Source organism: Pseudomonas sp. M47T1 (assembly GCF_000263855.1).
In the GTDB taxonomy this organism is placed as follows: domain Bacteria; phylum Pseudomonadota; class Gammaproteobacteria; order Pseudomonadales; family Pseudomonadaceae; genus Aquipseudomonas.
This window is the reverse complement of sequence record NZ_AJWX01000037.1, coordinates 1-57,400: the sequence shown is the minus strand read 5'-3', so window position 1 is coordinate 57,400 and position 57,400 is coordinate 1. Positions and strand designations below refer to the sequence as shown.

Sequence of the window (57,400 nt, the reverse complement as noted above, 5' to 3'; positions counted from 1 at the left end):
CTTCATGCCCGAGCGGTCGACGCCGGGAATGTAGAAGGCCTCGTCGTTGATCTGGCGCAGGGTCTCCATGTAGTCCTTGTTGAAGATGTCACCGTTCACCGCCTCCACCGAGATGCGCACGGTGTTGCCCAGGTTGGCGAGGTCATTGCGGTGCTCGATCATGCGCTCGATGAACGGGTGCTTGAGCGGGATCATCTTTTCAAAGCGGGTGGAGGGACGAATCAAGGTGGCCTGCCAGAACAGGAAAATACTCACCAGCAGGCAAAGGATGATCACGGCGGGGCGGTGGTTGAAGATCAGGCGTTCAAGGAGCGTGCCTTGAGGTACCGGGAATTTTTGCTGGATGCTCATGGTTGCTGCCCCTCGTTGCCGCTGTTGTCTGTGTGGTGCACGCCGTTCTCGCCCACCAGCAGCAAGCCGTCGCTGACTGCGATGGCGCCCGCCAACGCCTGGCGATCAGGGCGGGTCACGCGGCTGAAGCTCAAACCATCGTCAACGCTGCGCAGTACCGTGCCGCCCTCGCCCACCAGTACCAACGCGCCGTCGTCCAGCAGGCGGGCGCTGGCCAGGCCAGTGTCCAGGGGGCCGCGTTCGCCCTGCACGGCAATGGCGTGCCAGCTGTCGCCGAAGTCGCTGGAGCGAAACACATGGCCGCGCAGGCCGAACATCAGCAAGGTGCGCGCCTGAGCGGTGGCCACCGCGCCAAACAGCGAGCCCTCGTAAGGGCCCTGCACACGCTGCCAGGTCAAGCCGGCATCGGCGGAACGAAAGATCACGCCCTGCTCGCCCACGATCAACAGGCCCGCATCCTTGACCGCGATAATGGCGTTGAGGTGCAACTGATCAGGGTTGTCCAGCCGCTGGCTGACGTCCTGCCAATGCTGGCCACCGTCCTCGGTGCTCAGCACCGCGCCATAGGCCCCCACGGCAAAACCGTGCTCGGCATCGAGAAAATGCACACTCAGCAACGGCGCCTGGCGCGCCGGGTCCTGGAACTGCCGGGTCCAGGTGGCGCCCGCGTCGACGGTGGCGAGGATCTGTGTGTCATGGCCCACAGCCCAGCCATGCCGGGCGTCGACGAAATACACCGCCGTGAGCAATTGCTGGCTGGGCACCGGCGCCTGGGCCCAGGTGCGGCCCTGATCGTCGGACAACAGCACATGCCCCCGCTCGCCCACCGCCACCTGCCGTGCCCCGGCGCTGGCGATATCGGTCAACAGCCCCGAGACTGCCTTAGCCGGCGCCACCGCCCCCGCCTGCGCGGCACCTGTTATTACCAGCTCCATCACCAGCGCCATCGTGCACACCGTAAACCACTGCCTAGCCACCGCACACGCTCCGTTTTCTTGTTGCCGTCGCCCCAGGGCGCGGACCCGGGGCCATTCTAGGGAGCCCGGCCGGCCCTGCCCTCTCGCTGATTTTCATGGCTATACCCACCGGGAATACCCCGCCCTGCAACAAGGCACGCCGCCCCGCAATGAGGCCATGTGCCAAGCGCACTTCACCTTTGGCTATAGGCATAAGAATTTGCTGGAAGGCAGAACGCCACGCGCTCCCTACCATGCGGCCTACCTGGAGCACAGGTGGTGTTACCAGCAGCCAGCGGGGCGTCGACCCCGCGTCTTAGACATGCAGGTTTTGGGGGAGAGCACCGTGAACACACTTAAACGCCTGGGGACCCTGTGGCCCCACGGCCTGGCTGTCGCCGTCGCCCTTGCCGGCAGCGCACCGGCACTGGCCGTGGAGTTCAACGTCGGCGAAGTAGAGGGTCACCTGGATTCAACGCTGTCGGTGGGCGCCAGCTTCGGCACCGCCAACCCCGACAAGCAGTTCATCGGCACCGCCAACGGCGGCCATGCCGCCACCCGCACCAGCGATGACGGGCGCCTGAACTTCAAGAAGGGCCAAGCCTTCTCGGAGATCTTCAAGGGCGTGCATGACCTGCAACTCAAGTACGAGGACACTGGCGTGTTCATTCGCGCCAAGTACTGGTACGACTACGCCATCGAACACGGCAACACGCACCTCTACGACATCGACGACAGCGGCCGCGACACCGCCGCCAAGGGCCAGGGCGCGGAAATCCTCGACGCTTTCGTCTACCACAACTACACCATCGCCAACCTGCCCGGCAGCGTGCGCGCCGGCAAACAGGTGGTGAGTTGGGGCGAAAGCACCTTCATCGGCAACTCCATCAATACCATCAACCCGGTGGACGTGTCGGCCCTGCGCCGCCCCGGTTCCGAGGTGAAGGAAGGGCTGATCCCGGTGAACATGCTGTACGTCAGCCAGGGCGTCAGCGACAACCTGTCCGTGGAAGCCTTCTACCAGCTGACCTGGCAAAAGACCGAACTGGATAACTGCGGCACCTTCTTCGGCAGCGACGTGGCTGCCAAAGGCTGTACCCAGGGCATGACCATCAACGGCACCGACTTCGACCGCGACAGCAGCAGTTACGGCTACGTGCCGCGCCTGAGCGATAACGATGCGCGCAACAGCGGCCAGTTCGGCGTATCGATGCACTGGACTGTGCCGGAGCTCAACGACACCGAGTTCGGCTTCTACGCGATGAACTATCACGCGCGCAACCCGGAGATCAACTGGACGGTCGGCAAGGGTGCGCTGGCCGACCCGGTAGGCGGCCTGTCGGGTCAGGGCGGCGTGAGTACCGCGCGCTACTACCTGACCTACCCCGAGGACATCCGCCTGTACGGCATCAGTTTTGCCACCAACGTCGGCGCCACGGCGCTGTCGGGGGAGATCAGCTACCGGCCAAACATGCCCATGTCGCTCAACGCCAGCGATGTGTCCAACGCCGCAGTGCTGGGTTCGGCGGCCACCAACCCGCTGGTCAACGCCGGCCTGCCGATTTTCAGCACCGGCTGGGCCAGCTCTACCTATGGCTCGACCATCCAGGGCTACAAGCGCATGCCCTACACCCAGGCGCAGACCACCGCCGTGCGCACCTTCGACCATGTGCTGGGCGGCGACCGCCTGAGCCTGGTGGGGGAAGTGGGCATGGGCTACATCAGCGGCTTGGGCGCCACCGACGGCTCGGACCTGCGCTTTGGCCGCAGCAGCGTATACGGCAATGGCGAGCTGGCCGACGCCGGCACCGCGCTGTTGCTGGGCGGCCTGTCGGGCAATGAGATCTGCAAGGCGCTGAACTCATCCAACCCCAGCGAATGCAGTAGCAAGGGCTACTACACGCCCATTTCCTGGGGCTACCGCCTGCGCGCCGTGGAGGAATACAACGACGTGTTCGCCGGGGTCAACCTCAAGCCCAACGTCACCTTTTCCCATGACGTGCACGGCAACGGCCCGACCTTCACCGAAGGCAGCAAGGCCATCAGCGTGGGCGTGGATGCCGACTACCTGACCAAATACACCGCCAGCCTCAGTTACACCAATTTCTTTGGCGGCGATTACAACACCACCACCGACCGTGATTTCGTCGCCCTGAGCGTCGGCGTCAGTTTTTAAGCCTGTGAGGTACATCATGAAACACCTGCATTTGCTCAAGATCGGCGGCTTTACCCTGTGCGTGCTGGCCAGCCAGGTGCACGCGGCCGTGCCCGCCGACCAGGCCGCGCGCCTGGGCGCCGACCTGACGCCGGTGGGCGCACAAAAATCCGCCAACGCTGACGGCAGCATTCCGGCCTGGACCGGTGGCCTGCCCGCCAGCACCGGCAAGGCCAACGCCGATGGTTTCCTGCCCGACCCTTTCGCCAATGAAAAACCCTTGTTCGTGATCACCGCCGCCACCGCAGCGCAGTACAAGGACAAGCTCACGGCTGGGCAACTGGCGTTGTTCGCCCGCTACCCGGACACCTACCGCATTCCGGTCTTCCCCAGCCATCGCACGGTGAGCCTGCCGGACAAGAGCCTGGCGGCCACTCGCCAGAATGCGCTGGAAACGCAACTGGTGGCGGGCGGCAACGGCCTGGAGCATTACCACGCCGGCGGCATCCCCTTTCCCATTCCCAAGGATGGCCTGGAGGTGATCTGGGACCTGATTGGCCGCTACCGCGGCGACACCCTCAAGCGCATCGTGATGCAAGCTTCGCCACAGACCAATGGTGACTTCACCCCCAACGTGCTCAAGCAAGAGCTGGCCTACCCCACCGGCATGAGCGATTTCGATCCCAAGTCGCAGGACAATATCCTCAGCTACTACCGTGAGGAGTTCCTCTCGCCGGCGCGCATGGCCGGTGGCGTGCTGCTGGTGCACGAGACCGTGGACCAGGTGAAAGAGCCCCGCGAGGCCTGGCAATACAACGCCGGCCAGCGCCGGGTGCGCCGCGCCCCGCAAATCGCCTACGACAGCCCAGCGGCCGAAGGCCTGCGCACCTTTGACGACTTCGACCTGTTCAACGGCGCCCCCGACCGCTTTGACTGGAAGCTGGTGGGCAAGCAGGAGCTGTACATTCCGTACAACAGCTACCGCCTGGAATCGCCAACACTCAAGTACACCGACATCATCAAGCCGGGCCATATCAACCAGGACCTGACCCGCTACGAGCTGCACCGGGTGTGGCACCTGACGGCCACGTTGAAGCCGGGCGAACGCCACATCTACTCGCGACGTGACGTGTACATCGACGAAGACAGCTGGCAAGGCGCCGAAACCGAAGCCTACGACGGCCACGGCGCGCTGTGGCGCGTGTCGGAAGGCCACGCCACGTTCTTCTACGACGTGAAAGTGCCGATATTCGCCGCTGAAGTGCACTACGACCTGATCTCGGGGCGCTACGCGGTGAATTCGCTGCACAACGAAGAGAAGAACAGCTACACCTTCAACGTGCCCATGAGCAGCAAGGACTTCACCCCATCGGCGCTGCGCGTGACGGGTATTCGCTGACGCTGCAGCCTGGCGCCAGCTGCTACGATATAGAACTTCACACCAGACAGTGGCAGCGCGGCAATAAAGGCCCGGATTTTGCTTTGATTTCAAGAACATCTCTGAAGTTCTGCGAGTGCTCATGAAGTTGCATCAACTGCGGGCCATGGTTTCCATCTGCGAAAGCGGCAGCATTCAGGAGGCTTCGCGCCTGCTGCATATCTCTCAACCGGCCCTGTCCAAGGGCATCAAGGAACTGGAAGCGGAACTGGGCGTTCCGCTGCTGATCCGCTCCAACCGCGGTATTACCGCCACCGAGTACGGCGAGCGCCTGGTGCGCCGTGCCCGGCTGATCCTCGAAGAAGTGCGCCGCGCGCGTGAAGAAATCGACACCCTGAAAGGCGTAATGGACGGTAAATTGTCGATCGGCGTGTCACCGGTGACGCCGGGAGCCCAGTTCGTCAACAGCCTCAACCGTTACCGCAAGCGTTACCCAAAGGTGCATATTCAGATCCATGAACTGCGCCCCTCCAAATTGATGGAGGGCTTGCGCGAGGGCTTGCTGGACATGGCACTCACCTCGTTGCCGCCCACCCGCAGCACCGATGGCTTCCACTGGGTGGAACTGTTCGAACAACCCGCCGTGCTGGCCGTACGCAAAGGCCACCCTCTGGCCGACGCCACCTCCCTTGCGCAACTGCGCGAACTGGACTGGCTGCTGCAGGATTCGCTGGAACAATCCAAAGTGAACGTGATGTTCGAGGACAATGACATCGCCTGGCCCGAAAACGTCATCGAATGCGCCTCCGTGGTGCTGTTTTCCGAGATGGCGGTGGCCAGTGACGCGGTCAGCTACTGGTCGGAGCGCATCCTTGAGCGCACGCAGAATTTCGTCGGCGGATTGCAGGTGCTGAACATCGCCGAACCGGTGCCGTCGATGAACATCTCCCTGGTGTGCCGCGACCAGGAATTGATGACTCGCGAAGCCAAGGCCCTGGCAGACGAACTGATCTACGTGTACCGCAGCCCGCACGCCGCCGTGGCCTGAACCGGTGCTTGATAACCAGGCCTGATAAGCATGTGCAGAGGTGATTATCCACGGCCGCAGGCCTGGGGCATGCTGACGCCATCGCCCGCCTACCGGACAAGGACACCTCATGAGTCAGCCCGCGTCATCGCCATCACCCACCCCGGCCCCGCGCCGCCGCCTGGTGATAGGCCTGCTGATGGCCGTCATGGTCATCAGCGTGCTCGACAAGACCATCTTCGCCTTTGCCGGCCCACAGATCATCGATGAACTGCACCTGAGTGCGCAAGAGTTCGGCTTTGTCGGCAGCGCGTTCTTTTTCCTCTATTCGTTGAGCGGCATTGGGGTGGGCTTCCTCGCCAACCGCTTTCCCACCCGCTGGATACTCACCCTGATGGCCCTGGTGTGGACCAGCGCGCAGCTTCTGGTGACCTTTGCCAACGGCCTTGCTGCCCTCACCGCCAGCCGTCTGCTACTGGGCGCCGGCTGCGGCCCGGGCACGGCGGTTACCCAGCACGCCAGCTTCAAGTGGTACACGGCCGACCGCCAGGTACTGCCGGCCTCCTTGCTGCAAGTGTCGATCATGCTCGGCGGCCTGCTGGGGGCCATCGCCCTGCCCCTGATCATCGCTCATTTTGGCTGGCGCTCGGCCTACCTGCTATTGGCCGCCCTGAGCCTGGTGTGGATGCTGGCCTGGTGGCTGTTCGGCGCCGACGGCAACCAGGCCGGCATGGCGCAGGGCAGCCCTGCCCTGCCGACCACCGTCGTGCCCTACCGTCACCTGCTGCTCAACCGCACCTTCGTGTGGATTTCGTTGATGTGTTTCCTTGCCTACCTGCCCAACGCCCTATCGTTCAGCTGGTCAGCGGTGTACCTGCAGAAGGGCCTGGGCCTGAGCAGCGTGCAGGCGGGCTATGTGCTGTTTGCCGCCACCTTGAGCATTATCGTCATCAACCTGCTGCTGTCGGCGCTCTCGCAACGTTTGCTCAAGCGCGGCACCAGCGTGCAGCGCAGCCTGGTGCTACCGCCCATGGCCTGCTGCATCCTCGGAGGCCTGGCGTTCTGCATGCTGGGCACGCTGACCCAGGGCCTGACCATGAAGCTTGTGTGCTACGTGCTGGGCGGGGTGCTGCTCAATGGCGTGTTTGCCTTCGGCATGACCATCACCTCGCACATTTCACCACTGCACCAGCGCGGCGCCATGCTGGCGATCCATGTGGGCTGCATGACCCTGTCGGGCATGCTCGCGCCCTGGGCCGTCGGGCGGCTGGTGATGCTGTTCAATGGTGACATTGCCCAGGGGTTTGAAACCGCCCTTCACGCCATCGGCGTGGCTGCGGTGCTGTGCGCCGCCCTGGGCCTGTATGTGATTACCCCGGCGCAGACCCGCCAGCATTTGCAGGCACGCTGGGCCAACTGACCCTCCCTGTTTTCGGCACTACCTTTCACGGCGCGCGGGCCCGTCCTGCGCGGCGCCTGCCTGTGCGCGCCGTTCCCGCCCCTTGACCCACCAGGACCTCGCATGAACCTTTCCGTATTTTCTTCAAGCTACGCCCAGGCGCGCCAACAGTTCCTGCTGGCCTGTGCCCGCCGCGGGCTGCCTGTGGCCTCGCGGGTGCACCCCCTGGCCGGCAGCGACAACGAAACCCTGGCGCTGGACGTGGCCTACGTCGGCTCGCCCACCGCTCGCAACCTGATGGTAGTCAGCAGCGGCTGCCATGGGGTGGAGGGCTTCTGCGGCTCGGCGGTGCAGGTCGACCTGCTCAACGATGACGACTGGGCAGCCTCCATCGACCACCCCGACCTGGCTGTGCTGTACTTGCACGCCCTCAACCCCTACGGGTTTTCCTGGCTGCGGCGGGTGACCCACGAAAACGTCGACCTGAACCGCAACTTCCTCGACTTTTCCCAGCCGCACACGCCCAGCCCCGGTTACGACGCCATCGCCGATCAGCTATTGCCGGAACAGTGGCCACCGTCGCGCCTCAATGAACTGAAACTGCTCCTGCACGTCGCGCGCAAGGGCCGCAAGGCATTGCAGGCGGCGGTCTCCAGCGGCCAGCAGAGCCATCCCGACGGGCTGTTTTTCAGCGGCACGGCCCCCACCTGGAGCAATACTCAGATTCGCGAAGTACTGCGCGAACACGCCCAGCAGTGCCAGCGAATCGGCTGGGTCGACGTGCACACCGGCCTTGGGCCGCAGGGTGTGGGCGAGCGAATCTACAAGGGCCCGGCCAGCGCCGAAGACATCGCCCGCGCCAAGGCCTGGTGGGGCCCGCAGGTGACCAACAGCTTTGACGGCAGTTCGACCTCGGCGAACCTGAGCGGCACCCTGGACCTTGCGGTGATGCAAGAATGCCCGCAAGCCCAGTACAACGGCCTAACCCTGGAATACGGCACCCAACCAGGGCCCAAAGTCCTGAATGCACTGCGCGCCGAACAATGGCTGCAACGCCACCCACGCACGGGCAGCCCGCAACGCCAGCAAATCAAGCAACAGATCCGCGAGGCGTTTTATGTGGAGAGCGATGAGTGGAAGCGGCAGGTGCTGGAGCAGGCCCGTGAAGTGTGCCGGCAGACGGTGGATGGGTTGCTGACACGCTGAGCCACTTGTCGCCGCGCTGTATGCTTAGGTGGGAGTGGGCTCTGCCCACGAAGCCTTCACTGCGGATTTTTTTCACGAACCGCCGTGTTCTTTTCGTGGGCAGAGCCCACTCCCACACCGAAAGGCAGTTGTTGCGCGCAGAGAACGCGTCAGGCCACCGGGGTCACCAACTGCTTGCCGTTGTGAAACCAGCCTTCGATGTTCTGCCACACCAGGTCGCCCATGGCCTGGCGCGTCTCGGCGGTGCCGCTGCCCACGTGGGGCAGCAGCACCACGTTGTCCATGGCCACCAGGCTGTCGGGCACCTGGGGCTCGGCTTCAAACACATCCAGCCCGGCACCGGCGATGATGCCCTGCTGCAAGGCATGGATCAGCGCGTCCTGGTCCACCACCGAGCCCCGTGCGATGTTGATCAAGAAGCCTTTGCTGCCCAACAGCGCCAGGCGCCGGGCATCGATCAGGCGGTCGGTATTCTTGCCACCGGGCACCGCCAGCACCAGTACGTCGCAGGCACTGATCAGGGCATCCAGCTCGGCGAAATAGGTGTAGTCCACGCCGTCCTTGGGCGTGCGGTTGTGGTACAGGATGTCCATGTCGAACGCCGCCGCACGCCGGGCGATGGCCTGGCCGATATTGCCCAGGCCGACAATGCCCAGTTTCTTCCCGCCCACTTTCACGGCCACCGGAAACCGCGCCTGGTGCCACTTGCCCGCGCGCACATAGCGATCGGCCTCGGTAAAGCGGCGCAGGGTATCGAGCACCAGTGCCATGGCCGTGTCGGCCACGCAATCGTCCAGCACCTGCGGCGTGTTGCTGACCGCGATGCCGCGGTCGCGGGCGACGTCCACGGCGATGGCGTCATAGCCCACGCCGAAGCTGAAGATGGCTTCCAGGTTGGGCAACTGCGCCAGCAACTCGGCCGTGGCGCCATACACGCCACTGGTCACCAGCGCCTTTACCCCGGCGCCATTGGCGTGCAGCCACGCCTGCTTGTCGGCCAGTTCCCAATAATGAGTGGCCGCAAAGTGGCTTTCCACGGCGGTTTGCAGGCTGGGCAGCAAAGGGCCTGCGATAAGGACCGGGACCGAATGGGTCGCTGGCTGGGTCATGGTGGCTCCTGGATTGTTATTGTGCAGGGTTGATATAGGTCATCGTACAACTATGGATCTTCACTCTACAAGTGACGAATCCGCCCCCCCCGCTGCCCCCTGCACCCACCAGCCGGAAGGCAAGGCGTAAACAGGCGAGGAACGGCCGGAGTCGCGCTCGACGTTACGGGTTGTAAATGAGCATTGCGAGCCTGTTTTCAACGCAGCATGGCCCAGCTGGAATGCATTTCGCACAGAGCCTATAGCCACAGAACGTACCGGCGCTCAGCCGAAGGGTCATCGGTAGCCCGGACCTGAACGAAGGGCGGTCAGTTCACCAACAATGAAGGGGGTGATCCTGCGGGGCCTTGTGGGTTTCAGACGAAAAAACCGTGAGCAGTGAATTATTTAGCAAGCCGTTGTATCTGATGCCATATAGCCCGCACCTCGCAAAACATTGGCGCGGTAAATGAATGAGAAAATCAGGTACAGAGTAACGTGCATGAAATTACTTAAGAAACGCGTCAAACCCATTGGGTTGAAGGATATTACCATCGTTGACGACGCCAAGATGCGCAAGGCAATCACCGCCGCCGCGCTGGGCAATGCGTTGGAATGGTTCGACTTTGGCGTATATGGCTTCGTCGCCTACGTGCTGGGCAAGGTGTTTTTCCCCGGCGCCAACCCCAGCGTGCAGATGATCGCGGCATTGGCAACGTTCTCGGTGCCGTTCCTGATCCGGCCCTTGGGCGGTCTGTTTTTCGGCGCGCTGGGTGACCGCTACGGGCGGCAGAAAGTACTGGCGGCGACCATCGTGATCATGTCTTTGAGCACCTTTGCCATCGGCCTGATTCCCTCCTACGCCACCATCGGCATCTGGGCCCCGGTGCTGCTGTTGCTGGCCAAGATGGCTCAGGGATTTTCGGTGGGTGGCGAGTACACCGGCGCCTCGATCTTCGTGGCCGAATACGCTCCGGACCGCAAGCGCGGCTTCCTGGGCAGTTGGCTGGACTTCGGCTCGATCGCAGGCTTCGTGCTGGGCGCCGGCGTGGTGGTGCTGATCTCCAGCTCCGTGGGCGAGGACGCTTTCCAGTCGTGGGGCTGGCGCCTGCCGTTCTTCCTGGCCCTGCCCCTGGGCTTGCTCGGGCTGTACCTGCGCAACGCGCTGGAAGAAACCCCGGCGTTCCAGCAGCACGTGGACACGCTTGAACAAGGCGACCGCGAAGGCCTGGCAGCCGGCCCCAAGGTGTCGTTCAAGGAAGTGGCCACCCAGCACTGGCGTAGCCTGATCACCTGCGTGGGCGTGGTGGTGGCGACCAACGTCACCTATTACATGCTGCTCACCTATATGCCCAGCTACCTGTCGCACAACCTGCACTACAGCGAAAACCGTGGCGTGCTGATCATCATCGCCATCATGGTGGGCATGCTGTTCGTGCAGCCATTCTTCGGTTTTGTCAGCGACAAGGTCGGGCGCCGTCCGTTTATCATCTGCGGCAGCATTGGCCTGTTCTTCCTGGCCATCCCGGCGTTCATGCTGATCATCAGCGGTTCCCTGGGGCTGATCTTCGCCGGGCTGTTGATACTGGCGGTGCTGCTGAACTTCTTCATCGGCGTGATGGCCTCGACGCTGCCGGCGATGTTCCCCACTCACATCCGCTATAGCGCCCTGGCCAGCGCCTTCAACATTTCCGTGCTGATTGCCGGGTTAACCCCCACTGCCGCAGCCTGGCTGGTGGAAACCACCGGCAACCTGTACATGCCGGCCTATTACCTGATGGTGATGGCGGTGATTGGCCTGGCCACCGGCCTGACCATGAAGGAAACCGCGAACAAGCCGCTGCGCGGCGCCGCACCCGCGGCGTCTGACCTTGCCGAGGCTCGCGAGTTGTTGCAGGAACACCACGACAATATCGAACAGAAGATCGAAGACATCGACGCACAGATCGCCGAGCTGCAAGCCCGCCGTGAACATCTGGTGCAACAGCACCCGCGCATCAACTGATGCCACGTACAAATGGCAGGGGCATGGGTGCACTACGGAGTATTTGCACCTATGCTGCCCTTCAATCAAGAGCATAAATGCCGCTGTATTTGTTTGATTTGATTGGGCCACTGCCATGAGCCACACACGCGGATCGGCGCGCCGGGAAGGTGCGCCCCTGCTGAAACTGTTGGGCGCAGCCTTGCTGCTCGCCGCGCTTGGCCAACCCTGCGTGGCCGCATCGCGCACAGTCGACTTGTACCTGCCGGACGCACCACCCCTGAGCCTGCCCGGGCAAGACGGCACGTTCGGCATTCTCGGCGACGTCACCCTGCAAGCCGCTACCCGCGCAGGCTTCGACCTGCACGTGGTTTCCCTGCCTTGGTCACGGGCGCAACGAACGGTACAGGTGGGCACCGATCAGTTGATCATTCCGCTGTCGCGCACCCCGGAACGGGAAGACGCCTACACCTGGATCGCCCCCATCATGAGCATGGACCGGGCGTTTTTCAGCCTCGACAAGCGCGTCGATTCCTTCGAGCAGGCCCGCGCCACCTATGCCCGGGTAGCCGTGGGCATGGGCAGCGCCCAGGAACAGAAACTGCGCGATGAAGGCTTCAGCGACCAGCAGATCTACCCGGTGAAAATCGGCGAGAACCCGGCGATGCTGTTGCTGCGAGGCCGGGTGGATGCCTGGTTCAATGGCATTCCGGAAACCCGGTATATCTGGCCCCAGGTATCGGACCGCGCTTTGCAGACGAGCCCGGCGCTAATGACCACGGACCTTTACCTGGCCTGCTCGAAACGCTGCGATCGCGCCATCGTCCAGCGCATGCGCGAGGCGGTGGAGGCCATGCGCGACGACGGCAGCCTGCAGCGGCTGCGCGACCATTACCTCGACAGGCTGCATGAACCGGGGGCGCGGTGACGCGATTCAGCTGGCCCGCTCCAAGGTCGTCAGCAAGTCCACGAACTGCAACGTCAGCTTGTGCGCGGGCTGCAAGTGAATCAGCGGCACCGACGCCTGGTGCGACTCGCGCATCTTCACCGAGCTGTTGAGGTACACCGGCAGCACCGGCAAGCCCTCACCTTTCAACTCGTCGACCATTTGCTGGTGCAAGGTGGCGCGACTGACAAACTGGTTGACCACGATGCCTTCGATGACCAGGTCTTCGTTGTGGTCGGCACGCAGTTCAGCCACCTGGGCAATGACGTTATACAGCGCCTGGCGCGAGAAACTGTCGCAGTCGAAGGGGATCAACACACGGTCGGCCGCGATCAGCGCGCTGACCGAATAGAAATTCAACGCCGGCGGCGTATCGATGTAGATCCGCTCGTAATCTTCGGCAAGCTCCACCAGCAGGCGGCGCAGTTTGTTGATTTTGAACTTGGCCTCAAGCTTGGGCTGCAGGTCGGTCAATTCGGCGCTGGCGGTCACCAGATGCAGGTTGTCGTAAGGCGTTTCACTGATGTGCACGCGGCCTTTCTTTGCGGCGGGGCCTGACGACAAGGTCTGCTTGAAGAAATCGGCGATGCCGGGCGGCACGTCATTGCCACTGCGCCCGGTGAGGTAATGGGTGGAATTGGCCTGGGCGTCAAGGTCTACCAGCAACGTCCTGTAACCCTGCTCGGCGCTGACGGCGGCGAGGTTGCAGGCGATACTGGATTTGCCCACGCCCCCTTTCTGATTGAATACTGCGCGGCGCATGAAACCGGTTCCATGAAAAAAAAGTACCCCACCTTACCAACCTAATAGTGGATTATTGTGACAGTGGATTGATCGGCAGATGTCAATTTGAAGACAGCTGACCAAAAGCGCCCTGTGGTGGAACATCGCTTGGGTGAAAAGCAAGGGGCACCTCCCCGCAATGACGCTTGAAGCGCTCAAGCGCAAGCGGTCTGCTCATGAAATAACCCTGCCCCTCATCGCACCCGTACTCACGCACCAGGCGAAGACAGCGAAACGTTTCTATTCCTTCTGCCACCGTTCGATACCCCAGCTTGCGCGCCAGTTCGAAAACCGTTTGGGCAATAATGCGCTTGCGCGGCGAATGCTCGAGGTCGGTAACCAGCGATTGATCCAGTTTCAACACATTGGCTGGGATTTCATGTAAATAGGCAAAATTGCTGTAACCGGTACCGAAGTCATCGATCGCCACGTCCACCCCCAAAGCCCGCACCGTTGTCAGTTGACGAATAATCTGCGGATCCGCCTTCACCCATGCCCCTTCGGTAATCTCCACCTCCAGGCGCATGAACTCGATGTCATGGCGCTTGCAGGCATCCTGCAGTGCCTGGGCGATATCCAGGTTCTGAAAATCCAGCGGCGACAGGTTCAATGCCAGGCGTACGTCGCGGTCGACACAACTGGCCAAGTCACCCAGCGCGCGATCAATCAACCAGCGGGTGACCATACTGATGTTGCCACTGCCCTCGATCAGCGGAATGAATTCAGACGGCGACAGTTTCCCCAGAGTAGGATGGCGCCAGCCGATCAAGGCCTCGGCGCTCACCATGTGACCGTTGAGCAAATTGAAGCGCGGCTGGTACTCCAAATGAACCTCGCCGTTGGCCAGCGCGTGCGGAAAATCGTCGAGCAGGCGCTGCGCGCGTCGTTTTACCGTGTCCTGAGCGTTGTCGGCACAGGCGGCCACGCACAGACGAGCAAGTTGCTCAGCCGCCTCGGCGCCAATCATTGCCAACAAGCTGCCATTGGGTGGGGATGAAGTATCGACCCGCGACTGCTGCAGGTTGGTCAAATGACGGAGCGGGTCGCGATATTTGAGCAATTGGCACTGGTCTACCTGCACCATGACCATTTCGGCAAAGTCCTGCAACGCCACTATTTGCTCGGGTTCCAGCCGGCGTGGGCGCTTGTCGATCAGGCACAAACTCCCCAGCCCGTGGCCGTAGCGGTCGTAAAGCGGTGCGCCTGCATAAAAACGCACACCTTCCGGGGCCACTACCAGGGGGTGGCTGGAAAAACGCGGGTCCAGGCGCGCGTCATGCACCTGCATCACCTCACGCTGGGCCAGGGCATGCGCTCCAAACGATGTTTCGATGGGTGCCTCGGGCGCGTCGAAACCCACCTGCCCCAAGAACCACTGCCGATGCGTTTCCACCACTGTGATAAGCACTGTGGGCACTTGGAAGAGGGTGGCCGCCAAACGGCAGATACGCTCGAAATTTTCCCTGTTGGCCGCTTCCAACCACGCCAGCCCCTGCACGGCCACCAGACGTTCCTGCTCAGATCGAGATGAACCGGACATCGAAAACTCCCAGGCACAGGGCAATCAAGCGGGGACGGTCGAATGATAGCAAAAGAACATCATTGGCCGACGCGCCGTCGGGCGGGAAAAAGGTCTTTGGCTTCCGCGCACTCGGCGACACCACTCATCGGCCATCTCGTTATCTTGTAGCACCTCTACGCCATGGGCGCACCGTCTGCAAGCGTGCCTGCCCGATGAATGGCAGCCCTGCTTACGCCCGCCTACCGAGCATTTCCGCCACCTTGTGCTCGAGCCCCGACAACGTGAAAGGCTTGGTCACCACCCCGGTCAGGCCGGTGGTGAAGTCTTCGCCCAGCACCGTGCTTTGCGCATAGCCGGTGATGAACAGCACCTTTACATCAGCAAAGCGTTGACGCGCCGCGTCCGCCACCTGGCGACCATTGAGGCCGCCAGGCAGGCTGGAGTTGAGGCTGGCACTGATGGCCCAGCGCAACGCCTGCGGCCAGGTGTCGGGGGCGCCCAACGGCGACGCCTGCCAAGGGAACTGGCGGCGCGTAACGCAGGACGCAATCAATCGGGCAAGACAGTTGCAGCCAGGGGGGAGTCGATGGGGTCTACACTGGGACCTGCCAGCCCTTTGAAAGGAGCACTGCGTGCCGATTCGACCCTCACCCCTGCTGTGTGGTATTTCCCTGTGGTGCGCGGCCACCTGCGCCGGCGCTGGTGGCGAGCCGTCGGTGGAACCGTCCGCCGAGCGCCTGGCGGCCAGTGGCATTCATCACGCGCCACGGGTGGACGACCATTTCGAGAACAATGACGGCCCCCTCGCCCGCGGCTCCGTGTGGAAATGGCGCTGGAACGCCTTCATCAACCACCTGCCGCCGCCGCCCGAGAACGGCTACCGTTTTCCCATGGACCACCCCGATGTGCCATGGCTCAAGGCCAACCGCCAGGACAACACCCTGACCTGGATCGGCCACGCCACCGCCCTGCTGCAAATCAACGGCGTGAACATTCTCACCGACCCGGTGTTTTCCGAGCGCGCCTCACCGTTGTCCTTCATCGGCCCGGCGCGCAAGGTACCGCCAGGGCTGACCCTGGCCGAACTGCCGCACATTGACGTGGTGCTCATCTCCCACAGCCACTACGACCATCTGGACACGGCCAGCGTGCAGGCCCTGAACCGGCAGGCGGGTGGCCCACCGCGTTTTCTGGTGCCCTTGGGCATCAAGCAGTGGATGGCCAACAAAGGCATCGACACGGTCGAGGAACTGAACTGGAGCGACCACACCCGCGTGGCCGGCCTGGACTTCTGGTTCGTGCCGGCCACGCACTGGTCGGCACGCAGTTTCAGCGACCGCAACGACACCCTGTGGGGTGGCTGGGCGATGAAAACCGCGCCAGGCGCGGCGCGACCGTTTTCGCTCTATTTCGCCGGCGACACCGGCTATTCCGGTGACTCGAAACGCATTGGCGCGGCCTTCGGCCACTTCGACCTGGCCCTGATCCCCATGGGTGCCTACGCGCCGCGTTGGTTCATGGGGCCGCAGCACATTGACCCGCAGCAAGCCGTGCAGGTGTTCAAGGACGTGGGTGCGAAAAAGGCCATCGGCATTCACTGGGGCACCTTCGAGCTGACCGACGAGCCCCTGGACGAACCGCCAAAAAAACTGTTGGAAGCCACCCGCGCCGCCGGCCTGCCCGACGACGCGTTCGGCGTGTTGCACCATGGGCAATTGATTCACTTGAGCCACGAGGCGCCGGCGCCCTATCAGTAGAACCACAGCGCCTCCACGCCCTTGCCCAGGACAAACGCGCGCACCCACTGCGCCGTGGGCAGGTGCCCAACCCGTGATGGCTCAAGCATTTCGTGTCAACGCCGATACATGAGTACCAATGACGATACATGGACGCACGAAAATGGACCTTTCTCTCGGCACTGCCTACTCCACCACATCAACCCTGAGCGTTTCCGAACAGCCACTGAACGCCCAGCCCCTGGCCACCGATGCCGCGCAGACACTGCAGGCCGCCGCGGCTGGCCCAGCAGCGGTGTACCACCCCAGCGATGAGGCCCAGGCCCTGGGCCTGACCATGGAAGCGGTGACCACCTGGATCGGCCGCCCGCAATCGGCCGACTTCCCGCAAAAGGCCGCCGTGCAGCAAGTGGCCCAGGCGGCGCTGAAATCGGCGTTCCAAAGCTTCCAATCCACGCTCACATCGGCTTTCCCAGCCCTTGGCGAGAAGAAGTTCGGCTTCACCGTGTTGGCCGATGGCAGCCTGAAAGCGACCAACAGCGCCGGCCAGTTGAGCGCTACCGATATCTCGCGTCTCAACACGTTGCTCAACGGCGACAGCGACCTGAAGACCGCGGCCAGTGATTTTCGCGATGCGTCCATTGACGTGGTCATCGCCGATTCACCGTGGAGCGGCAGTTACCTGGGCGGCTACAACCTGACCAAAGACAATTTCGCCAGCACCATCGACCTGGGCGCCCTGTTCACGCCAAGGGGCCCGGTACCGACGAAGGAGTACATTCAAGGGCTGTTCTTCAATCAGCTGTACACCAAGGGCGAGCGTTTGACCGAGCAGACCGAGGCCGTGCTGATGGCCAGTGGCACTCAGGGTTGATCCCATGCCTGTGTAGCATTTGCCCCCCCAGTGGCTACAGTGAGTCTTGTACCGCTCAGGAGCTTTTGCCATGCCCTCAACCGACCTGGCCACGCTTTACCGCCACTATATCGACTGCCTGAACCGTCAGGACTGGGCCAACCTGGTCGCGTTCGTCGATGACCAGGCCAGCCATAATGGGCGCCCCTTTGGCCTGGCCGGCTACCGGGCGATGCTGGAACAGGACTTTCGGGACATTCCGGACCTGCACTTCAACATTGAATTGCTGGTGTGCGAGCCTCCCCACGTGGCCAGCCGCCTGGCCTTCACCTGTACCCCGGTGGGCACCTTCCAGGGCCTGCCGGTGAACGGCCGCACGGTCAGTTTCAGCGAAAACGTGTTCTACGAATGGCGCGACGGGCGCATCACGCACGTGTGGTCGGTGATCGACAAGGCGGCCATCGAGGCGCAATTAATGTCCCCACCGGCTCACTCGAAGTCCGACATCTCGTAGAACGGCCGGATTTCGATGTCGCTGGGGCCCGGCATCGGGTTGGGGCAGCGCTTGACCCAGGCGATCGTCTCGCCCATGTCTTCGACCTCCCAGATCCAGAAGCCTGCCACCAGTAGTGCAGATTCAGGCGCGTGCCGCCAAGCGGCGGCTGCGATGTGACCTGCAAGGCACTGCCGCAGCGGCTACAGGTTTACCGGGCGGGGCTGACCAGTTGCTGCAACACCACTTCCAGCGGGTGACGCAGGCTGCGTTCGGCCATGCGCTTGACCTGGCTGCGGCACGAATAACCGGTGGCCAGGGCTTCACCCGGCTTGTCCAGCTTGTTCGCCCAGGACTGCTCGAAAATGGTTTTCGAGGTGGCCTGGTTGCGCGCTTCATGGCCGTAGGTGCCGGACATGCCGCAGCACCCTGTGGCCTCGGTGACCAGCGTGAGGCCCAGGCGCGCGAATACCTGCTCCCACTGGCGGGTGCTGGCCGGCACGTTGGTTTTCTCGGTGCAATGGGCCATCAGGCGGAAACTGCCGGCCGCCAACGCCGCCTGTTCGGGCAAGGCGTTCATCAGCCATTCCTGGGGCAAGGCCACGGTCGGGCAGGCGCCCAGGCCCGGCACTTTCAGGTATTCCTGGCGGTACACCAGGGTCATGGCAGGATCAAGGCCGACCAACTGCACGCCGCAATCGGCCAGGGCCTTGAGCTGCCGGGCATTGCGAATCGCCGCCTTGGCGAACGCACCCAGGAAGCCCTGCACGTGCAGCGGCTTGCCGTTGGCGCTGTAAGGCGCCAGGAATACCCGGTAGCCCAGGCGGTGCGCCAGTTCGATGAACGAGGCCAGCAGCGGCGTCTCGAAGTAGCGGGTAAAGGCGTCCTGCACCAGTACCACACTGCGCTCACGCTGGGCCGGGGTCAGCTCGGCCAGGGCTGGTAGAGTGGCCACGCGCACCTTGCAACGGCTCAAGGTGGCCTGCAGGTTGTAGCGGCTGATCAGCGGGCTGTCGACCATGCCAACCTGGCTGTCGAGCAGGCGCCCTACCCAGCCCGAGCCCATGACCGCGTTGTACAGGCCCGGGGCATGGGCCAGGTACGGCAGGGTAAACTCCAGCGAACCGATCAGGTAGTCGCGCAACGGCCGCTGGTAGCGGCCGTGGTACAGCTCCAGGAAGCGCGAGCGGAACTCGGGCACGCTGACCTTCACCGGGCACTGCCCCGCACACGACTTGCACGCCAGGCAACCGGCCATGGCGTCGTATACTTCATGGGAGAAATCGGCCTCGCCGCGCTGGCGCGACAGGTTGTTGCGCAGCCGCGTCGGCAGGCCCTTGAGCCACGACACTTTGCTGCGCGCGGCCGCCAGCACGTCGATGTCCGCCGCACCTTGCAAGCGCAGCCATTCACGCATCAACGAGGCGCGGCCCTTGGGCGAATGCTGGCGCTCGCGGGTGGCTTTCCACGAGGGGCACATGGCGTCGTCGGGGTCGAAGTTGTAGCAGGCGCCGTTGCCGTTGCAGTGCATCGCGGTGCCGTAGCTTTGCCATACGCGCTCGTCGATCTGCCGGTCGAAATCGCCACGCAGCGGCGCTTCGTTGACCCTGATCAGGCCCTCGGCGCTGTCGGGCGGGGTGCAGATCTTGCCCGGGTTGAGCTGGTTGTGCGGGTCGAACGCGCCCTTGAGCCGTTGCAGCGACGGGTACAGTTCGCCGAAGTAGGCCGGCACGTATTCAGAGCGCAAGCCCTTGCCGTGCTCGCCCCACAACAGACCGCCGTATCGCTGGGTCAGCGCTGCCACGGCATCGGAGATCGGCTTGACCAGCGCGGCCTGGGCCGGGTCTTTCATGTCCAGCATGGGCCGCACGTGCAATACCCCGGCGTCCACATGACCAAACATGCCATAGGTCAGGCCGTGGCTGTCGAGCAAGGCACGGAAGTCAGCGATGTAGTCGGCCAGTTGCTCGGGCGGTACCGCGGTGTCTTCCACGAACGGCTGCGGACGCGCCTCACCGTCGACATTGCCCAGCAGGCCTACCGAGCGCTTGCGCATGGTGTACACGCGGTTCACCGCCGCCACGCCCTCGGCCAGGGTGTGGCCCAGGCGCTCGATGCTGGTGTCGGCCTGCAAGTGCTCGACGAAGGCGGCCACCCTCGCGTTGACGTCGGCCGGGTCGTCACCGGCAAACTCCACCAGGTTGATGCCCAGGGTCGGGCGGTCGGGGTCGGCCGGAAAATACTCGGCCACGGCATGCCAGACGATGTCTTTCATGGCCAGCAACAGCACGCGCGAGTCCACGGTTTCGATGGACAGAGGCTTGTGCGCCAGCAACGCATTGGCGTCGCGCAGGGCATCCATGAAACTGCTGTAGCGCACGTTGACCACCACCTGATAGGTAGGGATCGGCAACACGTTCAGCTTGGCCTCGACCACATACCCCAGCGACCCCTCGGCGCCACACAGCACGCTGTTGAGGTTGAAGCGGCCCTGCTCGTCGCGCAGGTGCGCCAGGTCGTAACCGGTAAGGCAGCGGTTGAGCGTGGGGAAGGTACGTTCGATCAACTCGCCCTGGGTTTCCTGGATCTGCCGGGCGGCGCGGTACACTTCACCGGCACGGCCTGGGGCGGCGCACGCCTGCTCAAGCTCATCGTCGGTCAACGGCCGGGTATGCAGCGCCTGGCCGCCCAGCAACACGCTGTGCAATTCCAGCACATGGTCGCGGGTTTTGCCGTAGGTGCAACTGCCCTGGCCGCTGGCATCGGTGTTGACCATGCCGCCCACGGTGGCGCGGTTGGAGGTGGACAGCTCCGGCGCGAAAAACAGCCCGTGGGGCTTGAGCATCACGTTGAGTTGGTCCTTGACCACACCGGCCTGCACGCGCACCCAGCGCTCCTCGACATTGATTTCGAGGATGTTGTTCATGTGCCGCGACAGGTCCACCACAACGCCGTCGGTCAACGACTGGCCGTTGGTGCCGGTGCCGCCGCCGCGTGGCGTGAGTTTAACCGCCTGGAAGCGGGGCTCGGCCATCAGCGCGGCGATGCGTGCGACGTCCTCGGCGTCCACCGGGAACACCGCGGCCTGGGGCAGGCGCTGGTAAATCGAGTTATCGGTGGCCAGCACGGTGCGGGTAGCGTAGTCAGTGCTGGTCTGGCCCTTGAAACCGCTGGCGCGCAGGGCGGCGAGAAACTCAGGGTACAGGGTGGCCGGGGCAATGCCGGTCAATTGGGCGATCATCGGGGATGGCCTCGTCTTTATGTCAGGATAATCATGGATACTGCCCCGGGCGTTCTGTTCATCGCGCGCCAGGTAGTGGATGATGCCAATGATCCCGGAGCCTGGCGCCCGGCACAAACCGATATTCGCGCCGCCATTGATGACTTTTACGAATGAATTACCGCAACCTGACCCCGTCCATGTCGGTGCTGCTGGCGTTTGAAGCCGCCGCCCGCCACGAAAGCTATACCCGCGCGGCCGAAGAACTGGCCCTGACCCAGAGCGCAGTGACCCGTCAGGTACAAGCGCTGGAACAGCAGCTGGGCGTGACCCTGTTCCGCCGCGAAGGGCGCGCGGTGAAGCTCACCGACGTGGGCCGCCTGTACCAGCGCGAAATCAGCGAAGCCTTGGGCCGCGTGCGCAGCGCCACCCTGCACGCCATGGCCCACCAGAGCGGCGGTGGCAGCCTGCGCCTGGCCACGCTGCCCACCTTTGGCTCGAAATGGCTGCTGCCGCGCCTGCATGATTTCTACCGCCAGCACCCGGACATCCTCGTGCACATCAACTCGCGCATCGAACCGGTGGACTTCGCCACCAGCGGCATCGATGCGGCCATCGTGGTGGCCACCGGCGACCAGGCGGGGCTGGTCTGCCATCGCCTGTATGCCGAGGAACTGATGGTGGTGCTGTCCCCTACCCTGGCCGCCACCCGCGCCGAGTGGACGCCGGCGGCAATCAGTCAGCAGGTGTTGCTCAGCGTGGCCAACAACCCCAACGCCTGGGGTGAGTGGTTCAGCCATCATGGGCAGGCATACCAGAGCATGCGCCTGGGGCCGAGCTTCGAACTGACCTCGCACTTGATTCAGGCGGTGCGGGCCGACATCGGCATCGGCCTCGTGCCGCGGGTGCTGATTACCGAGGAGTTGGCCAGCGGTGAGCTGGCAAGCCCGGTGTTGCCCTATGCCAGCGCGCGCGGGTATTACCTGGTGTACCCACCGCGCAATCAGGCGTTGCCGGCGCTGGAGGCGTTTCGGGAGTGGTTGCTGGCCAAGGCGTGAGCCTCCCGTCCACGCCGCGTGACAAGGCGCATACGGGGCGGTTACAGGGTTCCGGCGGGGGTCAAGTGGGCGGTGAGGTAGTCCAGCAACGCACTGACCTTGGGCAACCCTTCACGACTCTTCAACCACACCAGGTTCATGGGCAACCCATCGGTCGCCAACGGCGGCAGCACTTCGATCATCGCGCCGCTGTCCAGGTGGCATTGCACCAGCCACGTCGGTAACTGGGCAATGCCGAGCCCGGCCAGCACCGCCATCACCTCCCCTTCGCCATCCCCCACGGCAATGCGCGGGTGCATGATGCGCCGCTCCATATCGCCCGCCTGGCGCCCCTTGAAATACCACGGCCCCACCAGCCCGTCAGTCTGGCCATAGCCGACGCACTGGTGCTGATCCAGGTCATCCGCCGTCTGCGGCATGCCGTGCTGCGCCAGGTATTGGGGCGCGGCGCAGAAGATCATGCGCTGCGCGCCGATATAGCGATGGCCCAGCGCCGCCGGCCAGGCGTCCGGCCCGCCGATGCGCACAACAATGTCGATACCGTCCTGCACCGGGTCGACGAAACGGTCGGTGAACGACACGTGCGGCAGCAAGCGCGGGTGCTGCTTGACGAACGCCAGTACCAGCGGCAGTACGTGCAGGCGCCCGTAGCTGGCCGGCAGGTCGATGCGCAGGCGCCCATAGGGCTCGGCCTGGTCGGCCGTGAGCGCCAGTTCCACCTGCTCCAGGTCGCTGAGCACCGCCGTGCAGGTGCGGTAAAAGGTTTGTCCGGCCTCGGTCAAGGCCATGCGCCGGGTGGTGCGGTTGAACAGCCGTGCACCCAAGCGGCTTTCCAGCCGCGCAATCCCCTTGCTCACCGCCGAGATACTCAGGTTCAGCCGCTCGGACGCCGCCGTGAAACTCCCCAGGTCGGCCACGGTGACAAACACATCGATGCCCTTGAGCCGTTCCGAAGAAAACATGATCACCTGCCAATTATTGAACTGAATTCAATATACTTGATAATTAATTACCAAGATAAGCCATCAATTCTCCAATAGGCTACGAAGAAACCTCATTGGAGTTAAGCGTTCATGCAGCCCTCAACCGTGGCCCACGCCGCGCCCGCCCCTGCCACCGCCCCTCGCACGGGCCTGCAGATCCTGATCATGACCGTGGCCGCGTTCATCATCGTCACCACCGAGTTTCTGATCGTCGGCCTGCTGCCCGCCCTGGCCCGCGACCTGAACATCTCCATTGCTCTGGCCGGCCAATTGGTGACCCTGTTCGCCTTCACGGTGATGCTGTTCGGCCCGCTGCTGACCGCCCGCCTCGCCCACGTGGAGCGCAAGCGCCTGTTCACGGTGATCCTGCTGGTGTTCGCCGCCTCCAACGTGCTGGCCGCCACGGCCGGCAACATCTGGGTCATGGCCCTGGCGCGCTTCATCCCTGCCCTGGGCCTGCCGGTGTTCTGGGGCACGGCCAGCGAAACCGCCGGGCAACTGGCGGGCCCCGGCAATGCCGGCAAGGCGGTGTCCAAGGTGTACATGGGCATCTCGGCGGCGCTGGTGTTTGGCGTTCCGCTGGGCACCGTGGCCGCCGACACCCTGGGTTGGCGCGGCACCTTCTGGGTGCTGGCGGCCCTCTCGTTGATCATCGCTGCGCTGATGCACCTGGCCATGCCCACCCTGCCCAGCTCGCCCAAGGCCGCCGCCGGTGAAAAACAGACCGCCATCCTGCGCCAACCACGCTTCCTGGCCCACGTGCTGCTGTCGGTACTGACCTTCACGGCCATGTTCACCTCGTACACCTACCTGGCCGATATCCTCGAACGCCTGGCCGGCGTGCCCGCCAGCCAGGTGGGCTGGTGGCTGATGGGCTTTGGTGGCGTGGGCATGCTGGGCAACCACCTGGGCGGCCTGCTGGTGGACCGCAAACCGCTGGGCGCCATGGTGCTGTTCCTGCTGGTGATGGGCGCGGGCATGCTGGCCGTAGCACCGGCGGCCGTTCACCACGCCTGGCTGGTGCTGGCCCTGGTTGCCTGGGGCATTGGCTACACCGCGCTGTTCCCGGTGTGCCAAGTGCGCGTGATGCAGGCAGGGGCCAAGGCCCAGGCCCTGGCCGCGTCGATGAACATCTCGGCGGCCAATGCCGGTATCGGCCTGGGGGCCATCGTTGGCGGCCTGGGCATTCGCCACGGGGGCCTGGAGACCCTGGGGCCGATCGCCACGCTGATCGCGGCCGTGGCCCTGGGTCTGGCGTTGCTGATGATCAGCCGCCGCGCCGCGTGATGGTCCTACTGTCGCCGCGCCTCTTCCAGCGCATAGCGACGGCAATGCTCGAGGTAACCCATCTCGTGATTGGCCACCAGTTGCACCACGCTGGACCATAGCCAGGACGGCGCATCCAGGGTGCGCGAACGGTTCAGTTGCAGGTCCTTGATCCAGCTGGCGCGGGTGGCCAGGTCCATCTGCCGGGCATGGCCCAGGCCTACCACGCGCGCCAGGTAGGCGGCCACGCGCATGGCCTCGACCTGGGTTAACTGGTCCAGTTCAAGTTTCATGTCCTGGGGCAGCAGTTCACGGATAAAGAAGCCGTTGTCGAGCATGCGGGTGGCCAGCATGCGATTGCCCAGTCCGGGCGACAGGTGCCGCGCGCCCTCCACCACCCGCTGGCCGTTGTCGCGGGGCATGGAGACCCGGGCCGCCCGGGGCGCCGCTGCCCCCACGGCCTGCTTGATGTCGATCAGGCAGTACTCCTGGTCATCATCGTCGCCCACGCCCAGCAAGGCGGCGTAGCGGTTCAAGCCCAGGGAACTGCACCCCTTGACCCAGTAAGCCGAGTCTAGCAGTTCGACGCTGTCGTCTTTCGAGCGGCCCTTGAGGGACGTCACCAGGTGATGGATGGCATCGCTGGCGCACAGTTTCTTGATGGCCGCCCGCTCTTCCTTGGCCAGGGGCCAGAAGTGCTTGCCCTGGGGGATGGTGCGGCGGGTGTCTTCGATGCGCTCCTGGGCCAGGTGCTTCCAGGTACGCTGCACCGCGCTGCGCATGCCGGCCTTGACCTGGGCGGGGCGCGGCGGGTCTTCATCGACATTGGCCTCGAACGCCAGCTCGTAGCCGCGCATCATTTCTTCGAGCATCTTCGCCGTGGCCACGCCAGGCAGGTCGGAGCCACGTGCGGCCGTGGCCAGCGACAGCGCCAGGCGCACCAGGTCATGGGCGGGGTTACCGATGACGGTCTGGTCCAGGTCACGGATATGGATGTCGATCTTTCCCTTCAGGTCACCGGTGGGCCCCAGGTTGCCGGCATGGCAATCCCCGCATATCCACACGGCCGGGCCGTGGGGCAAGCGCTTGCCGGGCTGGCTGTGCAGCCATTGGTAGAATTGCACGGTGCTGCCGCGCACATAGGCGTGGGCAGAACGGGCCATTTTCAGGTTGCGCAGGTCGGTGAGGGGCTGGAGTCGTGCGCTGGGGCGAGGTGTTTTCATGGAGACGTCTTTGGCAGGTGTGACCAGTTGACTGGTTGCCCGTGCAGACGTTTCAAAATATTACAAAGAGAGTAGGTGCAGGCAGGGTGCGCCGGGTGGCGCACCCTGTGTTCAACGGATCAGGCTGGCTGATCCCAAGGGCGGTCGCCCTTCTCGTCCTTGATGCGGGTTGGCAGGCCCATCACGTCCAGCGCCTTGAGGAACGGCTCGGCAGGCAGCTCCTCGACGTTGGCCATGCGCGCCACGTCCCACTCGCCACGGGCAACCAGCAAGGCGGCGGCCACAGGTGGCACGCCAGCGGTGTAGGAGATGCCCTGGCTGTCGGTTTCGGCGTAGGCTTCTTCGTGGTCGGCCACGTTGTAGATGAACAGCTCGCGCGGCTGGCCATCCTTGGTACCCTTGACCAGGTCGCCGATGCAGGTCTTGCCGGTGTAGCCAGGTGCCAGCGACGAAGGGTCAGGCAGCACGGCCTTGACCACTTTCAACGGCACCACTTCCAGGCCTTCGGCGGTCTTGACCGGCTGCTCGGAGAGCAGGCCCAGGTTTTTCAGCACGGTGAACACATTGATGTAGTGTTCGCCGAAGCTCATCCAGAAACGCACGTTGGGCACGCCCAGGTTCTTGGAGATCGAGTGCACTTCGTCGTGACCGGTGAGGTACAGGTTCTGCGAACCCACTACCGGCAGATCATCGGTGCGCTTGACCTCGAACATGGTGTTGCTGGTCCACTGGCTGTTCTGCCAGCTCCACACCTGCCCGGTGAATTCACGGAAGTTGATTTCCGGATCGAAATTGGTGGCGAAGTATTTGCCATGTGACCCGGCATTGACGTCGAGGATGTCGATGGAATCAATGCGGTCGAAATGCTGTTGTTGCGCAAGGGCTGCATAGGCGTTGACGACGCCCGGGTCGAAACCCACGCCCAGGATGGCGGTGATGTTCTTCTGCTTGCACTCTTCGAGGTGTTTCCACTCGTAGTTGCCGTACCACGGCGGTGTTTCACAGATTTTGCCCGGCTCTTCGTGAATGGCGGTGTCCAGGTACGCGACACCGGTATCGATGCAGGCGCGCAGCACCGACATGTTCAGGAAGGCGGAGCCTACGTTGATGACGATCTGCGATTCGGTCTCGCGGATCAGTGCCTTGGTCGCTTCCACGTCCAGGGCATTCAGGGCAAAGGCCTGGATGTCGGCGGGCTGCTTGAGGCTGCCCTTGGCCTTGACGCTGTCGATGATGGCCTGGCATTTGGAGATGTTACGCGACGCGATGGCAATACGACCGAGTTCGTCGTTGTGCTGCGCGCACTTGTGGGCCACCACCTTGGCGACACCTCCTGCACCAATGATAAGAACGTTCTTCTTCAATTTCTTTACTTCTCCTCAATCCGCCAGCTTACGAAAGGCTGGACAGGTAATCGTCAAAACCAAATTCACGAACCACGTCGACTGTACCGTCGAGTTGTTTCACTACGATGGACGGCATTTTCAGGCCGTTGAACCAGTTTTTCTTGACCATGGTGTAACCCGCGGCGTCGACAAACGACAGGCGGTCGCCAATGGCCAAAGGACGGTCGAATTGATATTCGCCGAAAATGTCGCCCGCCAGGCACGACTTGCCGCACACCATGTAGGTGTGCTCGCCGGCGCTTGGGGCAAGCTTGGCGTTCAGGCGGTAGATCAGCAGGTCCAGCATGTGCGCTTCGATGGAGCTGTCGACCACGGCCAGGTGCTTGCCGTTGTACAGAGTGTCCAGCACCGTCACTTCCAACGAGGCGCTCTGGGTGATGGCGGCTTCGCCCGGCTCCAGGTACACCTGCACGCCGTACTTCTGCGAGAACGCCTTCAGGCGCGTGCAGAACGCATCCAAAGCATAGCCTTCGCCGGTGAAATGGATACCGCCACCCAGGCTCACCCATTCCACTTTATGCAGCAGGTGCCCGAAGCGTTCCTCGATGGTGCACAACATCTTGTCGAACAGGTCGAAGTCACCGTTCTCGCAGTTGTTGTGGAACATGAAGCCGGAGATCTGCTCGATGACGGCCTCGACCTTCACCGGGTCCCACTCGCCCAGGCGGCTGAACGGGCGGGCCGGGTCGGCCAGCAGGTAGTCGGAGCTGCTGACTTGCGGGTTCACGCGCAGGCCGCGGACCTTGCCTTCGCTCGCTTGCGCGAAGCGTTGCAGCTGGCCGATGGAGTTGAAGATGATCTTGTCGCAGTTCTCCAGCATCTCGCCGATTTCGTCATCGGCCCAGGCCACGCTGTAGGCATGGGTTTCGCCTGCGAACTTCTGGCGGCCGAGCTTGAGCTCGTACAGCGAGGAGGACGTGGTGCCGTCCATGTACTGCTGCATCAGGTCGAACACCGACCAGGTGGCGAAGCACTTGAGTGCCAGCAGGGCCTTGGCGCCCGATTGCTCGCGCACGTAGGCAATCTTCTGCATGTTGGCCAGCAGCTTGGTTTTGTCGATGAGGTAATACGGGGTCTGGATCATGTCGAACCCTGGGGCAAGGCCAGCCAAAAAAATGGACGCGAATTGTGCCCTCTCTTAAGACAGGGGGAAAGGGCAGAATGTGCATTTTACTGCGGCAATGTTTCACATTGCGGAGGAAGGGGCGAAAACAGTGGGGTTTTGGCGGGAAAAAGGCTCATCCAATCCCCCCGTAGAAGCTGCTGCAGGCTACGCAAAGGACCGCCCGACCTTCATCGGTGTCATGCCAATCGCGGGCCCGCTGTGCGGGCCTTGGCAGCCTGGCGGCAGCTGCGGGGGAGCATACCGAGGGTATCCGGCGGGCGGGGTCAGCCGCCGGCGCAGTCGAATTGCTGGGTATAGGCCACGGTCTTGCCGTGGGCGTTCACCAGGTCGATGCCCACGTTCAGCTGCATATTGGCGCCGGTGCTGGTCTCGCGCAGTTCGTAGTGCTCGTCAGGTTTGAAGCGCGCGTAGGTCAGCGTGCCGTGGCAGGTCTTGTCGTCCACATAGACGCTGCTGGCCGCGTACACCGCCACCTGCATGCTGTGCTTGCCCGGTGCTACCTGGAAGAAGCGGCCGTCCTTGATCGGGTGGCCATCGAGCTTCTCGGCCATCATGTTGTCACGTGCCTCCTCCTGCAAGCCGACCCAGGCGTCATGGGGGTCCGGCTTGGGCATCGTGCCAGCACAGGCCGAGAGCAAGGCGGTCAGGCCCAGCACGGGAATCAGCGTTATTGCTTTCAGGTTCATGGAAAATCCTCCCAAAGGGTATAGATAGAAGGCTGCGAGGCGGTGCGCCTGCAATGGGCCAATCGTGGCGGTTGGCCCCTTCGCTGCCCAATGAATCCCCATGAAACGATTTTCAGGCCAATGATATGAAAATCGGCTACGTGCCCGCCTCCACACGGTTGCGGCCACCACGTTTGGCCCGATACAAGGCCGTGTCGGCGCTGCCGTAGGCCAGGTCGAAGCCGGTGCCCGCCGGGTGCGCACTGACGCCAAAGCTGGCGGTGACCGCACGGTCCACCGGGTAGGCGAACACATGCTCGGCAATGGCCGCGCGCATAGCTTCGGCGGCCTCCACGCCTTCGCTAAGGTCGCTACCGGGCAGCAGCACGGTGAACTCCTCGCCCCCTACCCGGCCAATCAGGCCGCGTTCGCCAACAATGTGCCGCAGGCAGCCGACAATGCCCTGGATCACCGCGTCGCCGGTGGGGTGGCCGAACTCGTCGTTCACCCGCTTGAAATGGTCGATGTCCAGCACAATCATCGCCACGCCCACCTTGAGCAGGGTATTGCTGGTCTGCTCGATGATGGCGCCGCGGTTCAGCACCCCGGTCAGGGCGTCGTGGGTGGCGCGGTGTTCCAGTTGCCGGGCCAGAATGTGCAGTTGCGCGTTGAGGGTGTTCATCTCCCGCTCGGCGCGGTCGCTGCGCCCGATCAGGCGGCGCGTCTCGCGGATCAGCCGCTCGAAATGGCCGGCCACCTCGGCCAGCGATTGCTTGTACACCTGGGCGTGCGCCTGGGGCAGCGCGAGGATGCCACGCGCGTGCTCCAGGGCATCGAACTCGCTCTTGAACAGGTCCGGAACCTCTTCACTGCGCGCTGCGGGCATGGCCACGGTCCTCATCAACTGGCAACGGGCTGGTCGTTGAACAGAATCGCGGTGAAATCCGCTTTCAATTCTTCGCCGAACTCGAAAATGGTTTCGTCTTCTTCATCGTGGTACCAGTTGACGATGACCTCGTTGCCGGCCTGGGCGGCCTGGTCCAGGGCATCAAAAATGCTGAAGAGCATCTTGGTGCTGGAGCTGTTGAAGTACGCCAGGGCGATATTGGCGGTGATGGCCTGGCCGCTGCAGTTGTCCAGGTAGGCACGCAACTGCTGCACGATGGGCGCATAGAAGGCCGCAGCGTTTTCCGGGTAGGACTCGCCCTTGAGGCTCAGCAGGCGCTGGTCGTAGCGAAAGTCCACTTCCGGGGACGTGGCGCTGGCTTCAACGTAGAAATTATCCATTTTCAGTGTGTCTCTACTCAGATCGTGGCTTTGAGGCAGAACAGCGAGGTGCCCGGTTCATCGGTGCGCGGGTGAAAGCTGAATTCCAGCGGCGCGCTGGCGTCGCGCGCCATCGTCAGGAAGCCCAGGCCCGCACCCTTGCTGTCCTCGGGGGTTTCGGCACGCAGTACCACCTTGTAGGCCTGCTTGATTTCATCGAGGGTCATTTTGCCCAGCGACACCAGCTTTTCCCGCAGGCGCGGGACGTCGGCGGTGGCGATGGGGTTGGCGCATTGCATCAGGTAGCGGTCACCGTCGGCGCTGATGCACACCGCGCCCTGGCGCAACGAGGCATCGTCGGTGACCGGCGTGCGTAGCCAGTCGGACGAATAGTGAATGATGTTCTGCGACTGCTCGACAAAGGACGAGAACAGCTTGCGGCGCGTGGGGCTGCTCACGCCCGACACCTCCAACTGCACCTTCATTACTTCGGCCATGGTGGTGATGATGCCGTGGGAGAAATAGCCCATGTGATAGAAGATCACGTTGCGCTGTTGGGCCAGGTCGAAAAAACTGCAGTCATGAGCCGTGTGTGGGTTAGCCATTGTCGTTCCTGAGGCGGGCACAGAATAAGGTGAGGTCGTCGCGTCGGGCTTGCGTGCCTTGCCAGCTGGCCAGTGCGACTTGCAACGCTTGGCAAATGCTTGCAGCCGGCGCCTGGCGCTGGGCCAACAGGGTGTCGCAAGCCTTGCGCTTGCCAAACGCGATGCTCCGGGGGCCGCCGATCTGGTCCGTGAGGCCGTCGGTGGCAATCAATATCAGGCTGCCGGGCTGCATCGGCACCTGGTAGGCCTGCCATTGGTAATCCAGTTCACTGGCCACATAGCCCACACCCATGCGCTGGCCGGCCAGGGTCTGGACCTGCTCGGCATCGGGGTGCAGCACCGACAGCGACAGGCGCGCCCCGGCGAAACTAAGCACCTGACGCGCACTGTCGAACCAGAAAAAGGCGGCGTCCAGGCCGTCGTCCGATTCAGGGTGTTCATTCATGCCCTCGACCTGGCCCAGCAGTTCCTTGACGCTGCGGTTCACCGCTGACAGCAGCCGCGCCGGGTCGCGCGGCCCGCATTGGGCCAGGGCCTGGGTCAGCGACGACGACGCAATCAGCGTCATGAACGCGCCGGGCACGCCATGGCCGGTGCAGTCGGCAATGGCACCGAACCAGCCATCGGGGTAGGCACAGAAGTGATAGAAATCGCCGCCCACCACGTCCCGGGGTTCCCACAGCAGCGCGGCGTCGTCCAGGATCGACTTCAGCGCATCACGAGACGCGCGCAACATGGCACGCTGAATCACGCTGGCGTACTCAATGCTCTGCATCATCTGGCGGTTCTTTTGCGCCTGCATGGCGGCCACCACGGCCATCAATTGCAAACCGTTGCCCAGCCCGGCGAACTCCCCTGCCCGGGTAACCACAAAGCCATCGGACAAGGCCTTCTCGCCGTACTCCACGGTCTTGAAGGTCAGGGCCTCGATGCTCATCTGTTCATCGACAATCAGCGGTTCCTTGTCCATGAAGGCAATGCAGCTTTTCTTGTCATACAGTTCGCGGTGAAACGGCCGGCTCATCTGCGACAGGAAAATATTGCGGTTGATCAGCCCGATCGGCCGCGTGCCCTCCACCACCGCCAGGCAGGTCATGTCTTTCTGCGAAGTGAAAATGTCCATCACCAGCGCGTTGCTGGCGCTGGACTCGATGGCCGGCACTTCCTTGCACAGATCACCGGCGCAACGGTGATCGCGAGGAAGTTTTGGACGCATGAAGGGGAAAGTTTCTGCGTGCATGCTCAGTAGCCGACCCGGAGTGAAGGCGCGATGCTAGTCGAGCAATGTTAAAGTGATATTACAGGCGCCATCATTCAGGAAAGTTCGGGCACCGGTGTTGGCACGGGTTGGCCGACGAAAAACGCGTCCAGGTTATCCAGCACCTGTTGTAGCGTGGCTTGCATCGCCTCTGGCGAGCGCCCGGCGATGTGCGGCGTCAGGATCAGGTTGTCCAGCGCCAGCCACGGGGTGGGGATTAGCGGTTCACCGTCCACCACATCCAGCGCAGCGCCCGCAATGGTTCCTTGGGCCAGGGCGCGGGTGAGCGCGGCATTGTCGACTACGCTGCCACGGGCGATGTTGACCAAGTAGCCCTCGCTGCCCAACGCCGCCAGCACCGCGTCGTTGATCAGGTGCCGGGTACCGACCCCACCGGGCGTGGCCACCAGCAAAAAATCGGCCCAGGCGGCCAATCCCGGCAGCGTATCGAAGTAGGTCGCGCAGGTGCCCTGGCGTGGCTGGCGATTGTGGTAGCCCACCGCCATGCCAAAGCCTAGTTCGCCTCGCCGGGCGACCTTCTGGCCAATGGTGCCCAGCCCGAGAATGCCCAGTTTCTTGTTCGACAGCATCGGCCTTGGGTGGCGTGACTGCGCCCAGCGGCCTTCGCGCACGGCACGGTCGGCCTGGGGAATGTCGCGCACCACGGCGAGCAACAGCGCAAGCGCGTGGTCGGCCACCGACTCGTCGTTGGTGCCTGGGCCATGGGTGACCACGATGCCCCGCGCCCGTGCGGCGGCCAGGTCAATATTCTCGTAGCCCGCGCCCTGGGCACAAATGATGCCCAGCCGCGGCACGTCCGTCATTTGCTGGGCGGTGAAACCGATGGAGCCATTGGTGAGCACCGCTTCGATGGCAGCGCTTGGCGTGACATGAAGCCTGTACCCGGCGGCTTCCAGGCGCTGGCTGCGCGCGGGTGACAGGTCGATCAGAACCAGCAGGTCATGGGGCATACGCAGTATCCTCGAGGGTGCCAGCAACAACCGTAGCAGCAACTGTCTTGCCCAGTTATTGATGTCCGCCAGGCTGTGCCGTCGCGCAGCGTGCCCGCGATCGGCATGACATCGCTGAAGCTCCTGCGGACCTTTTCGCAGCCTTGCGGCAGCTACGGGGGGAGTGTGTCACGGGTGCCGCGCAATGTCTGGCGTAACGCATCGCAGCCTGGCGACGGATGGCCGCCCCGTAGCGCCTACAGCGGTGCACCGGTAGCCGCCAGGTAAGGTGCCAGCCGCTTGCCCATCTGCGCCCCCAGCGCCTGCAAGCCGCTGAGGGGTCTCACCATCACCTCGAATTCGACGATCTTGCCCTGCTCATCGAAGCGGATCATGTCGATGCCCTTCAGCGACTTGCCCGCCACCGTGGCGCTGAATTCCAGCACCACGTTGAGGCCATCGGCGGTGGCCAGTTCGCGGTGGTAGTGGAAGTCCTCGAATACCTGGAGCACCGTGTTGAGGATCATTGCCACTACGGGCGCACCGGGGTATGGGGTGTGGGCCATGGGGGAGCGGAACACCACGTCCGCCGATAGCAGTTCGGGCAGTGCGCCAAGGTCAGCGTTGGCAACCATGCCGTGCCAGCGCTGCAAGGTGTTGGCCGCCTGCGGGTGAAGCGTAGGTGTGCTCATGCTCGTCCCTTTTTGTTGTTGGTCTATGGATTGCGAGTTTCCATCTCACCATAGTCTGGAAACCGGTCGCCAGGGTCAGCAGCTTGGTGTGGAAATGCTTGATGGCGAGGTGTTCAAACGGGGCGAATGGCGGACTGGGCATCTGTTCGGCTCTGCGGGGCGTGCCTCACAGCATCACAGATATCTGCAACCAGGAAAACAGGGCGAGCGCTGACGCGATCCCGTGATACCTTTCGCGCATGACCGATTCCATCGACCTGCGCCAATTCCGCTATTTCGTGGCGCTCAGCGAAACCCTCAATTTTGGCCGCGCCGCTGCGCGCCTGTTCATTTGCCAGCCGCCGCTGAGCCGGCAGATTCGGCAGTTGGAGGATGATCTGGGGGTGGCGCTGTTCGAGCGCACCCGTACGGGCGTGGTGTTGACGGCAGCCGGGGCGGCTTTTCTGCCCGAAGCGCGGCGCACACTGGCCCAGGCACAGAAAGCCATTGCCTCGGCCAAAAGCGCCGGGGCCAGCGCCGCACGGCAGTTCGTGATCGGCTACACCACCGTGCTCGACCGCAGCGCCTTTCCCGATGTGGTCGCCGCCTTGCAAGGCGACTTCCCTGACTGCCGCATCGTAGTCAAGGGCAAGCACTCGGTGAGCCTGGTGCGCGACATCAAGAACGGCGTGATGGACGCCGCGTTCATCGGCCTGCACACCGACGCCCGTGGGTTGGTGCAGCAAACCCTGATCGAAGAACCTATGCTGGCCGCCCTGCCCGCCCGCCATCCGCTGGCGCGCAAACGCCAACTGGGCTTCGATGACCTGGCGAGCGAGACGATTTTCGACTTCGAGCGGCGCCTGAACCCGGGCTTTCACGACTACTGCCAGGCCTTTTTCCAGCGCATCGGTTTCACGCCGGCGACGCTACCGGAACCGGCCGACCACCACATCCTGCTGGGGATGATTGCCGAAGGCCAGGGCATCGCCCTGATCCCGGCCTCGCTGCAGAATGTGAAGCGCCAGGGCGTGGCCTTCCGCAGGCTGAAGCCGCGGGAAGGCGGTTTGACCGCCGGCGTGGCCGTAACCTATGCCGACGACAACGCCTCGCCGGTGCTGCGCGCCTTCCTGGAGCGGGTGCGGCTTACTCGTGGCCGGCCACCGGGCGCGGGCGATACGGCTGTTCCAGGCGAACCACCTCCTGGGCGGTAAGCACCAGTTCGATCCCGGCAAGCGCGTCCTGCAAATGCCGTGGCTTGGTGGCGCCGATGATCGGCGACGTCACCCCTTCCCGGCTTGCCACCCATGCCATCGCCACCTGCGCGGCGGGCACGCCACGTTCGGCGGCAATGCCTTCGACCGCCGCGATAATCGCCGCTTCATCGGCCTGCTGGTCGTACCATTGATGCGCCGGCTGGTCAGTGGTGGCCCGCAATGTCCCGGTCTGCCGCGACCCGGCCAACAAACCCCGCGCCAAGGGTGACCAGGGCGTGACCGCGATGCCCAGTTCGCGGCACAGGGGCAGCATTTCCCGCTCCTCCTCGCGATAGATCAGGTTGTAGTGGTTCTGCATCGACACGAACGTGGCCAGGCCATGTTGCTCCTGCAAGGCCAGCATGCGCATGAACTGCCAGCTGTGCATGGACGAGGCGCCGAGGTACCGCGCACGGCCCGAGCGCACCACGATGTCGAGGGCTTCGATGGTTTCCTCGATGGGTGTCTGGGGGTCAAAGCGGTGAATCACATACAGGTCCACATGGTCAGTGCCCAGGCGCTTGAGCGACGCATCGATACTGGCCAGGATGTGCTTGCGCGACAGGCCGCTGGCGTTGGGCTTGTCGCTCATGGGGTAGTTGACCTTGGTGGCGATCACCACCTCGTCCCGTGGCGCATAGTCCAGCAACGCGCGCCCCAGCACCTCTTCACTGGCGCCCAGGGAATACATGTCGGCGGTGTCGAAGAAATTGATGCCGCCGTCCAGTGCCTGCTTGATAAAGGGCCGACTGGCGCCTTCATCCAGCACCCAGTCACGCCAGGCTGGCGAGCCATAGCTCATGCAGCCCAGGCACAGTTTGCTGACTTTCATGCCGGCCGAGCCCAATCGTACGTATTGCATGGTGTCCACTCCAGAGTGGTTCAGTGAGTGGGCACAGGTTAGGGAGCGGGTGGATGAAGGGTCCAATACCGTTTCAGTCATACCTTTTTGGTATCAGCCCAGCGCACTGGTGGGAGCGGGTTCTACCCGCGAAAGTAGCACCGCGCGGGGTCAACCCCGGCGCGGCGCCTTCTTCGCGGGCAGAGCCTGCTCCCACAGTGCTGCGGCGCCATAAAAATCATTATTTAATTTCATGAAATAATTAATAGACATACAACAAATGAATAATATCAATAGATCAAAATAGAATTTCCATTGCGTTTGTTATGAAAATACTATCAACCCAAGACGACACAGGCGTCGTCCACACCGCCACCTTCAGGAAATGGAACCTGCACCCACACCACGGGCCAGTGCCAGTTTTAATGGACAACGCCCGCCATGCCACGCTCGTATTTCCCCATACCCGCCAGGACGTTCCCGCTGTCGACCCTCACCGTGTCTGTGCTGCTGGCCACCGCGCCGCTGGCGCGCGCCGACACTAGCGATTCCCAGTTGCAGACCGTGACCGTCACCGCCGCGCCCACTGCTGCCCGTGCCCAGCAGCGCACGGTGGTGGACAGTTCATCGCCCATCGACATCATCAGCAACGATGCGCTGGTCAAGACCGGCCGCGCCGAGCTGTCCGAGGCCATTGCCAAGCTGCTGCCGTCGTTCACCTTCGGCACCAACATCGCCGGTTTCAACTCCACCACCCGGCCCCTGAGCAACCGCGGCATGGGCCCCGAATACACGCTGGTGCTGGTGAACGGCAAGCGCCGTCACCTGGGCGCCTCGATCCAGAGCGGCTCCACCGACAACAGCGGCGCAAACGTTGTCGACATCGACATGATCCCCATCAGTTCCATCGACCACATCGAGGTGCTCAAGGACGCAGCAGCCGCCCGCTATGGTTCCGATGCCGTGGCCGGTGTGGTCAATATCATTCTCAAGGCCCAGGACGCGGGCGGCCACATCGAAAGCAGCTACGGCGAGCTGTTCTCGGGCGAAGGCGCCACCAAGAAAATTGCCGCCGACGAAGGCTTCAAACTGGGCGATGGCGGCTTCCTGCACCTGTCCGCCGACGCCCGCAAGCGCGGCTATGCCTCGTGGGACGGCAAGGCTGACAGCACCGTCACCGCCTACAGCGACCCCGCCAAGGAAGCCGCCTGGGATCGGGTGGCCATCAAGAACGGCGACCCCGAACTCAAGGCCTACAACCTGGGCTACAACGCCGAACTGCCAGTGAACGACGTCACCCTGTACTCCTTCGGCACCTACGGTGAGCGCAAGGCGGTGATCCAGAACTACTACCGTTTCCCCAACGGTACCGCCGCGGTGCCGTCGATTTTCCCCGACGGCTACTACCCGGTGAACAACCTGCGCGACATCGACTACCAGTTCGTGTTCGGCGGCAAGGGCGAGGTGGGCGGCTGGGACTACGACCTCAGCACCAGTTACGGCCGCGACACCCTGAAGTATTCCAGTTCGCTTAACCTCAACCCGTCGCTGGGTGACGATTCACCCACCAGTTTCAACAACCTGGCCACCTTCCGCTCCGACCAGTGGGTGAACAACCTCGACTTCAGCCGCCGCTTCGAAAACCCGTTCAACCTGGGCGTGCCGGTGACCATTTCCACCGGCGTGGAGCACAAATGGGAGCGCTTCAGCACTTTCGCAGGCTCTGCCGACTCTTACGAAACCGGCACCTATAACGCCGCCAGCGGTGCGCAGGCGTCGATCATCATTCGCCCCGAGGACGAAGTGGACCTGATCCGCAATACCTACGCCAGCTACCTGGACCTGGGCTTTGACCTGACCAACCGCTGGTACGCCGACGTGGCCGCGCGGGTCGAGCACTACGATGACTATTCGGGGAACAAGCTGGGCCTGAAGTTCAACAGCCGCTACAAGTTGACCGACACCGTGGCCGTGCGCGGCACCCTCGGCACCGGCGTACGTGCCCCGTCGCTGACCCAAGAGGGCTACACCACCACCGACAGCCGGGTGAACACCGACGTAAACGGCAACGTGGTGCCCGCCACCACCCGCCTCACCGCCTCCGACAGCAGCCTGGCCAAGGCCCTGGGCGGCAGCGCCCTGAAGCCGGAAAAATCCCAGAACATCGGCCTGGGCATCACCTGGCAGCCCGCCCCACGCACCAGCGTGACGGCCGACGCCTACGTGGTCGACATTCAGAACCGCATTGCCCTCACCAGCGCCATCTACGACCACGGCGACGGCACTATCAACAGCATCCTGGCGTCCCAGGGCGTGGCCAGCGGCACCTGGGTGGACTACTACACCAACGCCTTCGACACCCGCACCCGCGGGCTGGACGTGGTGGCCGACCACACCACGCCGTTCGCCCAGTACGGCGACGTGCGCTGGAGCGCGGCCTTCAACTACAACAAGACCACCATCATCGACGCCAAGGACACCCCTGCTTCCCTGGCCGACGCCGGCGTGACCCTGGTGGGCCGCAACCGCGAAGGCGACCTGACCGACGCCCTGCCCAAGACCAAATTCATCCTGGGCGCCAACTGGACCGTGGGCAACTGGAACACCAACCTGAACACCACCCGCTACGGCAAGGTGTCCACGCTTGCGGTGAACGAAAGCGGCGACCGCAGCTTCGGCGCCAAGTGGCTCACCGACCTGGACATCAGCTACACGTTCTTCGACCACCTGACCCTGAGCGTGGGCGGCAGCAACATCTTCGACGTGCGCCCCGACAAGAACGCCGTGTACAGCAGCCTGGGCCTGGCGCCCTACGGCAACCCGCCGTTCTACCCCGGTGGCGGCTCCTGGTACACCAAGATCGCCTACGACTTCTGACCACGCGGCCGCATCGTTCCCCGATGCGGCCCTTTCTGGCATGAATAGCCGCACGAGGTACCGCCCCATGAAGCTGCAACGAACCCTGGCCAGCGCGGCCATCCTCCTGGCCCTGGGCCTGTCAGGCTGCGGCCCCTCGCACCCCGATGCCCAGGCCGCCAACACGCTGAAAATCGCGTTCTTCGGCGACAACACCCAATTGGTCAGCCTCGACCCCTTCCAGGTCTACTGGCTGGAGCACCGGGTGGTGCTGCGCAACGTGGTGGAATCGCTGACCGACCAGGACCCGCACACCGGCCAGATCATTCCCTGGCTGGCCGACAGCTGGGAAGTCAGCGCCGACGCCCGCGCCTACACCTTTCACCTGCGCCAGGGCGTGACCTTCAGCAACGGCGAGGCCTTCGATGCCCAGGCGGTGAAGACCGCCTTCGACAGCGACAAGGCCTTCGCCGCCCAGGTGCCCAGCGCCTTTGGCGCCACCTACCTGGCCGGCTATGACCACGCCGAAATCATCGACACACACACCATCAAGCTGGTGCTGAGCACACCCAACGCCGGCTTCTTGCAGGCTACCTCCACCACCAACCTGGCCATCCTGGCGCCCGAGTCGTACCGGCACACGGCCAAAGAGCGCTCCCTGGGCGCCATCATCGGCAGCGGTCCTTTCGTACTCGACCATTACACGCCGGAAAGCGGCCTGCGCCTGGTCAAGCGCAGCGGCTATGCGTGGGCGTCGGCCAACGTGCAGAACAAGGGCGACGCCCATGTGGCCGCCGTCGAGGTCAGCTACATCCCCGAAGAAAGCGTGCGCAACGGCCAGTTCCTGCAAGGCCAGGTGGACATCCTGTGGCCGCGCAACCCGTTCTCCGACGTGGACCTGAAACTACTGGAAAGCAAGCACGCCACTATCCAGAGCCGCTCGCTGCCCGGCCCGGCCTGGAACCTGTACCCCAACACCCATGGCGATCGCATCCTGGCTGACGCCGACGTGCGCCTGGCCGTGCAGAAGGCCATCGACCGCAAGAGCTACGCGGCCACGGTATACAGCCCGTCCTTCCCCGTAGTGGACGGTGTGTACGACGTGACCACGCCGTACTTCCGCAGCCAGGGCGACAAGCTGGACTATGACCCCAAGGGCGCCGCCGCGTTGCTGGACAAGGACGGCTGGAGCCTGGGCACCGACGGCTACCGGCACAAGGACGGCAAGCGCTTGAGCCTGACGTACAACGTGCCTACCAAGGAAACCGCCGGCGATGTGCTGATTCAGGATCAATTGCGCAAGGTGGGCATCGACCTGGTGCTGAAAGTGCGCACCACCGCCGAATGGTTTACCGCCAACGCTGCGGGCAACTACGACCTCACGTTTTCCTACATGACCCGCGCCGACCCCATCGTGCTGCAGACCATCCTTGACCCGCGTAGCGCCACCAGCCCTACCCTGGCCACCAACGCCTACGCGCCGGCCGCCCTGGCCCAGGCCCAGACGCTGTTCGACGATGGCCTGACCGCCACCACTGGCGACCAACGCGCCAAGGCCTACGGCAGCCTGCAAGACCTGCTGATTGACCAAAGCTCGGCCATTCCGGTGTTTGAACGGGTGTGGCAGGCCGCCACCGCGCCGCGAGTGCACAACTTCCGCTGGAGCGCCGAAGGCTTTGCCTTCCTAAACGACATCGAGGTCAGCCCATGAGCCGCTACCTGTTGGGCCGCCTTGGCCAGGCGCTGCTGGTGTTGTGGGGCGCCTTCACCATCACCTATTTCATCTTGTACCTGCTGCCGGGTGACCCACTGTCCATCATGCTCAATGCCTCAGGCATGGAAATCGACGCCCTTTCGCCCGAGCAACTGGCCAAGGCCCGCGCCTACTACGGCCTGGACCAGAGCCTGTGGGTTCGCTACGGGCACTTGCTGTGGGGCGTGCTGCACGGTGACCTGGGCCAGTCGCTGACCCTCAACCGGCCGGTGACCGCGGTACTGGCCGAGCGCCTGCCGCAAACCCTGGCGCTGGCCGGCACCGCCATTGCGCTGTCGTTGCTGGGCGGCATCGGCCTGGCCTACCTGGCCGCGTATGTGCGCTGGCAACCGTTGAAAATCGCCCTGTCGCGCCTGCCGGCGCTGGGCTTTTCGATACCGGTGTTCTGGCTGGGGCTACTGCTGATCCAGGTGTTTGCCTTCAGCCTGGGCTGGTTGCCGTCCACCGGGAGCCAGGGTTTGAGCAGCCTGGTGCTGCCCGCCGTAACCCTGGCCATTCCCAGTGCCGCGGTGTACGCCCAGGTGCTGCAACGCGGCTTCCTCGACGTATGGCGCGAACCCTACATCCTCACCGCTCACGCCAAGGGCCTGAGCCGTGCCCAGGTGCAGGCGCGCCATGGCTTTCGCAATGCCGCCCTGCCGCTGCTGACCCTGATCGGCCTGCAAGTGGGCAACACCGTGTCGGGCGCGGTGCTGGTGGAAACCATCTTTGCCCGCAACGGTGTCGGCCGCCTGGTGCAGGAAGCCGTGCTGCGCCAGGACATCCCCGTGGTACTGGGGGTGGTCACGGTGTCGGCCGCCGCCTTCGTGCTGGTCAACCTGTTGGTGGACCTGCTGTACCCGATCCTCGACCCCCGCATCACCCACTCGCCCAAGGTGACCTGAACCATGACCGTTACCGATCACAGCCTGTCCCGTGCCCAGCCCGCCCTTGCCGCCTGGCAGCCGCGCGGGCGCCTGCAACGCCTGCTGGAAACCATGGGCCCGTTGCTGCGCCGCCCCGGTTTCATGCTGGCCGCCGCCGTGGTGCTGTTCGCGCTGCTGGCTGCGCTGTCCCCCGGCCTGTTCAGCAGCATTGACCCTTATGCCACGGTGCCGGCGGCGAAACTGCTGGCGCCCGGCGTTGGCCACTGGTTTGGCACCGATGAACTGGGCCGCGACCTGTACACGCGGATACTGTACGGCGCGCGCCTATCGATTCTGGCCGCGTTGCTGGCAGTCGGCCTGGCGCTGGTCAGCGGCCTGGGCCTGGGCATTGTCTCGGGTTTCATTGGTGGGCGCATCGATGCCGGCATCATGCGCCTGGTCGATGTGCTGCTGGCCCTGCCCGGCCTGTTGCTGGCCCTGGCCATCGTCACCGCCATCGGCTTTGGCACGGTGCCCGTCGCGGTGGCCGTGGGCGTCGGCATCATTCCCGGCTTTGCCCGCACCACGCGTGCCGAAGTGCTACGGGTCAAGACCCTGCCCTACGTGGAAGCGGCGCGCCTGGGCGGTGCCAGCTGGACCCGCACCCTGCTGCGCCACGTGCTGCCCAACGCCTGGGGGCCGGTGGCGGTGCTGGCTACCCTGGATTTCGGCGCGGCCATCCTGGCCACCGCCGGCCTGAGTTTCCTGGGCTTCGGCGCCCAGCCGCCGCTGGCCGAATGGGGCACGCTGATCGCCAATGGCAGGCAGTTCCTCATCACTGCCCCCTGGGTGTCGCTGCTGCCGGGCCTGGTGGTGGTGCTGGTGGTGTTCAGCCTCAATCACATTGCCCGCACGTTGGAGGAAACCCCGCGATGAGCGCCTTGATCGATGTGCGCGACCTGAGCGTCAGCTATTACAACGGTGGGCGGGTCAAGGAAGCGGTACGCGGGTTGTCGTTGCACCTGGACGCCGGGGAAACCCTGGCCATTGTCGGCGAGTCCGGTTCCGGCAAGACCACCCTCGCCAGTGCCCTGCTGGGCCTGTTGCCCGCGAGCGCCAAGGTCACCGGCGGCAGCCTGCTGGTGGACGACACCGACATCAGCAACGCCAGTGAACGCATCAAGCGCCGGTTGCGCGGCCGCTTCATCGGCCTGGTGCCGCAAGACCCGATGGTCAGCCTCAACCCCACCCTGAGCATCGGCAAGCAGATCGGCGAAAGCCTGATCCTGGCCCACGGCGGCCGCCGCTACCCGGCACTGGATGCCGACGTGCTGGAGCTGCTGACTCAGGTGGGCCTGGACAACCCCGAGCTGCGCGCGCGCCAGTACCCTCATGAGCTGTCCGGCGGCATGCGCCAGCGGGTGCTGATCGCCATTGCCCTGGCGGGTGAACCACGGGTGATTATTGCCGATGAGCCCACCAGTGCGCTGGACGTGACCGTGCAGCGGCGCATCCTCGATCACTTGCAGCAACTGGTGAAGGCGCGGGGGATTTCGCTGATCATCATCACCCATGACCTGGGCGTGGCGGCCGACCGTGCCGATCGCCTCTTGGTGATGAAGGACGGCGAGTTGGTGGAACAGGGCCCGGCGCGTGAGGTGCTGTCGGCGCCGGCCGAGCCGTACACCCGGGCGCTGCTGGCTGCCGCACCGGCTTTTGGCAACGGCCAGCAGCCGTTGCCCCTGCCACCGCGCACCACTGGGCCGCTGCTGAGCCTGCAAGGTGTGGGCAAGCACTACCCGCTGCCCGCCCGCGACGGCCAGAGCCAGACATTCCAGGCCTTGCAAGGCTTGAGCCTGGACCTGTACCCGGGTCAGACGCTGGCCATTGTCGGCGAGTCCGGTTCGGGCAAAAGCACCAGCCTGCGCATCGCCCTGGGCCTGGAGGCGCCCAGCCAGGGCCACGTGCGCTTCGACGGCCAGGACATCACGAACCTCAGCTGGAAGCAGTTTCGGCCCTTGCGCCAGCGCATCCAACTGGTGCAGCAGAACCCCTTTGCCTCGCTGAACCCTTCGTTCACGATTTACCAGAGTGTGGTGGAGCCGCTGTTGTCCTTTGGCCTGCGCAAGGGCGATGCCCTGAAACAGGCGGCCCGGCAGTTGATGGACCAGGTGCAACTGCCCGCCAGCTACCTGGACCGTTTGCCGCGAGAGCTGTCCGGCGGCCAGCGCCAGCGTGTGGCCATTGCCCGCGCCCTGGCGCTGCGGCCGGAGCTGTTGTTGCTGGATGAGCCGGTGTCGGCGCTGGACGTGTCGGTACAGGCGCAGATCCTTGACCTGCTGCGCAGTTTGCAGTCCGAACTGGGGGTTGCCTATGTACTGGTGTCCCATGACCTGGCGGTGGTGCAGAGCCTGGCCCATGAGGTAGTCGTCCTGCGTCAAGGGCAGGTGGTGGAGCAGGGCCTGGCGAGCCAGCTGTTGCACCAGCCGGCGCATGCGTATACCCGCGAGCTGCTGGATGCCATCCCGGGGCATCGATACTGCGCATGACCGCTGACGTGCCGCTGCCGCCAGGCTGCGCTGGCGGTTGCGTACACTGAAGATCTGCAGTGCACGCCGGGGCCAGCGCAGCCTAACGGCAGCGGCTACATGCCCTCCCAAGACAGTTGCTGCTACATCAGTGGCGCTTGCGGGTGCCGAGTTCGATCCAGGTGGGCGCATGGTCGCTGGCGTGTTCTTCGTTGCGCACCCAGGCATCAACCCCGGCGTTCTTGAGGTAGGGCGCCATGGCGGGGTTCAGCAGCAGGTGATCAATGCGCAACCCCGAGTTGCGCTGCCAGTGCTGGCGAAAGTAATCCCAGAAGGTGTACACCCGCTCTTCGGGGTACAAGTGCCGAAGGGCATCGGTCCAACCCTGGTCCAGCAGCCGCCGGTAGCACTCCCGGCTCTGGGGTTGCAGCAAAGCATCCTTGAGCCAGGACTTGGGGTTGTAGATGTCCAGGTCCGTGGGCACCACGTTGTAGTCCCCGGCCAGCACCACCGGGTATTCGCTGGCCTGCAGGGCCTGGGCATGGGCGATCAGCCGCTCGAACCAGGCCAGCTTGTAATCGAACTTGGGCCCCGGCTGCGGGTTGCCGTTGGGCAAGTACAAACAGCCCACCAATACACCATGCACGGCGGCTTCCAGGTAGCGGCTCTGGCTGTCCGCCTGGTCACCCGGCAAGCCGCGGCGCGACTCCAGCGGCTGGGCGTCGCGGGCCAGAATCGCCACGCCATTCCACGACGGCTGGCCGTGGTGCAGGCTGCCGTAGCCGATGGCTTCGAAGTCGGCGGCGGGAAACTGCCCGTCGGCGGCCTTGAGTTCTTGCAGGCAGGCAATATCGGGGCGTTCCTTGGCCAGCCAGCGCAACAGGTTGGGCAAACGCGCGCGCAGGCCGTTGATGTTGAAGGTGGCGATTTTCAGGGCTTTCATCGGTGCTCTCCGGTCCGCAGACGCAGCCTTGGGCAGCGGCCACGCTGATCTTTCGAGTCACCCGCACACCCAAACGTTCAGCCCGTCACCCCGGTTGAACTCTGCCCTCGCCTGCGTTTCCCACCTGATAGATCCCTCGCCAGCTCTGGAGCCCCGCCATGGCCAGGTCGCTCAAGGAATATCAGCAAAAGCGCAACTTCGATGCCACCCCCGAACCCAGCGGCAAGGCCGCGCAGCGCGGCAAGGGCCACGCCTTGCAATACTGCATCCAGAAGCACGACGCCAGCCACCTGCATTACGACTTCCGCCTCGAACTGGACGGCACCTTGAAAAGCTGGGCCATTCCCAAGGGGCCGTCGCTGGACCCCAAGGTGCGGCGCCTGGCGGTGCACGTGGAAGACCACCCGCTGGACTACGCCGGCTTCGAGGGCCACATCCCCCAAGGCCACTACGGCGCCGGTGATGTGATTGTGTGGGACCGCGGCATCTGGATTCCCGAAGGCAACCCGCAGGAAAGCTACGCCAAGGGCAAGCTGCGCTTCCGCCTGCAAGGTGAAAAGCTGTCGGGCACCTGGAATTTGTTCCGCACCCACCTGGCGGGCAAGAAGGAGCAGTGGCTGCTGATCAAGTCGGCGGACACCGACGCCCGCCCCGAAGCCGACTATGACATTGTCCAGGCCGCACCCGACAGCGTGCTCAGCGAGCGCACGCTGGTTCCCAAGGCCGCCGTAAAGTCGACCAAGGCGACCAAGGCAACCACCCGCAAGCCTGCCAAGGCCAGGTTGCCCAGCTCAATGACGCCACAACTGGCCACCCTGGTCGAGTCCCCGCCCAGCGGCGACTGGCGCTATGAAATCAAGTTCGACGGCTACCGCGTCATGGCGCGCATCGACGCCGGGCAGGTCAAACTGTTCACCCGCAACGGCAAGGACTGGACAGCGAAGATGCCCAGCCAGGCCAAGGCCTTGGCGGCACTGGGCCTGGAGTCGGCGTGGCTGGACGGCGAAATGGTGGTGGCCAACGCCGACGGTGTCGCCGACTTCCAGGCCTTGCAAAACGCCTTCGATGACGGCACCGACGAGGCCATCGTCTATTACCTGTTCGACGTGCCCTACCTCAACGGTCGTGACCTGCGCCAGTGCCCGCTGCAGGAACGCCGCGCCGCCCTGGCTGCCGTGCTTGAGCACAACGATGCGCCGCAACTGCGCTATTCCGAAGATTTCGACCAACCGGTCGATTCCCTGCTGGCCAGTGCTTGCCGGATGGACATGGAAGGCCTGATCGGCAAGCGCATGGACAGCCTGTACAGCGGCAAGCGCAGCAGCGACTGGGTCAAGCTCAAGTGCAAGCTGCGCCAGGAATTCGTGATCGTCGGCTACACCGAGCCCAAGGGCAGCCGCAGCGGCTTCGGCGCCCTGCTGTTGGGGCTGCACGACACCGACAGCGGTGAACTGCGCTACGCCGGCAAAGTGGGCACCGGCTTCAACACCGCCACCCTGGCCAGCATCCTCGAACGCCTCAAGCCCCTGCACACCGCCAAACCCCAAGTGGCCAACCCGCCCCCCGGCGCCCAGGCCCGTGACGTGCACTGGCTCAAACCTCAGTTGCTGGCCGAGGTCGCCTATGCACAGATGACCCGCGACGGCGTGGTGCGCCATTCGGTGTTTCATGGGCTGCGTAATGACAAACCGGCCAAGGCCATCCGCCAGGAGACACCCGTGAAAGCCGCCAAAGCGTCCAAAGCGTCCAAAGCCGCCAGCCGCGACACCCTGCGCCTGACCCACCCCGACCGTGTCATCGATGCCAGCAACGGCGCCACCAAGCGCGACCTGGCCGAGTATTACGCGCAGATCGCCCCGTGGATCGAACCGCACCTAAAGGACCGCCCCGTGGCCCTGGTGCGCGCCCCCGAGGGCCTGGCCGGCGAGCTGTTCTTCCAGAAGAACGCCGGGCACCTGGACATTCCCGGGCTAGTGAGCGACGAAGCCGCCGGGCAGTCGGTGATCATCATCAACAGCGCCGACGCGTTGCTGGGCGCGGTGCAGATGAACACCCTGGAGCTGCACACCTGGAACGCCACCCGCGACACCTACGACAAACCCGACCGTTTCATTCTCGACCTGGACCCGGACCCTGCCCTGCCGTGGAAAAGCATGCTGGAAGCCACCCGACTCACCCTCACGCTGCTGGATGAACTGGGGCTGACCGCGTTCCTCAAGACCAGCGGCGGCAAAGGCATGCACATTGTGGTGCCGCTGACCCGGCGCCTGGGCTGGGACGCGGTGAAGGACTTTGCCCACGCCATCGTCAAGCACCTGGCGGCGCTGCTGCCCGACCGCCTGACTGCGGTGTCCGGACCGAAAAACCGCGTGGGGCGGATTTTCATCGACTACCTGCGCAACACCAAAGGCGCCACCACTGCCTGCGCCTATTCGGTTCGCGCGCGCGAAGGGCTGCCGGTGTCGGTACCAATCCGCCGCGAAGAATTGGCCCAGCTCAAATCGGCCAACCAATGGAACCTGTTCAACCTGGGCGAACGCCTGGCCGAAAACGACGACCCCTGGGCCGACTACGCCAGCACCCGGCAATCGATCACCGCCACCCTGCGCAAGCGCCTGGGCAGCGAAGGATGAGCAAGGCCAGCGTACACATCGGCATGTCCGGCTGGCGCTACACGCCGTGGCGCGGCGATTTCTACCCCGACGGCCTGCGGCACAAAGACGAGCTGCACTTTGCCTCGCGGGCGGTGAACAGCATCGAGATCAACGGCACCTTCTATGCCTTGCAACGCCCCGAGCGCTTCGCCGAATGGGCGGCGCAAACGCCGGACGGCTTCCTGTTCAGCGTCAAGGGCCCACGCTACATTACCCACACCAAACGCCTGCACGACATCGACGAGGCCCTGGCCAACTTCTTCGCCTCCGGGCCTCTGTCGCTGGGTGATCGCCTGGGGCCGATGCTGTGGCAGTTTGCACCCAGCCTGCGTTTCGACGCCGGGTTGTTCGACGACTTCATGGCGCGCCTGCCGCGCACGGGCGAACAGCTGCTGGCGCAGGCCCGCCACTGTGCCGAGCGCCTGCAACGCCCTGGCTACCTGGACGGCAACCCCAAACAGCACCTGCGCCATGCCATCGAAATCCGCCATCCCAGCTTTGTCGATCCCGCGTTCGTCGCACTGCTGCGCAAGCACCACGTGGCCTTGGTGGTGGCCGACGCCGCCCGTAAATGGCCGCGCGTGCAGGACGTCACCAGTGACTTCATCTATATGCGCTTGCACGGCGACAAGCAGCTGTACGCCAGCGGGTATTCAGACGAAGCGCTGGGTGAGTGGCGCAGGCGGATCATGGCGTGGAAGCGCGGGGCGCAGCCTGGGGATGCGCAGTTGATCGACACCGATACGCCGCCGCCCAAGGCGACTCGTCGGGACGTCTTCTGCTACTTCGACAACGACATCAAGGTGCGCGCGCCGTACGATGCGCGGCGGCTGTTGGCGTTGCTCAACCTGGATGGCGCGCTGCAAACCGCCCCCGGCGAACTGCCCGCAACGTTGTAGTCGCGAGTAGGCGCTGCCGCAGGCTGCGAAGGCCCGCACGGCGGGCCCGCGATCGGCATGACACCGGCGAAGCTTCTGCAGACCTTTTCGCAGCCTGGCGACGGACGGCCGCCCCGCCTCACCAACGGGGGGCGTTACGACGCCTTTTTGGTGGCGCGCTTGGGCGCCGGCTTCTTCCCGGCCAAACTGCGCTTGAGCAGGTCGGTAAGGTCGATGATATCGGCGCCCTTGCCCTCGCCCTTCTCGTCCAGCGAGGTCACGGTGGCGATCTTGCCTTTGCTGGCTTTCTCCTCCACCAGGTCCATGATGGTCTGCTTGAAGTCGTCCTGATACTCGTCAGGCGTCCACGTGCCACTCATGTCTTCTACCAGACGCTTGGCCATCTGCAACTCACGCTTGTCGATCTTCGCCTCGGTGACGCTGCTGTCCAGCTCCAGGGCATCCAGCCCGCGCACCTGCGAGGGCCAGCGCAAGGTGATCATCACCAGTGCGTCCTCCAGCGGTCGGATCAGCGCCAGGTGCTGTTGAGTGTGCAACACCACCCGCGCCAAGGCGACCTTGTCGGTGCTCTCCAGGGTCTGGCGCAGCAGCGCATAGACCTTGCCGCCACGGCGGTCGGGGGCCAGGTAGTAAGGCGTATCGAACACCTGCAAGGGGATCTCGCCGGCCGTCACGAAGGAAAAGATATCGATGGTCTGGGTGGCTTCGGGGCGTGCCTTGCGGATCTCGTCTTCGCTGATCACCACATAGCGGCCCTTCTCGTACTCCACGCCCTTGACGACGTTGTCCTTGTCGATGTCCTTGCCGGTGACCTTGTTGATGCGCTTGTAGCCCACCGGGTCCATGCTGCGCTTGTCCAGCCAGTCAAAATCGATGCGTTCGCTGGACACGGCCGTGCTCAACGACACCGGTATGTGCACCAGTCCGAAACTGATGGCGCCTTTCCAAATGGCCCGGGCCATAGTTGCTCTCCTGCGTGGCCCGCGGGTGGGCCTGTAGAAACACTGACTGCGCGCCGAAGCGAAGGTTTAATTGCGCCGCTGCCTACGCCGGCGACACGGTGGTGCTACCGATTGCCCCAGGATGGGCATCGGCCGCACCAAGCGAGGGCGCGCCGGTTGTAGGCATCAGCGCTGTCACCATGCGTAACACGATTGTATACAACTTTTTTTGACCATTCGATCAAAAAAATACCCTCCTGAACGTTTGCGAAACAGGGCACACCCCAGCAAACCAGATGCTTGCCACACGATCAGAGTGGCCTTGGAAAATAAAGATCACACGTTTGGCACAAAAATGGCTTACCGATTCAGTAGTTTTGTATACAACAACAAATACAAGAAGTGGAGCCCCACCGATGCAGCTCAACAGCCCTGCCGAGTCCTCCCTCAACGACCTGGCCCCCGCGCGGCCCCGTGACGCCGCGCTCAGCCCGCGCCTGCACAACCACGACCTGGCGCCCACGCGCAGCGAAGGCCGACGCTGGGGTGGCTACAGCATTTTCGCGCTGTGGACCAATGATGTGCACAACATCGCCAACTACTCCTTCGCCATGGGCTTGTACGCGCTGGGCCTGGGCGGCTGGCAAATCCTGCTGTCACTGTTGATCGGCGCCGTGCTGGTGTACGGCTTCATGAACCTGACCGGCTATATGGGCCAGAAGACCGGCGTGCCCTTCCCTGTCATCAGCCGGGTCAGTTTCGGTATCCATGGTGCTCAACTGCCAGCCCTGGTGCGGGCGGTGATTGCCATCGCCTGGTTCGGCATCCAGACCTACCTGGCCTCGGTGGTGCTCAAGGTACTGGTGACCGCGCTGGCGCCAAGCCTGGTCGAATACGACCACAACCTGGTGCTGGGGCTGTCGACCCTGGGCTGGGCCTGCTTTGTCAGTATCTGGCTGGTGCAACTGGTGATCCTGGCCTACGGCATGGAAATGGTGCGCCGCTACGAAGCCTTTGCCGGCCCGGTGATTCTGCTGACCATGACGTCGCTGGCCGTGTGGATGTACAGCCGCGTCGGTGGCCACATCAGTTGGTCGATCCGCGAGCCGCTGCAAGGCGCGAGCATGTGGCGCCATATCTTTGCCGGCGGTGCGTTGTGGCTGGCCATCTACGGCACGCTGATTCTCAACTTCTGCGACTTCGCCCGTTCCGCGCCGTCACGGCGCTGCATTCGCCTGGGCAATTTCTGGGGCCTGCCAGTCAACATCCTGGCCTTTGCCGTGGTCACCGTGATGCTCTGCGGCGCGCAGTTTTCCATTGACGGGCGCATCATCGAGAACCCCACGCAGATCATCCAGTCCATCCCCCACACCCCGTTCCTGGTGATGGGCTGCCTGGCGTTGCTGATCGTCACCGTGGCGGTGAACATCATGGCCAACTTCGTTGCCCCGGCCTTCGTGCTCAGTAACCTGGCACCACGGCTGCTGACCTTCCGCCGCGCGGGCATGATCAGCGCCACCGTGGCGGTGCTGATTCTGCCGTGGAACCTGTACAACAGCCCGCTGGTGATCGAGTATTTCCTCGCCGGCCTGGGCGCGTTGCTCGGCCCTCTGTACGGCATCATCACCGCCGACTACTGGCTGCTGCGCCGCGGCAAGGTCAACGTTCCACAGTTGTACACCGAAGCCGCCAACGCCGCCTACCATTACCGACGCGGCATCAACCCGCGTGCGCTGGCGGCCGTGTTGCCTGCGGCCGCCATCGCCATCGTGCTGGCGCTGGTGCCGGCCTTTGAAACGGTGTCGGCGTTCTCCTGGCTGTTCGGCGCCGCCATTGCCGCCGCGGTTTACCTGCTGATCAGCGACCGTCACCAGACATTTTCCGACGTCAGCGGCGAGTCCATCGCTGTCGACAACGCCAACCATTGATCACTTCAAACGAGGTTTGCATGCGTATCCTGGTCGTCAACGTCAACACCACCGAATCCATCACCGCCGCCATCGCCGAGCAGGCGCGCAGCGTGGCCGCACCGGGCACCGAGATCATCGGCCTGACCCCGCGTTTCGGCGCCGAGTCGGTGGAAGGCAACTTCGAAAGCTACATGGCCGCCCTCGGCGTGATGGACGCGGTCATGGCCTATGACCAGCCCTTCGACGCCGTCATCCAGGCCGGCTATGGCGAGCATGGCCGCGAAGGCTTGCAGGAACTGCTGGACGTACCCGTGGTGGACATCACCGAAGCCGCCGCCAGCGTGGCCATGCTGCTGGGCCACGCCTATTCGGTGGTCACCACCCTGGACCGCACCGTCCCGTTGATCCAGGACCGCCTGCGCCTGGCCGGCCTCTACCAGCGCTGCGCCTCGGTGCGCGCCAGCGGCCTGGCGGTACTGGAACTGGAGCACGACCCCGCCCGCGCCGTGGCCGCCATCGTCGCCCAGGCCGAACAGGCCGTGCGTGACGACAAGGCCGAAGTCATCTGCCTGGGCTGCGGCGGCATGGCCGGCCTGGACACCTTGATCCGCGAGCGCACCGGCGTGCCGGTGGTGGACGGCGTGACCGCCGCCGTGGCGCTGGCGCAATCGCTGGTGAAGCTGGGGTTGAGCACCTCGAAGGTGCGTACGTATGCCACGCCGCGGAGCAAACGCATCAGCGGGTGGCCGCTGAGCCGGGATAACTGACAGACCTGTAGCCTGACGGCTGGGATGCCCCCTTTAGCCGCAGCCTGCGGCAGCGGTGCGTGCGCGGGTGGGATCGAGCGCCGCCCGCGCGGCGCGACACAGCCTGGCCACAGCTCCCGCAAAGACCGTTGCTGCTACAGAACGCGGGTTGTATCGGCGTGTTGCGTGCTCAGCCACACTCTAAAATTTCTTGTACAAAAAAAGCACCTTTCCAAAATACCCCGGTCATACCTAGGCTCACCCCCACAATCCCAACGCCGCCTGTCGCGCCAGCGCTGCTAGCCAGCAGGCTAGCGGGCATTTCCGTGTCTGTTTGCTATACATAGAGGATCCAATTCGTACAGGATTTTTCGGTACAGCAGTTTCTCGCACCCAGCATTCGATCACCGCGCCAGGTGTTGTGCGGTGACAGACAAGAAAGCGAAAGGAAGAGCCGATAATGGACAATATCGTCGTCGCTGACAAAGCCACTGCCCAAGTAACCGCTCAGACGTTTGGCAACGTTCAGCTGCAAGACCCCGCTGTTGTGAAGATCCCCGTGGCGCCCGAGCAGGTGGCGTCTGTCAGCCGCACCGGCAATGACGCGGTGCTTAATCTGAAAAACGGCGAACACGTCAAAATCGGCAATTTCTTCCAGGCCAGCCCCCAGGGCGTGCACAGCGACATGGTGTTCCAGGGCGAGAACGGCACCTTGTGGCAAGCTCAGTACAACGCCGAAGCCTTCCACGGTTTTACCTTTGCCCAGGTGTCCTCGCTGGATGATCTGCTGGCCGGCGTGGGCGTGGTCGGTAGCGCAACGCCCGAGTGGGCGATTGCCGGGCTGGGCCTGCTGGGCGCCGGTGGCGCCACGGCCGCCGCCGTGGGTACGGGCGGTGGCAGCAGCGGTAGCAGTGGCAGCACCGGCACCGCTGCCGATACCACCGCACCCGATGCGCCTACCGGCTTGAGCCTGTCCGCCGACGGCCTGTCCCTCAACGGCGTGGGCGAAGTGGGTAGCACGGTGACCGTGCGCGACGGCGCCGGCAACGTACTGGGCACCGCCGTGGTGGGCAGCGATGGCGCCTTCCAGGTGCCGCTCAGCGGCGCCCAGAACAACGGCCAGACCCTGGACGTGACCCTCACCGACGCGGCCGGCAACACCTCCGCCCCGGGCACCCTCACTGCCCCCGACACCACCGCACCCACTGCCCCGGACCACTTGGCCCTGGGCGCCGACGGCATGACCTTGAGCGGCACCGGCGAGGCCGGCAGCACGGTGACGGTGCGCGACAGCGCCGGCAATGTGCTGGGCACCGGTACCGTGGGCAGCGACGGCAGTTTCCAGGTCACCCTCGGCGACGCCCAGGCCAACGGCCAGACCCTGACCGTGACCCTGACCGACGCGGCCGGCAACGCCTCCGCCCCCGGCAGCCTGACCGCAGCGGACACCACTGCGCCCGATGCGCCCACCGGCCTTGCGGTGAGTGCGGACGGCAATGCTTTGACCGGTACCGGCGAGCCCGGCTCCACCATCACCGTCAAGGCCGCCGACGGTACGCTGCTGGGCAGCGCGCTGGTGGCCAGCGACGGCACTTTCAGCGTCACCCTCACGCCCACGCAGACCAGTGGCCAGACCCTTTCGGTGATCGACACCGACGCCGCCGGCAACGCCTCCCAGGCCGCGAGCGCCCAGGCGCCTACCGTGGGCCAGCCCGGCAACACCGACACCACCCCACCTGATGCCCCCACCGACCTGGCCATCAGCGGCAGCGGCACCCTGGTCAGCGGTCATGGCGAGGTGGGCAGCACCGCCACGGTGATCGACGGCAACGGCACTGTGCTGGGCAGCGCCGTGGTGGGCAGTGACGGATTGTTCAGCCTCAGCATCAGCCCGGCACAAAGCAACGGCCAGATTTTGCAGGTAACCCTCACCGATACCGCCGGCAATGTCTCGCCCAACGTGGCACTGATGGCCCCCGATACCACGCCGCCGGCGCAACCGGCCAACCTGGTGCTGGCCGCCGATGGCGTGACCCTGACCGGCACCGCCGAGGCCGGCTCGCGAGTGCTGGTGCATGATGCCAATGGCACAGTGATCGGCGCGGCGCGCGCCGGCCTGGATGGCAGCTTCACCCTCACCCTGAACAGCGCCCAGGCCAATGGCGAGCACCTGGATGTCACCGCCACCGACGCTGCCGGCAACGCCAGCGCGCCGGTAGCGCTGACCGCCGCCGACACCACCGCGCCGGCAGCGGTCACCGATGTGATCATCAGTGCCGATGGCCAAGCGCTTTCCGGGCAAGGCGAAGTGGGTGCCACGGTGACCGTGCTCAATGCCGCCGGTACGGTGATCGCCAGCGGCACCGTGGCTGCCAATGGCACCTTTGAAGTCACCCTGCAACCCTCCGTGACCCAGGGCGACATCGTGCGCGTAAACCAGGCCGACGCCAGTGGCAACGTCTCCCCCACCGTGGGCGTGATTGCCCCGGACGCTGACGGCCCTGGTACTCCGGCCGCCCTGGCGGTCAATGCCGACGGCAGCCAGGTCAGTGGCACCGGCACGTCCGGCAACCTGGTGGAAGTGCGCGACGGCGCCGGCAACCTGCTGGGTTCGGCAGTGGTCGCCAATGACGGCCACTTCGCCGTGACCCTCACCCCGGCCCAGGCCAACGGTGAAGTGCTGGACGTAACGGCCATCGACGGCAATGGCGAAAACTCCGTGACCGTGCCAGTGACCGCCCCCGACATCACCGGCCCCGCCGCCGCCAGCGACCTGATGGTCAATGCCGATGGCCTGCTGTTGACCGGCCGTGGCGAAGTGGGTGCCACCGTCACCGTCAAGGACAGTGCCGGCAACGTGCTGGGCACAGCCCTGGTCTCGGCCAGCGGCAGTTTCGCCGTGGCCCTGGCCAGCGCACAGGCCGATGGCCAGGCCCTGCAAGTAACCCTGACCGACACGGCGGGCAACCCCTCGCCCGCCGCCGGCGTCAGTGCCCCAGACCTGGACGGCCCGCTGCAACCGGGCCAGCTGTCGATCAACAGCACCGGCACCTTGCTCAGCGGCATGGGTGAAGCGGGCTCGCACATTACCGTCACCGACACCAACGGCGCCGTGCTCGGCACCGCCGTGGTGGCCGCCGATGGCACCTTCAACGTCACCCTGAGCAGCGCCCAGAACAACGGCCAGACCCTGCAAGTGGGCGCCACCGACAGCGTCGGCAACGGCGCCGGCCCCGTGGCCTTTGTTACCCCGGACACCCAGGCCCCGGCGCCGCTGACGGCCCTGGCGGTAGACGCCGCCGGCCACACCGTGACCGGCACGGGCGAGATCGGCGCCACGGTGACCGTGCGCGACCCGTCGGGCACCGTGATCGGCACTGCCGTGGTCGACGGCAGCGGCCATTTCAGCGCCACCCTGACCACCGACCAGGCCAACGCCCAGGCGTTGCAAGTGGTGCAGACCGACGCTGCCGGCAACCCCTCGACTCCGGTCGCCGTGACCGCCCCGGACCTGATTGCCCCCGACCAGATCACCGACTTCGGCATATCCGCCAACGGCGCCATCGTCAGCGGCCACGGTGAAGTGGGCGCCACCGTCAGCGTCAGCGACGCTTTTGGCAACGCCCTGGGCAGCGCCGTGGTCGCCAGCAATGGCACCTTCAGCGTGACCCTGACCACGCCGCAGGTCAACGGCCAGGCCCTGGCCGTACTGCAGACCGATGCCGCCGGCAACCCCTCGCCTACCAGCGACGTGACCGCCCCCGACATCCAGCCGCCCGCTGTGCCCACCGGCCTGACCCTGAACGCCGACGGCAGCATGCTTTCAGGCACCGGCGAAGCCGGCGCCACGGTGCACGTCTATGCCCAGGACAGCACCCTGCTGGGTTTCGCCACCGTTACTGCTGGCGGCACCTTCAGCGTGATCCTGAGCAGTGACCAGGCCGATGGCCAGGTGCTGCGCGTCAACCAGAGCGACACAAGCGACAACACCTCAGCCGACGCCTCCCTGACCGCGCCGGACACCACACCGCCTGGCACCCTTGCCAACCTGGCCATCAGCGCCAACGGCGCCACCGTGACCGGCACCGGCGTGGCCGGCGACACCGTGTACGTACGCGACAGCGGCGGTACCCTGCTGGGCAGCGCCGTGGTAGCGGGCAATGGCAGCTTCAACGTGAGCCTGAGCCCGTCACAACTGGACGGCCAGACCCTGAGCGTGCATCAGGAAGATGCCGCGCTGAACCCGTCGACCACCCAGACCCTGACTGCGCCGGACCTGACTGCGCCACCCGCGCCCACCGACCTTGCCGTGGACGTTACCGGCACACAACTGACCGGCACTGCCCAGGCGGGCAGCACCGTGCGCGTGCTGGACGCCGATGGCAACCCGTTGGGCAGCACCACCGCCGACGGCACCGGCCACTTCAGCGTCACCCTGGGCACCGCGCAACTCAACGGCCAAGCCCTGCAAGTGACGGCCAGCGACAACCTGTACACCTCGCTGCCGGCCTCCCTCTTCGTCCCGGACAGCACCGCCCCGGTGGACCCCGGCAACCTGGCCGTCACCCCGGACGGCACCCAGGTGTCGGGCACGGGTGAAGCCAACACCACCATCACCGTGCGCGACAGCGGCGGCACCGTGCTGGGCACCGGCACCGTGGGCAGCGATGGCGTGTTTGTGGTCAGCCTGGGCACTGCGGCTGCCACCGGCAGCACCCTCACCGTGACCAGCAGCGACGCCAGCGGCAACGCCTCGGCAGCCGTGGACGTGGCCGGGCCGGACGGCACGCAGGTGGCCACCCCGGCCGACCTGGCCCTGAGCGGCGACGGCAGCACCCTCACCGGCAGCGGCACCGCTGGCACCACCGTCAATGTCCTGGACAGCACCGGCACCAGCCTGGGCACCGCCGTGGTCAACAGCAGCGGCCGCTTCAGCGTGCTGCTGCGCTTCGCCCAGCTAAACGCGCAAACCCTGCACGTGACCGCCACCGACACCAGCGGCCACGCCTCGGTGCCGGCCACGCTGGTGGCCAGCGACAGCACCGCGCCCGACGCGCCCACCGACGTGGCCGTGGCGGCCAACGGCAGTACCCTGAGCGGCAAAGGCGAAGCCGGGGCCACCGTGTCGGTAGTGGATGGCGACGGCACCGTGGTGGGCAGCGCCGTGGTGGCCAGCAACGGCAACTTCATCGTCACGTTTACAACACCGCAGGTCGATGCCCAGGCCCTGACCGTGACCCAGAGCGATGCCGCCGGCAATGTCTCGCAACCGGCCAGCACCGTGGCGCCCGACTTGCAGGCGCCCGATGCCGCCAGCAACCTGAGCATCAACACCGTTGGCACCGTGGTCAGCGGCCAGGGTGAGGTGGGCGCCACCGTCACCGTGCGCGACGCCAACGGCACCGTACTGGCCACCGGCACCGTGAGCCAGAGCGGCAACTTCCAGGTCACCCTGCCCTCGGCGCAAACCACCGGTGCCGCCCTGCACGTGACCCTGACCGACGCGGCCGGCAACGTCTCGCCCGATGCCAGCCTGGCCACCGTCGATACCACGCCACCCGCGGTGGTCAGCCACCTCACCATCAGCCAGGACGGCAGCACCCTCAACGGCACCGGCGAGGCCGGCGCCACCG

General features: G+C 64.5%; 44 protein-coding genes and 3 pseudogenes. 25 read left to right on the top strand and 22 right to left on the bottom strand.

Annotation, left to right across the window (positions count from 1 at the left end):
* Together PMM47T1_RS26690 and PMM47T1_RS26685 are read right to left on the bottom strand one after the other, a co-directional pair.
* Positions 1-351 (bottom strand): annotated as a pseudogene (locus PMM47T1_RS26690) (RND family transporter); the annotation flags it as partial.
* A complete protein-coding gene (locus PMM47T1_RS26685; protein WP_008375041.1) occupies positions 348-1,298 on the bottom strand; it encodes a WD40/YVTN/BNR-like repeat-containing protein in 951 nt (316 codons plus the stop codon). The gene PMM47T1_RS26685 and the pseudogene PMM47T1_RS26690, both read right to left, overlap by 4 nt.
* A gap of 355 nt (positions 1,299-1,653) precedes the next feature.
* Here PMM47T1_RS26685 and PMM47T1_RS26680 point away from each other — a divergent pair, with 355 nt between their 5' ends.
* The 5 genes from PMM47T1_RS26680 to PMM47T1_RS26660 all read left to right on the top strand — a co-directional run bounded on the left by PMM47T1_RS26680 (position 1,654) and on the right by PMM47T1_RS26660 (position 8,472).
* The gene (locus PMM47T1_RS26680) at positions 1,654-3,483 is read left to right on the top strand and encodes a DUF1302 domain-containing protein (RefSeq protein WP_008375039.1); all 1,830 of its coding nucleotides are present in this window, start codon (positions 1,654-1,656) and stop codon (positions 3,481-3,483) included.
* A gap of 16 nt (positions 3,484-3,499) precedes the next feature.
* Positions 3,500-4,861: a DUF1329 domain-containing protein gene (locus PMM47T1_RS26675; RefSeq protein ID WP_008375037.1), complete on the top strand. Its 1,362-nt coding sequence runs from the start codon at positions 3,500-3,502 to the stop codon at positions 4,859-4,861.
* A gap of 121 nt (positions 4,862-4,982) precedes the next feature.
* Positions 4,983-5,888, top strand: coding sequence for a LysR family transcriptional regulator (locus PMM47T1_RS26670; protein ID WP_008375035.1), 906 nt, complete (start codon positions 4,983-4,985; stop codon positions 5,886-5,888).
* Positions 5,889-5,997: 109 nt separating this feature from the next.
* Positions 5,998-7,287, top strand: coding sequence for an MFS transporter (locus PMM47T1_RS26665; protein WP_008375033.1), 1,290 nt, complete (start codon positions 5,998-6,000; stop codon positions 7,285-7,287).
* Positions 7,288-7,389: 102 nt separating this feature from the next.
* Complete coding sequence (locus PMM47T1_RS26660; protein WP_008375031.1) at positions 7,390-8,472, top strand: M14 family metallopeptidase; 1,083 nt, start codon at positions 7,390-7,392, stop codon at positions 8,470-8,472.
* Positions 8,473-8,621: 149 nt separating this feature from the next.
* Here PMM47T1_RS26660 and PMM47T1_RS26655 read toward each other — a convergent pair whose 3' ends face one another.
* Entirely contained in the window at positions 8,622-9,581 is a 960-nt protein-coding gene (locus tag PMM47T1_RS26655) for a 2-hydroxyacid dehydrogenase (protein WP_008375029.1), read from the bottom strand.
* A gap of 481 nt (positions 9,582-10,062) precedes the next feature.
* Here PMM47T1_RS26655 and proP point away from each other — a divergent pair, with 481 nt between their 5' ends.
* The gene (proP, locus tag PMM47T1_RS26650) at positions 10,063-11,565 is read left to right on the top strand and encodes a glycine betaine/L-proline transporter ProP (protein ID WP_008375027.1); all 1,503 of its coding nucleotides are present in this window, start codon (positions 10,063-10,065) and stop codon (positions 11,563-11,565) included.
* Positions 11,566-11,680: 115 nt separating this feature from the next.
* Positions 11,681-12,472, top strand: coding sequence for a substrate-binding periplasmic protein (locus tag PMM47T1_RS26645; RefSeq protein WP_008375024.1), 792 nt, complete (start codon positions 11,681-11,683; stop codon positions 12,470-12,472).
* Positions 12,473-12,478: 6 nt separating this feature from the next.
* Here the strand turns inward: PMM47T1_RS26645 and PMM47T1_RS26640 are convergent, their stop codons facing one another.
* The 3 genes from PMM47T1_RS26640 to PMM47T1_RS26630 all read right to left on the bottom strand — a co-directional run bounded on the left by PMM47T1_RS26640 (position 12,479) and on the right by PMM47T1_RS26630 (position 15,297).
* Positions 12,479-13,252, bottom strand: a complete 774-nt coding sequence (locus PMM47T1_RS26640) for a ParA family protein (protein WP_008375023.1) — start codon at positions 13,250-13,252, stop codon at positions 12,479-12,481.
* An 82-nt stretch (positions 13,253-13,334) separates the two neighbouring features.
* Positions 13,335-14,813, bottom strand: coding sequence for a sensor domain-containing phosphodiesterase (locus tag PMM47T1_RS26635; protein WP_050990465.1), 1,479 nt, complete (start codon positions 14,811-14,813; stop codon positions 13,335-13,337).
* A gap of 211 nt (positions 14,814-15,024) precedes the next feature.
* Entirely contained in the window at positions 15,025-15,297 is a 273-nt protein-coding gene (locus PMM47T1_RS26630) for a response regulator (protein ID WP_008375018.1), read from the bottom strand.
* Positions 15,298-15,427: 130 nt separating this feature from the next.
* Here PMM47T1_RS26630 and PMM47T1_RS26625 point away from each other — a divergent pair, with 130 nt between their 5' ends.
* The 3 genes from PMM47T1_RS26625 (at position 15,428) to PMM47T1_RS26615 (ending at position 17,898) form a co-directional block, all read left to right on the top strand.
* Positions 15,428-16,552: an MBL fold metallo-hydrolase gene (locus tag PMM47T1_RS26625; protein WP_008375015.1), complete on the top strand. Its 1,125-nt coding sequence runs from the start codon at positions 15,428-15,430 to the stop codon at positions 16,550-16,552.
* 142 nt (positions 16,553-16,694) lie between these two features.
* Complete coding sequence (locus tag PMM47T1_RS26620) at positions 16,695-17,405, top strand: hypothetical protein (RefSeq protein WP_008375013.1); 711 nt, start codon at positions 16,695-16,697, stop codon at positions 17,403-17,405.
* 70 nt (positions 17,406-17,475) lie between these two features.
* Positions 17,476-17,898, top strand: a complete 423-nt coding sequence (locus PMM47T1_RS26615; RefSeq protein ID WP_008375011.1) for an ester cyclase — start codon at positions 17,476-17,478, stop codon at positions 17,896-17,898.
* Here the strand turns inward: PMM47T1_RS26615 and PMM47T1_RS30485 are convergent.
* Positions 17,880-18,023, bottom strand: a pseudogene (locus PMM47T1_RS30485) (YciI family protein); the annotation flags it as partial. The gene PMM47T1_RS26615 and the pseudogene PMM47T1_RS30485 sit on opposite strands and share 19 nt — an antisense overlap.
* Positions 18,024-18,088: 65 nt before the next feature.
* Complete coding sequence (gene ydiJ / locus PMM47T1_RS26610) at positions 18,089-21,118, bottom strand: D-2-hydroxyglutarate dehydrogenase YdiJ (protein WP_008375006.1); 3,030 nt, start codon at positions 21,116-21,118, stop codon at positions 18,089-18,091.
* A gap of 33 nt (positions 21,119-21,151) precedes the next feature.
* Between ydiJ and PMM47T1_RS30650 the strand changes: the two genes are divergently transcribed.
* Positions 21,152-21,274 (top strand): hypothetical protein, encoded by a 123-nt coding sequence (locus PMM47T1_RS30650; protein WP_274379886.1) that lies wholly within the window; start codon positions 21,152-21,154, stop codon positions 21,272-21,274.
* Complete coding sequence (locus PMM47T1_RS26605; RefSeq protein ID WP_008375004.1) at positions 21,271-22,155, top strand: LysR substrate-binding domain-containing protein; 885 nt, start codon at positions 21,271-21,273, stop codon at positions 22,153-22,155. The genes PMM47T1_RS30650 and PMM47T1_RS26605 overlap by 4 nt, the downstream gene beginning before the upstream one ends.
* A 41-nt stretch (positions 22,156-22,196) precedes the next feature.
* Here PMM47T1_RS26605 and PMM47T1_RS26600 read toward each other — a convergent pair whose 3' ends face one another.
* A complete protein-coding gene (locus PMM47T1_RS26600; RefSeq protein ID WP_008375003.1) occupies positions 22,197-23,117 on the bottom strand; it encodes a LysR family transcriptional regulator in 921 nt (306 codons plus the stop codon).
* A gap of 111 nt (positions 23,118-23,228) precedes the next feature.
* Here PMM47T1_RS26600 and PMM47T1_RS26595 point away from each other — a divergent pair, with 111 nt between their 5' ends.
* A complete protein-coding gene (locus tag PMM47T1_RS26595) occupies positions 23,229-24,425 on the top strand; it encodes an MFS transporter (protein ID WP_008375001.1) in 1,197 nt (398 codons plus the stop codon).
* A gap of 5 nt (positions 24,426-24,430) precedes the next feature.
* Here the strand turns inward: PMM47T1_RS26595 and PMM47T1_RS26590 are convergent, their stop codons facing one another.
* From PMM47T1_RS26590 to PMM47T1_RS26545, 10 genes are all read right to left on the bottom strand, one after another.
* Complete coding sequence (locus tag PMM47T1_RS26590; RefSeq protein WP_008374999.1) at positions 24,431-25,627, bottom strand: DUF2252 family protein; 1,197 nt, start codon at positions 25,625-25,627, stop codon at positions 24,431-24,433.
* A 119-nt stretch (positions 25,628-25,746) separates the two neighbouring features.
* Positions 25,747-26,991, bottom strand: a complete 1,245-nt coding sequence (locus PMM47T1_RS26585) for a saccharopine dehydrogenase family protein (RefSeq protein ID WP_008374997.1) — start codon at positions 26,989-26,991, stop codon at positions 25,747-25,749.
* Positions 26,992-27,019: 28 nt separating this feature from the next.
* On the bottom strand, positions 27,020-28,117 hold the full coding sequence (locus PMM47T1_RS26580) for a carboxynorspermidine decarboxylase (RefSeq protein WP_008374995.1): 1,098 nt from the start codon (positions 28,115-28,117) through the stop codon (positions 27,020-27,022).
* A 305-nt stretch (positions 28,118-28,422) separates the two neighbouring features.
* Positions 28,423-28,845, bottom strand: a complete 423-nt coding sequence (locus PMM47T1_RS26575) for a PA0061/PA0062 family lipoprotein (RefSeq protein ID WP_008374993.1) — start codon at positions 28,843-28,845, stop codon at positions 28,423-28,425.
* Between the two features lie 136 nt (positions 28,846-28,981).
* The gene (locus PMM47T1_RS26570; protein ID WP_008374991.1) at positions 28,982-29,710 is read right to left on the bottom strand and encodes a GGDEF domain-containing protein; all 729 of its coding nucleotides are present in this window, start codon (positions 29,708-29,710) and stop codon (positions 28,982-28,984) included.
* A 14-nt stretch (positions 29,711-29,724) separates the two neighbouring features.
* A complete protein-coding gene (locus tag PMM47T1_RS26565) occupies positions 29,725-30,111 on the bottom strand; it encodes a DUF1987 domain-containing protein (RefSeq protein ID WP_008374990.1) in 387 nt (128 codons plus the stop codon).
* A 17-nt stretch (positions 30,112-30,128) separates the two neighbouring features.
* Positions 30,129-30,695 carry a SiaB family protein kinase gene (locus PMM47T1_RS26560; protein ID WP_008374988.1) on the bottom strand — a complete coding sequence of 189 codons (567 nt, stop codon included), beginning with the start codon at positions 30,693-30,695 and terminating at the stop codon, positions 30,129-30,131.
* Positions 30,688-31,911 carry a SpoIIE family protein phosphatase gene (locus PMM47T1_RS26555; protein ID WP_008374986.1) on the bottom strand — a complete coding sequence of 408 codons (1,224 nt, stop codon included), beginning with the start codon at positions 31,909-31,911 and terminating at the stop codon, positions 30,688-30,690. The genes PMM47T1_RS26560 and PMM47T1_RS26555 overlap by 8 nt, the downstream gene beginning before the upstream one ends.
* A 98-nt stretch (positions 31,912-32,009) precedes the next feature.
* Positions 32,010-32,924 (bottom strand): 2-hydroxyacid dehydrogenase, encoded by a 915-nt coding sequence (locus PMM47T1_RS26550; protein WP_008374984.1) that lies wholly within the window; start codon positions 32,922-32,924, stop codon positions 32,010-32,012.
* A gap of 236 nt (positions 32,925-33,160) precedes the next feature.
* Entirely contained in the window at positions 33,161-33,595 is a 435-nt protein-coding gene (locus PMM47T1_RS26545) for a nuclear transport factor 2 family protein (protein ID WP_008374982.1), read from the bottom strand.
* A 239-nt stretch (positions 33,596-33,834) separates the two neighbouring features.
* Between PMM47T1_RS26545 and PMM47T1_RS26540 the strand changes: the two genes are divergently transcribed.
* Positions 33,835-34,788, top strand: coding sequence for a LysR family transcriptional regulator (locus PMM47T1_RS26540; protein WP_008374980.1), 954 nt, complete (start codon positions 33,835-33,837; stop codon positions 34,786-34,788).
* Here the strand turns inward: PMM47T1_RS26540 and PMM47T1_RS26535 are convergent.
* Positions 34,721-35,692, bottom strand: coding sequence for an aldo/keto reductase (locus PMM47T1_RS26535; protein ID WP_008374978.1), 972 nt, complete (start codon positions 35,690-35,692; stop codon positions 34,721-34,723). The genes PMM47T1_RS26540 and PMM47T1_RS26535 overlap by 68 nt on opposite strands.
* 420 nt (positions 35,693-36,112) lie before the next feature.
* Between PMM47T1_RS26535 and PMM47T1_RS26530 the strand changes: the two genes are divergently transcribed.
* The 6 genes and pseudogenes from PMM47T1_RS26530 to PMM47T1_RS31015 all read left to right on the top strand — a co-directional run bounded on the left by PMM47T1_RS26530 (position 36,113) and on the right by PMM47T1_RS31015 (position 43,695).
* Entirely contained in the window at positions 36,113-38,548 is a 2,436-nt protein-coding gene (locus PMM47T1_RS26530) for a TonB-dependent receptor plug domain-containing protein (protein ID WP_008374976.1), read from the top strand.
* 67 nt (positions 38,549-38,615) lie between these two features.
* On the top strand, positions 38,616-40,238 hold the full coding sequence (locus tag PMM47T1_RS26525) for an ABC transporter substrate-binding protein (RefSeq protein WP_008374975.1): 1,623 nt from the start codon (positions 38,616-38,618) through the stop codon (positions 40,236-40,238).
* A complete protein-coding gene (locus PMM47T1_RS26520; protein ID WP_008374973.1) occupies positions 40,235-41,185 on the top strand; it encodes an ABC transporter permease in 951 nt (316 codons plus the stop codon). The genes PMM47T1_RS26525 and PMM47T1_RS26520 overlap by 4 nt, the downstream gene beginning before the upstream one ends.
* A 3-nt stretch (positions 41,186-41,188) precedes the next feature.
* The gene (locus PMM47T1_RS26515) at positions 41,189-42,082 is read left to right on the top strand and encodes an ABC transporter permease (protein WP_008374971.1); all 894 of its coding nucleotides are present in this window, start codon (positions 41,189-41,191) and stop codon (positions 42,080-42,082) included.
* A pseudogene (locus PMM47T1_RS31020) lies at positions 42,079-42,882 on the top strand (ABC transporter ATP-binding protein); the annotation flags it as partial. The gene PMM47T1_RS26515 and the pseudogene PMM47T1_RS31020, both read left to right, overlap by 4 nt.
* A gap of 48 nt (positions 42,883-42,930) precedes the next feature.
* Complete coding sequence (locus tag PMM47T1_RS31015; protein WP_443216109.1) at positions 42,931-43,695, top strand: ABC transporter ATP-binding protein; 765 nt, start codon at positions 42,931-42,933, stop codon at positions 43,693-43,695.
* Between the two features lie 127 nt (positions 43,696-43,822).
* On the opposite strand, the gene xth is transcribed toward PMM47T1_RS31015, so the two are convergent.
* Positions 43,823-44,617, bottom strand: a complete 795-nt coding sequence (gene xth, locus PMM47T1_RS26505; protein ID WP_008374966.1) for an exodeoxyribonuclease III — start codon at positions 44,615-44,617, stop codon at positions 43,823-43,825.
* A gap of 158 nt (positions 44,618-44,775) precedes the next feature.
* Here xth and ligD point away from each other — a divergent pair, with 158 nt between their 5' ends.
* The gene (ligD, locus tag PMM47T1_RS26500) at positions 44,776-47,250 is read left to right on the top strand and encodes a DNA ligase D (RefSeq protein ID WP_008374965.1); all 2,475 of its coding nucleotides are present in this window, start codon (positions 44,776-44,778) and stop codon (positions 47,248-47,250) included.
* Complete coding sequence (locus PMM47T1_RS26495; protein WP_008374962.1) at positions 47,247-48,170, top strand: DUF72 domain-containing protein; 924 nt, start codon at positions 47,247-47,249, stop codon at positions 48,168-48,170. The genes ligD and PMM47T1_RS26495 overlap by 4 nt, the downstream gene beginning before the upstream one ends.
* Positions 48,171-48,304: 134 nt before the next feature.
* Here PMM47T1_RS26495 and ku read toward each other — a convergent pair whose 3' ends face one another.
* Positions 48,305-49,132 carry a non-homologous end joining protein Ku gene (gene ku, locus PMM47T1_RS26490; RefSeq protein WP_008374960.1) on the bottom strand — a complete coding sequence of 276 codons (828 nt, stop codon included), beginning with the start codon at positions 49,130-49,132 and terminating at the stop codon, positions 48,305-48,307.
* A 395-nt stretch (positions 49,133-49,527) separates the two neighbouring features.
* Here ku and PMM47T1_RS26485 point away from each other — a divergent pair, with 395 nt between their 5' ends.
* From PMM47T1_RS26485 to PMM47T1_RS26475, 3 genes are all read left to right on the top strand, one after another.
* A complete protein-coding gene (locus PMM47T1_RS26485) occupies positions 49,528-51,039 on the top strand; it encodes an NCS1 family nucleobase:cation symporter-1 (RefSeq protein ID WP_008374958.1) in 1,512 nt (503 codons plus the stop codon).
* Between the two features lie 20 nt (positions 51,040-51,059).
* On the top strand, positions 51,060-51,788 hold the full coding sequence (locus PMM47T1_RS26480; protein ID WP_008374956.1) for an aspartate/glutamate racemase family protein: 729 nt from the start codon (positions 51,060-51,062) through the stop codon (positions 51,786-51,788).
* Between the two features lie 439 nt (positions 51,789-52,227).
* Positions 52,228-57,400: Ig-like domain-containing protein (locus PMM47T1_RS26475; protein WP_008374953.1), on the top strand; the 5,173-nt coding region annotated here is incomplete at its 3' end.

Coding starts and splice junctions, on each gene's coding strand:
- PMM47T1_RS26540 (WP_008374980.1), top strand. CDS start 33,835: ATGACCGATTCCATCGACCTGCGCCAATTCCGCTATTTCGTGGCGCTC.
- ku (WP_008374960.1), bottom strand. CDS start 49,132: ATGGCCCGGGCCATTTGGAAAGGCGCCATCAGTTTCGGACTGGTGCAC.
- PMM47T1_RS26560 (WP_008374988.1), bottom strand. CDS start 30,695: ATGGCTAACCCACACACGGCTCATGACTGCAGTTTTTTCGACCTGGCC.
- PMM47T1_RS26525 (WP_008374975.1), top strand. CDS start 38,616: ATGAAGCTGCAACGAACCCTGGCCAGCGCGGCCATCCTCCTGGCCCTG.
- PMM47T1_RS26620 (WP_008375013.1), top strand. CDS start 16,695: ATGGACCTTTCTCTCGGCACTGCCTACTCCACCACATCAACCCTGAGC.
- PMM47T1_RS26660 (WP_008375031.1), top strand. CDS start 7,390: ATGAACCTTTCCGTATTTTCTTCAAGCTACGCCCAGGCGCGCCAACAG.
- PMM47T1_RS26480 (WP_008374956.1), top strand. CDS start 51,060: ATGCGTATCCTGGTCGTCAACGTCAACACCACCGAATCCATCACCGCC.
- PMM47T1_RS26595 (WP_008375001.1), top strand. CDS start 23,229: ATGCAGCCCTCAACCGTGGCCCACGCCGCGCCCGCCCCTGCCACCGCC.
- PMM47T1_RS26645 (WP_008375024.1), top strand. CDS start 11,681: ATGAGCCACACACGCGGATCGGCGCGCCGGGAAGGTGCGCCCCTGCTG.
- PMM47T1_RS26515 (WP_008374971.1), top strand. CDS start 41,189: ATGACCGTTACCGATCACAGCCTGTCCCGTGCCCAGCCCGCCCTTGCC.
- PMM47T1_RS26485 (WP_008374958.1), top strand. CDS start 49,528: ATGCAGCTCAACAGCCCTGCCGAGTCCTCCCTCAACGACCTGGCCCCC.
- PMM47T1_RS26605 (WP_008375004.1), top strand. CDS start 21,271: ATGAATTACCGCAACCTGACCCCGTCCATGTCGGTGCTGCTGGCGTTT.
- proP (WP_008375027.1), top strand. CDS start 10,063: ATGAAATTACTTAAGAAACGCGTCAAACCCATTGGGTTGAAGGATATT.
- PMM47T1_RS30650 (WP_274379886.1), top strand. CDS start 21,152: ATGGATACTGCCCCGGGCGTTCTGTTCATCGCGCGCCAGGTAGTGGAT.
- PMM47T1_RS26575 (WP_008374993.1), bottom strand. CDS start 28,845: ATGAACCTGAAAGCAATAACGCTGATTCCCGTGCTGGGCCTGACCGCC.
- PMM47T1_RS26570 (WP_008374991.1), bottom strand. CDS start 29,710: ATGCCCGCAGCGCGCAGTGAAGAGGTTCCGGACCTGTTCAAGAGCGAG.
- PMM47T1_RS26520 (WP_008374973.1), top strand. CDS start 40,235: ATGAGCCGCTACCTGTTGGGCCGCCTTGGCCAGGCGCTGCTGGTGTTG.
- PMM47T1_RS26670 (WP_008375035.1), top strand. CDS start 4,983: ATGAAGTTGCATCAACTGCGGGCCATGGTTTCCATCTGCGAAAGCGGC.
- PMM47T1_RS26530 (WP_008374976.1), top strand. CDS start 36,113: ATGCCACGCTCGTATTTCCCCATACCCGCCAGGACGTTCCCGCTGTCG.
- PMM47T1_RS26600 (WP_008375003.1), bottom strand. CDS start 23,117: ATGTTTTCTTCGGAACGGCTCAAGGGCATCGATGTGTTTGTCACCGTG.
- ligD (WP_008374965.1), top strand. CDS start 44,776: ATGGCCAGGTCGCTCAAGGAATATCAGCAAAAGCGCAACTTCGATGCC.
- PMM47T1_RS26555 (WP_008374986.1), bottom strand. CDS start 31,911: ATGCGTCCAAAACTTCCTCGCGATCACCGTTGCGCCGGTGATCTGTGC.
- PMM47T1_RS26685 (WP_008375041.1), bottom strand. CDS start 1,298: ATGGCGCTGGTGATGGAGCTGGTAATAACAGGTGCCGCGCAGGCGGGG.
- PMM47T1_RS26550 (WP_008374984.1), bottom strand. CDS start 32,924: ATGCCCCATGACCTGCTGGTTCTGATCGACCTGTCACCCGCGCGCAGC.
- PMM47T1_RS26590 (WP_008374999.1), bottom strand. CDS start 25,627: ATGAAAACACCTCGCCCCAGCGCACGACTCCAGCCCCTCACCGACCTG.
- PMM47T1_RS26675 (WP_008375037.1), top strand. CDS start 3,500: ATGAAACACCTGCATTTGCTCAAGATCGGCGGCTTTACCCTGTGCGTG.
- PMM47T1_RS26535 (WP_008374978.1), bottom strand. CDS start 35,692: ATGCAATACGTACGATTGGGCTCGGCCGGCATGAAAGTCAGCAAACTG.
- ydiJ (WP_008375006.1), bottom strand. CDS start 21,118: ATGATCGCCCAATTGACCGGCATTGCCCCGGCCACCCTGTACCCTGAG.
- PMM47T1_RS26665 (WP_008375033.1), top strand. CDS start 5,998: ATGAGTCAGCCCGCGTCATCGCCATCACCCACCCCGGCCCCGCGCCGC.
- PMM47T1_RS26495 (WP_008374962.1), top strand. CDS start 47,247: ATGAGCAAGGCCAGCGTACACATCGGCATGTCCGGCTGGCGCTACACG.
- PMM47T1_RS26580 (WP_008374995.1), bottom strand. CDS start 28,117: ATGATCCAGACCCCGTATTACCTCATCGACAAAACCAAGCTGCTGGCC.
- PMM47T1_RS26565 (WP_008374990.1), bottom strand. CDS start 30,111: ATGGATAATTTCTACGTTGAAGCCAGCGCCACGTCCCCGGAAGTGGAC.
- PMM47T1_RS26635 (WP_050990465.1), bottom strand. CDS start 14,813: ATGTCCGGTTCATCTCGATCTGAGCAGGAACGTCTGGTGGCCGTGCAG.
- PMM47T1_RS26545 (WP_008374982.1), bottom strand. CDS start 33,595: ATGAGCACACCTACGCTTCACCCGCAGGCGGCCAACACCTTGCAGCGC.
- PMM47T1_RS26655 (WP_008375029.1), bottom strand. CDS start 9,581: ATGACCCAGCCAGCGACCCATTCGGTCCCGGTCCTTATCGCAGGCCCT.
- PMM47T1_RS26615 (WP_008375011.1), top strand. CDS start 17,476: ATGCCCTCAACCGACCTGGCCACGCTTTACCGCCACTATATCGACTGC.
- xth (WP_008374966.1), bottom strand. CDS start 44,617: ATGAAAGCCCTGAAAATCGCCACCTTCAACATCAACGGCCTGCGCGCG.
- PMM47T1_RS26640 (WP_008375023.1), bottom strand. CDS start 13,252: ATGCGCCGCGCAGTATTCAATCAGAAAGGGGGCGTGGGCAAATCCAGT.